Origin of the sequence: Nonomuraea sp. NPDC048882 (assembly GCF_040649755.1) — a bacterium.
GTDB classification, from domain to species: domain Bacteria; phylum Actinomycetota; class Actinomycetes; order Streptosporangiales; family Streptosporangiaceae; genus Nonomuraea; species Nonomuraea maheshkhaliensis.
In genome coordinates, this window is sequence record NZ_JBEZGB010000008.1 from 399722 (window position 1) to 456133 (window position 56412).

The window sequence follows — 56412 nt, forward strand, 5'->3', positions numbered from 1 at the left end:
CCTGGTCACGGGGCAGGACGTTTCGCAGGAGTTCACCGACACGCTGGTCGACGCCGTGCTCGACCGGCTCACCGGCGCCTGAACACTGCGCGGCTACTTCGGCGGGGCGGGTGCGGCCTGGAGGTAGGCCAGGACCGCCATGACGCGCCGGTTGTGGTCGTCGGACGGAGGCAGGCCGAGCTTGGCGAAGATGTTGTTCGTGTGCTTGCCGAGTGCCTTGTCGGTGACCTGGAAGCGGGCCGCGATGGCCAGGTCGGACATGCCCTCCGCCATGAGCGTGAGCACCTCGCGCTCCCTGACGGTCAGGGCGGCCAGCGGCTCGTCGCGACCGTGCCTGGTCAGCAGTTGCGAGACCACCTCGGGATCCATCGCGGTGCCGCCCGCGGCCACCTGGCGCACCGCGTCCACGAACCGGCCGACGTCGCCGACCCGGTCCTTGAGCAGGTAGCCCACCCCGCCGGAGCGGTCGGACAGCAGCTCCCTGGCGTACAGCTGCTCCACGTACTGCGACAGGATCAGCACGGGCAGGCCGGGGACCCGGCGGCGGGCCTCCAGGGCGGCGCGCAGCCCCTCGTCGGTGAAGCCGGGCGGCAGCCGTACGTCGATCACGGACACGTCAGGGCGGTGCCGGACCAGCGCGTTGACCAGCATGGGGCCGTTGTCGACGGCCTCGACCACGGTGCAGCCGTGCGCCGTCAGCAGGCGTACGAGACCGTCCCTGAGCAGGGCGAGATCTTCGGCTATGACAACGCGCACGGGACCTCCATGGTCAGCTCGGTGGGCCGCCCGGCGGACTGCTCACGGTGAGCGTGCCGTCGAAGGCGGACAGGCGGTCCTCGATGCCCCGCACGCCGGTGCCGCCGTCCGGGCGGACCCCGCCGCGGCCGTCGTCGCCCACGGTCAGGCGCAGGACGCCGCCGGTGTGCCGCAGCCGGACCCAGGCGCGGGAGGCGCCGCTGTGCCTGACCGCGTTGGTCAGCGCCTCGGCGGCGGCGAAGTAGACGGCGGACTCGACCGGCGGCTGCGGGCGGCCGGGCAGGTCGAGGTCGACGTCCACCGGCATGGGGCACGACAGCGCGGACGCCTCGATGGCGCCCGACAGCCCGCGGTCGGCCAGGACCGGCGGATGAATGCCGCGTACCAGGTCACGCAGGTCCGTCAGGGCCTGCCCGGCGAGCTCGCGAGCCTCGTCGATCATCCGCGCCAGCTCGTCCGGGTCGCGGGAGCCGCCGGCCAGGCCCAGGTGCATGCGGACGGCGATCAGCTTGGCCTGGGTGCCGTCGTGCAGGTCGCGCTCGATGCGGCGCACCTCGGCCGCGTGCGCGTCGGCCACCGCGGCCCGGGACGCGGTGAGCTGCCGGATCCGCGCGTCCGGCGCCTGGCCGTCCTCCAGCAGCGCTCGCGCCAGCCGGGCCTGGCCGGTGCGGAACAGCGGAACGGCGGCGATCACGACCGCCGCGATGGCGACGGTGGACAGGCTGAGGGCGAACGTGTTCAGGCCACTCGTCTCCGCCGGTCGCAGCCGGAAGAAGACGTAGTGGAGAGCGGCCAGCATCGCCGCCAGCGCCGCCACCGGGGCGGGGCCCGTGACGCCGTGGACGGCCAGCCACGCCAGTTCGCGCCACCTGCTGCCTGGGTCATACGCAAGGGCGTCGTGCCCGCCGAGCACCCTGCCCGCCCAGCGACGCTGGTAGGCGGCCAGGCGGTGGGCGAGCGCGAGCGCGAAGCCGAACGGCGCCCGCCCGGGACCGCCCAGCGGCACCAGGACGGCGCTCACCAGCACCAGGCAGAGCAGCGCCACCGCCGCCAGCCCGGTGACGGCGTTCACGCTCAGCGCCCCCAGCCCGGCCGCCCCGTTCCGCACACCCCCAGCCCGCCGGACGCGGGTCGTCTTCCCCTCACGGCTGCCAGTCTGCCGAGCTCGCGAGGTGAAGACGGTAGGGGCAGGCCCACCTTCCGGGGTGGCCGATTCCCACCCCGGAGGGTGGGCCGGCGCCCATGGGAACCGGCGCTCGGGCGCGTGAAGCTGTCCTGGCTCGATCGGAACGAGCCGATCGAGCACCCGGGTCGGCCGCGATCCAGTACCTCTCGACCGGCCACAGCCTCTACAACTCCGGCATTCCCTGCATCATCGCCCACGTCAACCGCTACCTGATCAGCCTGCGCCTGCCCGCTCCCGGCACCGTCTGCCGCCCGGCCACCTGACGACCGGCCACCTGACGACCGGCACCGGGACAAAGCCGCGATACCGGGATGAAGTCGCGATGAGGCCCCGGCGTGGTGACATGAGGACCGGCGGGGCCGGCGTGCTGCGGAAGTCAGCCGGCCCCGGCCGAAGCCACGGCGGTGGCGACGAGCCAGGATGCCGTACGGCGTGACCGTGCGCGGCCCCGACCACTTCGACATCTACGATTTCGTCGGCGGACAGCAGACCTCACGGAAAGAGATCAGGAGCCTGCGGCGCGGCTGCTGAGTCACCCCAGCCCCGCGTCGTGCACGATGAGGGCCAGCTGAACGCGGTTGTCCAGGCCCGCCTTCGTGAGAATGCGGGAGATGTACCCCTTCACGGTGCCCACGCTCATGTGCAGGTCACCCGCGATCACCGCGTTCGGCTTCCCCTGACCGACCGCCAGCGCCACCTCGCGCTCCCGCTCACTCAGCCGCCCCAGCACCTTGCGGGCGTCGCCACGCCGCCGGTCCTCCTCCTCGGGCATCAGGTGCGCGATCAGCCTGCGCGTGACGCTCGGCGACAGGATCGGCTCTCCCGCCACGACCTTCCGTACGGCGTCCACGATGCCCTCCGGCGGGGTGTCCTTGAGCAGGAACCCGCTCGCCCCCGACCGGAGCGCCTTGAACACCAGCTCGTCGGCGTCGAACGTGGTGAGCACCACCACCTCGGGCGCCCCCGCCCGTGCCCGCAGCCGCCGGGTCGCCTCGATGCCGTCGAGGCCGTTCATCCGGATGTCCATGAGCACCACGTCCGGCTTGTGCTCGGCCACGGCGCCCTCCACCTCACCGCCGTCGGCCACCGCACCGACGACGTGCAGGTCGGGGGCGCCTTTGAGCATCAGCGTCAGACCGGCGCGCACGAGGGCGTCGTCGTCGACGATCAGCACCCGGATCGGCGCACTCGGATCGGCTCCCACCCGGATCATGCTAACCCTCACCCCACCCCAGCCACGGCCGCCTTCTCACCACGGCCAGACCTTCATCGCGGCCACGGCAGCCGGGCCGCCAGCCGGAATTCGCCATCCGCCGTCTCGCCGCACTCCAGCCGGCCACCCGCCAGCGTCGCCCGCTCCGCCAGCCCGAACAACCCCGTCCCGCTCCCACTCCCCGCCAGCCCGACCGACTCCGCCCCCGTCGGCTCCATCTCCACCGATCCCGGCCCGGCACCGCTGTCCGCCAGCGCACCCGACCCCACCGACCCCATCACCTCCGCCCCCGCCACCTCTGGCCCCGTGACGCGCTCCCCCGGCGCACCCGACCCCACCGGCTCCGTCCCCACCGCCTCCCGTCCGCTTCCCGCGACGACGGCCGGTCCGCCGGGAAGCGGGTTGCGTACCTCGACCACCAACTCGTCCTCCCCCACACCCTCCACGACCACCGTCACGGGCTGACCGGGCGCATGCTTGCGCGCGTTCGTAAGCCCCTCCTGCACGATCCGGTACGCGGCCCGCCCCACGACATCGGGCGCCTCGGACAGGCGTACCCCGTGATCATGCAGCTCGACCCGCATCCCGGCCCGCCGCGACTCCTCCACCAGCGCCCCGAGATCCATCCCCTGATCCATCGACCCCCCGCTGTCAGACGAGGACCCCGGATCGCGCAGGACCGAGATGACGGCCCGCAACTCCTCCAGCGCCTGCCGAGCGCTCGACCGGATCACCCCGGCCGTCTCCGCGACCTCCCTCGCCGTCGCGTCCGCGTTGAACTCCAGCGCCCCCGCGTGCACCGCCAGCAGCGACAGCCGGTGGGCGAGTACGTCGTGCATCTCCCTGGCGATCCCGAGCCGTTCGGCACGACGCGCCTCCTCAGCGCGCAGCCGCTGATCGGCCTCGGCCCGGCGCGCCCGCTCCGCCAACGACCGCATCAGCTCCCTGCGAGTACGCGCGAGCATCCCCCACGCGGTCACCGCCGCCCCGAACAGCACCCCGACCAGCGCCCACACCGGGTACGGCGCGAGCCCGGGCGGCCGCAACGCGAACCTGACCAGCGTCGCCACCACCCCCGCGATCCCCACCGCGACAGCCACCCGGGGCCGCCGATACAGGGCGGCGAGCAACGCGGCGATCCCGCCCGCCACCGACGCGGAGGCGGCGACCACCGACACGCCGATCACCGCCAGCCCCGCCGCCACGGGCCACCGCCGGCACCACCACACCCCCGCGCAGGCCACCACCCCACCCACCACGTCGACAATCAGCTGCCAGCCCGGACCACCCGCCGAATCCCCCAAGACCACCGCCACCGCCCCGGCGAGCGCCGGCACGAACCCGGCCAGGCCCACGATCCACCCAGGCCGCGGCCGCATCCCGACGATCGGCCCTTCATCCGCGCTGGTCAGCAACACAACCGCCGATCGTAGCCCGCCCCGAATCCCCGCGTAAGCAACCAAGGTCACCCCTGGACCACGACCAAAGCCACCACCCACGGCATCCAAAGGACCTGGGCAAGCAACCAATAGCTGCCCCGCTCCGGACGTCCGCCGGCAGAGACAAGCCCTCGGCACCCGGCACGCTGGACACACCACCGACAGACCGAAGCCGGCGACCGACGCGCCGCACTCATCCACGACCTGGCACCCGCGCAGACGTCACCGCCCGACATTTCCTCAAAATGACCGTGCGCGGGATGTACAGAACGCCACCACGGCACCGACCAACCTCCGACCAGACCAAGAGAACCAGACCAGAACCAGAACCAGGAGCAGGAACATGCGTAAGATCATCTACTGGGTGCACACCTCGATCGACGGCCACATCGACGGGGCCAACGGTGAGTTCGACTGGCCCGTGATGGGCGACGAGCTCTCGGCCTACTCCGAGACGTTGAGCGCCCGTTCCGACACCTTCCTGTACGGCCGCGGCGTCTGGGAGGGCATGGTGTCCTTCTGGCCGGAGGCCGAGTCGATGTCGGATCACCCGCACGTGCTGAAGTTCGCCCCGCTCTGGCGCAGTACGCCGAAGATCGTCTTCTCCAGGACGCTGAAGAAGGCCGACTGGGCCGAGCGCGTCATCGGCGACGACCTCGCCGAGCAGGTCACGGAGCTGAAGCGGCAGGACGGCAAGGACCTGCTGCTCACCGGCGGCTCCGCCCTGGCCGCTGCGCTCACCGACCACGGCCTGATCGACGAGTACCACATCGCGGTGCACCCGCTCGTGTTGGGCGGCGGCCGGCCGCTGTTCGTCCCGCGTCCCGAGCGGCTGGGGCTGCGGCTGGTGGAGTCGCGCACCTGCGACGGCCAGGTGGTGGTCATGCGGTACGACCGCGACGCAGGCCAATAGGCTCGGCCCAATAAGCTCGGCGGCATGGACTCCCCCATCCTCGTCCTCAACACGGGCTCCTCATCCGTCAAGTACGAGCTCGTGGACCCGGTCACCCGCACCCGTTCGGCCAAGGGCCTGATCGAACGCATCGGGCAGGAGCGGGGACGGCTCACGCACCGCCACGGGGACGATCCCCCGTACGTCCGCGACCGTCCCTTCCCCGGCCACGGCGAGGCGCTGGACGCGATGATGGAGGCGTTCGCGGCAGCAGGACCCGACCTGTCCCCGGTCGCGGTCGGGCACCGGGTCGTGCACGGCGGCGACCGCTTCACCGGGCCGGCCCTCATCGACGACGACGTCATCGCCGCCATCGAAGAGCTGTCGCCACTCGCGCCCCTGCACAACCCGGTCAACCTGACCGGGATCCGGCTCGCCCGCAAGGTCTTCCCCGACGTGCCGCAGGTGGCCGTGTTCGACACCGCGTTCCATCTCACGCTGCCGCCCGAGGCGTACACGTACGCGGTGCCGCGCGACTGGCGCGAGCGGCTCGGCGTGCGCCGCTTCGGCTTCCACGGCACCTCGTACGCGTACGTCTCCCGCCGCGCCGCCACCCTCCTCGGCCGCGACCTGGCCGACCTCAACCTGATCGTGCTCCACCTCGGCAACGGCGCCAGCGCCACCGCGATCTCCGCCGGCCGCAGCGTCGACACCTCCATGGGCCTCACCCCGCTGGAGGGGCTCGTCATGGGCACTCGCTCCGGCGACGTGGACCCCGCACTCGGCGGCTACCTCGCCCGCGTGAACGGCATGGACGCGCAGCAGGTGGAACACGCGCTCACCCACGAGAGCGGCCTGCTCGCACTGGCCGGCTCCAGCGACATGCGCACGGTACGCGCCCGCGACGACGACGAAGGCCGGCTCGCCCTCGACATCTACACCCGCCGCATCCGCAAGTACGTCGGCGCCTACTACGCCCTGCTCGGCCGCCTGGACGCGATCGTCTTCACCGGCGGAGTCGGCGAACACGACCCCGCCACCCGCGCCACCGCCCTCACGGGCCTCGACCGCCTCGGCATCACGGTGGACGCCACGCTCAACGAGTCGGAGCAGCCCGGCGAACGCACGGTGTCCCCACCCGGCGCCGAGGTGACGGTCCTGGTCATCCCTACAGACGAGGAACAGGAGATCGCCCACCAAACCCTGACCCTGCTGACCTGAATGTTCTGCCCCGTGAGATTGCTGACGCGATTGGCGGATGGTTGACCACCCGAAGCGGTGTGTCCACGGTAAGGGAGTGTTCAGTCAGTCAGTCAGTGATATATCTCGATCTTGTCCGCTTCGTGATTGGTCGAGGTCAGAAGCTGCACGACGTGGAAGTGGTCTGCCACCGGCACGACGTGCGGCAGCACCTGCCGTACAGCGGCTTTGAAGATGGTGTACATGTTGATCGCTACGACGGCCACCTGCCGCCGCCAGGTGACGTCACACTGGCCGAGCCAGCCGGTGACGGCGGCGATGGTGCGGCCCTCGACCTGCCCGAGCAGACTTTGGTCGCCGGACAGGTCCACAAACCCGGTATGCCAGCGATCCACTACCGTCGTCCAGGTGCCGGTGGCCTCCTCCAGCGCCCAGCGATTCCGGCTGGGCGGACAGCACGCGGTGGGCGTGCGCGGCGAAGGCGGCGGATAGTTTCCAGTCACAGCACTAGATGTCCCCGAAGCCGGACCCCATAGCGGCCTGCGACGTTGCCCCTCCAACAGCCACAGTGGAGCCCTGCTCCATCACGCTGAACCGGCCCCGCACCAGAGCCACCGAACCCACAGCGCCACGGTCGCCTGGGTCAGGCCGGTCACCCGGCCAGCCATGCGTTCATTGGCTGGGAGCACATCGTGGACCAGTCGACCGCCCACGTGATCAGTTTCGCGATCCGCAGCAGATTCGCGTAGTGCTCGCAACGTAGCTCGCAACGTAGAGCGAGAACCTCCGAGTGCTCCTTCAGGGTGCGCAGCCAATCCCACTACGAGCCGGCCTGGCGCATGCCGCACGGCACCGCTGCGGCGATGCACGCAAGCGACGGCGGGCAGCGAGGTCGTGCCGGTACACACGCGGGCGTGCTCTCCCGAGCACGGTGCACTTCGCGGTGCCGCACTGGTTGTCGTAGGCGGCCCGCGTCTGTCGCCCTCTCATGACGCTGGACCGGAAATGCTGTGCACGCGGACGAGACGATCATTCCGCGTCGATTCCGCAGTCAGTGCACTCAAAGGCTGTCGCTGACGCCCAGCGGCGCCGGGTCGTCGGTCACCTGGGCGGCCGTGACAGCGACCGTGGTGACGATGTCGGCCACCGTGGCCCCCCGTGACAGGTCGTTGACCGGCTTGCGCAAACCCTGCAGCACCGGCCCCACGGCGACGGCCCCCGCGCTGCGTTGCACGCCCTTGTACAGGTTGTTGCCGGTGTTCAGGTCGGGCACCACGAAGACCGTGGCGCGGCCGGCGACCTGGCTGCCGGGCATCTTGGTCCTGGCCACGGCGGGGTCGACCGCGGCGTCGTACTGGATCGGGCCCTCCACCTGGAGGTCGGGGCAGAGTTCGCGGACCAGGTCGGTGGCGGCGCGGACCTTGTCGACGTCGGCGCCCGCGCCGGAGGCTCCGGTCGAGTACGAGAGCATGGCGATCCGGGGATCGACGCCGAACCGCGCGGCGGTGCCGGCCGAGGCGATCGCGATGCCGGCGAGCTGCTCGGCGGTCGGGTCGGGGTTGACCGCGCAGTCGCCGTACACCAGCACCCGATCGGCCAGGCACATGAAGAACACGCTGGAGACCAGCCCCAGGCGCAGGATCTCGAACGCGGGCCTGATCGTGTGCGCGGTGGTGTGCGCCGCGCCCGACACCATGCCGTCGGCCATGCCGGTGTGCACCATCAGGGTGCCGAAGTAGGACACGTCGGTGACGGTGTCGCGGGCCAGCTCGACGGTCATCCCCCTGTGCGCCCTGACCGCCGCGTACTCGCGGGCGAAGCGCTCGCGCAGCTCGGCGTCGAACGGGCTGAGCACCCGGGCCGCGTCCAGGTCGAGGCCGAGCTGGGCGGCCCTGGTTCTGATGCGGGCCTCGTCGCCGAGCAGGGTCAGCTCGGCCACGCCGCGCCGCAGCAGGGTGTCGGCCGCGCGCAGGATCCGCGGCTCCTCGCCCTCGGGCAGCACGATGTGCCGGCGCCGGGCCCGTGCCCGGTCCAGCAGCTCGTACTCGAACATGAGCGGCGTCACGACGTCGGTCTTGGCGATGTCGAGGCGGTCGAGCAGCAGCGGCCCGTCGACGTGCTCGGCGAAGACCCGCAGCGCCGTGTCGATCTTCCCGCCGGCCTCGGGCGTGAACCGGCCCTCCACCGCCGACAGGCGGGTCGCGGTGTCGAAGGTGTCGTGGTCGGTCACGATCACCGGCAGCGGGATCACCATGCCGCGCAGCAGCCGGTCGACCGAGGCGGGCAGCTCGCTGCCGCCGGTCAGCAGCACCGCCGACAGGGCGGGGAAGCCCGCGGTGGTGTGGGCCGCGATCAGTCCCGGCAGCAGGGCGGCGGCCCGGTCGGACGGGATGATCACGGCAGCGCCCTCGGTGAGGCGGTCGAGGATGCTGGGCAGCGACATCGCGCCCACCATGAGGGCGCTGGCCTCCCGCCCGAGCCCGTCGCGTTCGCCGAGAAAGAACCGGCCGTCGCAGGCGTCGAGCAGGTCGGTCACCGTCGGCGCGCGCAGGGACGGGGTCTCCGGCAGGACGAACACCGGCGTCGGATGGTCGATCGGCAGCGGCCCCGGCGCGCCGGCCCGGGTGACCACGACCGCGAGCTCGCCGGCGTGGTGGTGGGCCAGCTCCCTGGACGACAGCTCGACCGCGGCGGCGATCTGCGCGGCCGTCCTGTTCCTGCCGCTCACCACGTTGACCACGGGGGTGCCCAGGTCGGCGGCCAGCCTGGCGTTGAAGCCGAACTCCGTCGGCGCCCCCACGTCGGTGTAGTCGGTGCCGACCACCACCACCGCGTCACACCGTCCGGCCAGGGCGCGGAAACGGGCCACGATGTCGCCGGCGGCCCGTTCGACGTCCGCGTGCACGTCGTCGTAGGTGACGCCGGCGCACGCCTCGTAGGGCAGGGCGAGCTGGAATCTGCTCCGGATGGTGTTGATCAGGGCGTCCTCGCGGCCGGCCCGCACCACCGGCCGGAACACGCCCACCGTCTCCACCTGCCGGGACAGCAGTTCGACCAGCCCGAGGGCCACGGTCCCCTTGTTGCTCTCCGCCTCACCTGCGGCGACGTACACGGCACGCGTCATGTCCCCTATTGTCCGGGACCCCGCTGTCGCCCACGTCAGCGGGCGACGGCGGAAGACACTCTCGTCAGCGGGCGGCGGCGGAAGACAGCGCGTCGGCCGCGGACGGCGACATCGGCGCGGTGCGTCTTGTGAGGAGGCCGGTCGGCGCGGTAGAAACGGGCGACCACACTCCTCACCACCCGAGCCGGCCGCACCCGTCCGAGAGAGCGCTCTCTCGGACGGGCGACGCACTGACCTGCCCCTCCGCACCACTCCCCTGTACCAGCCCTGTGAAGGACGCACCGCATGACGACGACCCAGCCTTCCCGCGGCAGGCGGCCACGCATCGGCCTCGTGCTGATGACCGCCGTCCTGACCGCCGCCTTATCGGCGGGCACGAGCCCGGCCACCGCCGCCTCCCCACCGCCCGCCATCCCGAACCTCGGCCCGAACGTCACCGTCTTCGACCCCGGCATGCCGGTCGCCGACATCCAGGCCGTCCTCGACGCCGCCCACACCGCCCAGGTCGACGACGAGATGGGCGTCAACCGCCACGCGTACCTCTTCAAGCCCGGCACGTACGGCACCGCCGAGCAGCCGCTGCAGATCAAGGTCGGCTACTACACGGAGATCGCCGGCCTGGGCGCCTCCCCCACCGACGTCGTCATCAACGGCAAGGTCGAGGTCTACAACCGCTGTCTGGCCGACGGCGGCACCGGCAACTGCCTCGCGCTGGTCAACTTCTGGCGCACCCTGTCCAACCTGTCGATCAACGTCAACGCGGCCGGCCAGGACGGCTGCCGTTCGTCGGCCAACTTCTGGGCCGTCTCGCAGGCGGTGTCCCTGCGCCGGCTCGACGTCACCGGCGGCACCCTGTCGCTGATGGACTACTGCACCGCCGGCCCGCAGTACGCCAGCGGCGGCTTCATCGCCGACTCCAGGCTGCCCGCCATCACGAACGGCTCGCAGCAGCAGTGGCTGACCCGTAACAGCGAGGTCGCCGGCTGGTCGAACGGCGTGTGGAACCAGGTCTTCTCGGGCGTCGTCGGCGCGCCGGACGAGGCCGGCTTCCCGAACCCGCCGTACACCACGCTCGACACCACCCCGCTCAGCCGCGAGAAGCCCTTCCTGTACGTGGACGCGCGAGGCAGGTACGGCGTGCGGGTGCCCGCCGCCAAGAGGAACACGCGCGGCATCTCGTGGGCGAACGGCCTGACGCCCGGCCGTACGCTGCCGATCGGCGACTTCTACGTCGCCAAGCCGTCCGACTCGGCGCAGGACATCAACCGGCAGCTCGCCCGCGGCAAGCACCTGCTGCTCACCCCCGGCGTGTACGACATCGCCCGCAGCATCGAGATCAGGCGCCCCGACACGGTCGTCCTCGGGCTCGGTCACGCCACGCTGACCGCGTCCCGCGGCTCGACCCCGATCGACGTCGCGGACGTCCCCGGCGTCGTCATCGCGGGCGTGACCATCGACGCGGGCCCGCGCAAGTCGCCGGTGCTGCTGCGCGTGGGCAGCAGGCACGGGCATCACCGCGGCTCGCCGTCGAACCCGACGACCCTGTCGGACGTGTACTTCCGGGTCGGCGGCCCGCACGCCGGCAGCACGGACGTCGCCCTGGAGGTGAACAGCGACCACGTGCTCATCGACCACACCTGGGTGTGGCGGGGCGACCACGGGGTCGAGGGCTTCACCGACACCCAGCGCTGGAACACCAACCTTGGCCGCAACGGCGCCGTCGTCAACGGTGATCACGTGACCGCGACGGGGCTGTTCGTCGAGCACTTCCAGCAGTACAACACGATCTGGAACGGCGACGACGGGACGACGATCCTGTACCAGAACGAACTGCCGTACGACCCGCCGACGCAGGCCGACTGGATGAACGGCGCCGTCGAGGGCTGGGCCGGCTACAAGGTCGGCGACCGCGTCAAACGGCATCGCCTGTACGGGGCGGGGGTCTACGTGTTCAACCAGAACAACCCGCAGGTCCACACGGAGAACGGCTTCGAGGTGCCGCGGCGGCCGGGGGTGCGCCTGCACCACATCATGACCGTCAACCTGAGCGCCGGAATCATCGACCACGTCGTCAACGGCGAGGGCGAGGCGGCCGACACCACCAAGGTCGGTGCCCCGGTGTACGTCACCGACTACCCGGCGCCCTAATTAGTACCTGAGTCCAGCAGCGGTGGCTGGGGGACCACGCGTCCCCCAGCCCGAGGTGGGCGGTGGTGCGGCCCTACCGCCGCCGATCTGCTGGCAGAGCGGTGCCTGTTCAGCAGAGTTTGCCCGCGTACCACGCCCCGAGGTAGTCCGGCCACCAGCCGAGGTGATGGTCCCCCGGGCCGACGCACATCTCGAAGTCTCGGACTCCGCCTACGTTCCACCGATCGACGTAGATGATGACATTCGTCTCGCCGCAGTGGTTGTACCACAGCTCATCGAGGTTCCAGTGCTGGCCGCACTCAGCGCTGCCGGCCGATGACGCCGCGCCGGCTGTGGTCGTGTGGGCGCTCGCAGCCGCCGACGGCAGCCCGAGGGTCGCCACTATTGCGGCGCTCGTGAGTAATGCGCGGACAGTTCGCTTCATTCTCGCTCCTTTGGCCGGATTGACTTCCCCGAACTCGGTCACTGATCGGTTCGGTTCAGGGATGGGTGGAGTCGTCGCTCCCAGGAACGAGAGTAGGTTTCACCCGCGGCCTTTCACTATCCAGATCGCGCTCCTTGAACTGCGCTTTCCGGACGCGGGAAAATGCCGGGCTACGGCGCAGGCCAGGTGAGGACGGAGAAACTCGCTGAATACGGCTGGGCCATGCGACCGCGCCGGTCGCATGACCCTGGAGACGGATGTGAGTCGCCTTACAAGGCGTGCACCCACGCGTCGGTGATGTGGCAGCCGTTCGCCGCGCCGTTGACCGAGGAGTCCGGCCCCCTCGACTCATGCTGTGCCTTGTAGACCACGGGACCGTGGATTTCACGCGTATAGGGCCAGTGCGCCGAGGCACAGGAAACGCGCACCTGATAGGAGCCGAATCCGTCCCAGCAGATGCCGGTTCCCACATTGTTGTCGATAGAGGCCCCACAGGTCCACACCTCGGCGTTGGCCGGTGCGGCGCCGAGCATGACTGCGGACGACACGGCCATGGCCATAGAAGCGGCGACCACGGTTTTTCTGAAAAGCTTCATCTCTTCCTTTTCTTGGCACCGGAAATCGCGGTACGAGCGATGGTACGGAGAAATGGAATGCCGGGATATCCGGGAAACGAATGGTCTGCTGCGCGATCCGGACTGCCGCCTGACCGGAAACGACGGACGCCGGCCCGCCACCACGAGGGTGACGGGCCGGTCGGGGTTGCACGGGAGGTGGCGGTTTACCAGTGGCCGCCCTTGTGGAGCTGGCCGCGGACCGCGCCGTCGGGGAACTTGGCGGTGTGCAGGTTCGCGTACCAGTTCTTCGGGTTCTTCTTGATGCCCTTGAGCAGGCTGCTCTTGACGCGGACCGAGCCGAAGCTGGTGTTGCCGCGGATGGAGCCGTTGGACAGCAGGTCGATGACGACGGGGCCGTTCACGCCCGCCTTGCCCCTGTGGATGTGGAAGGCGGTGGGCCTGCCGGTGTTGCGCCACTGGACGAAGTAGTAGAAGCGGTTGCCGTGAATGCGGAACTTGGCGACCGCCACCCCGTCGCGGTCGTTCACCTTCTTGCCCGGCTCACGTACCTCGTTCTTGCCCAGGAGGCCGGCGGCGAAGTAGTACTTGCGCGCGAAGCCGGCCGACGTGGCCGTGCCGGCCGCGCTGGCCGGGGCGGCGGTCGTGTGGGTGTGGCCGTGCGCGGGCTGGCTCGCGGCGGAGGCGGGACCGGCGGCCATCGCCAGTGCCGCTCCCGCCGCCACCGCCGCGGCCGCCGCCGACCGGGCTACGCGCAGCCGCGCCGCCCGCCCCTTGCTCAGGCTCTGAGACTTGTTCATCGTGTTTCCTTCCACCCGTCATTCGCGGCACTTTGTGGCCGCGAGTAGAAGGTACGGATCACCGGGGTGGGCGTTCTGCGTAGAATGACGCAGATGGCTTATGTGTGATCGGCATCACCAAGGTCCGGGATCAGCTCGCGGCGCGGTCGCCGACCGGGCGGCGGCGCAGGAGCGGGTCGGCGATCGGTGCGGGCTGCCAGAGGCCGACCGGGTGGTAGACGTCGGTGCCGGGCGGCACGATCTCGTCGATCCGGTCGAGCGCGGCGTCGTCCAGCACGAGTGAGGCGCCCTTCAGCAGGCCCTCCAACTGCTCCATCGTGCGCGGGCCGAGGATGACCGAGGTGATCGCCGGATGTGCCGCGACGAAGGCGATGGCCAGCTCCGGCAGGGTGCGGCCGAGCTCGTCCGCCAGCTTCACCAGTTCCTCGACGACATCCAGCTTGGCCGCGTTCACCGGGATGGACGGGTCGAAGCGCTCCGGCGCACGCGCGGCACGGCCCCGCGTCAGGTCGATCTCCTGTCCCTTGCGGTAGCGGCCGGTCAGGAAACCCCAGCCCAGCGGGCTGTAGCTGAGCACGCCCATGCCGAGCCGCTGCGCCGTGGGCAGCACGTCGCCCTCGATGCCGCGGGCCAGGATGTTGTACGGCGGCTGCTCGGTGCGGAACCGGTACAGGCCGCGCTGCCTGGCCACGTGGTACGCCTCCACCGTCTCGTGCGCGGGGAAGGCCGAGCTGCCGAAGGCACGGATCTTGCCCTGCCGCACCAGATCGGTCAGCGCGGAGAGGGTCTCCTCGATGTCGGTCCGGTGATCGAACCGGTGGATCTGGTAGAGGTCGATCCAGTCCGTACGCAGCCGCTTGAGGCTGGCCTCGACCTCGCGCACGATCCAGCGCCGCGAGTTGCCGCCCCTGTTGGGCCCCTCCCCCATCGGGAAGTGCACCTTCGTGGCCAGCACCACCTCGTCCCGCCGCCCCTGCAACGCCTTGCCCACGATCTCCTCGGACTCGCCCGCCGAGTACATGTCGGCGGTGTCGACGAAGTTGATCCCGTGGTCGAGGGCGGTGTGGATGATGCGGATGCTGTCGTCGTGGTCGGGGTTGCCGGCCGCGCCGAACATCATCGTGCCGAGACAGAAGGTGCTGACCTCGATGCCGGTGCCGCCAAGGATGCGATATCTCATGCCTCGGAACCGTAGAATCTAGAGCCGACTCTAAGTCAAACTGGCCGCATGTCAGGGTTGAGCATCGGCCAGGTCGCCGAACGCACGGGGCTGAGCGTCCACACCCTCCGCTTCTACGAGCGGGAGGGGCTGCTGGCCCATCCGGTGCGACGGGGCGCCGCCGGGCACCGGGTCTACGACGAGGACGACATCGGCTGGCTGGGCGTGTGCATCCGGCTGCGGGCCTCCGGCATGCCCCTGACCGACATCCGCCGTTACACCGAGCTCGTCAGGGCGGGCCAGGGCAACGAGGTGGCACGGCTGGAGGTGCTGCGCGCGCACCGGGAACGGGTGCTCGCCCAGATGCACGACCTCGACGAGTGCCTCAAGCTGATCACCGAGAAGGTGGCCGTGTACGAGAGCCGGCTGGGTCTGCGGGACGGCGCCCGGGAGTGCGCGTCCTGACCCCTCTGTCCTGCTTCCTCTTCTGCGGGACGGGCAGACCCATAGAGTGATCCCCTCTTCGAGCTGGAAGCAGGTCCCCATGGCCGAGATGCTCGCAGCCCGGCTGCACATCCCCTCCCGCGAGGTGCGCATGGAGGAGGTGCCGGTGCCGGAGCCCGGCCCCGGGCAGGTGCGGGTCGAGGTGCGCGCGGCGGGGGTGTGCCTGTCCGACGTGCACCTCGCCGACGGCACCCTCACGCCTCTGCTGCTGAAGGACGAGACGGTGACGCTCGGTCACGAGGTGGCCGGGGTCGTGGACGCCCTCGGGCCGGGTGTGACCGACTGGGCGGCGGGCGACCGGGTCGTGCTGCAGGCCGGTGAGACCGACCGGTTCGGCACCGTCTACACCCGCGGCGTCGACTACGACGGCGGTTACGCGCAGTACGCGCTGGCCACGACCCGTACGCTGGTGCCGCTCCCCGACAGCCTGCCGTTCGAGCAGGCGTGCGTCATCCCCGACGCCGTCTCCACGCCCTGGGCGGCCATCACGGTCACGGCGGCCCTGCGGCCCGGCGAGGCGGCGGCGGTCTGGGGCGTCGGCGGGCTGGGCGCGCACGCCGTACAGCTGCTGCGGCTCGCCGGCGCGGCACCGGTGATCGCGATCGACCCCCTGCCCGCGGCGAGGGAGCGGGCGCTCGGGCTCGGCGCCGACGCGGCGCTCGACCCGGCCGACCCGGCCCTGCGCGACACGGTCGGCGACCTGACCGGCGGGCTCGGGCTGGACGCCGCCTTCGACTTCGCCGGCGCCGGCCCGGTGCGCGAGCAGGCGATGCCGCTGCTCGGCCGGGGCGGGCGGCTGGTCGTGGTCGGGCTGGCCAACGAGCCGGTGGCGGTGCCGAACGACGTCGCGCTCGCGTACTTCGGCCAGTCCCTGCGCGGCAGCTACGGCTCCGCTCCCGAGCACGTGCAGCAGCTCGTCAGGCTCGCCGTACGCGGGCGGCTCGATCTGTCCGGCTCGATCAGCGACGTGCTGCCGCTGGCGGAGGCGCCGGCCGCCCTCGACCGGCTGGCCAGGAAGGAAGGCGCCCCGATCCGCCTCGTCCTGCGCCCCTAACCCGGCCCGCCGGTACGAGCAGCCTGGTTGGGGAGTCAGGCGCGGACCACGGCCACGGGGCAACCCGCGTGGTGGAGGACGCCGCGGCTGACCGAGCCGAGCAGCGCCGACCGTACCGCGCCGTGCCCGCGTGAGCCCACGACGAGCAGGTCGGCCTGTTCCGCCACCCTGTTCAGCGCGTCGACCGGATGCGCGGACCGCACGTCCTCGATGACCTTCACCTGCGGATGGTCGCGGGTCAGCGACTGGAGGCGGTCGCGGACGACCTGGTGCTGCGCCGTACGGACCTCGTCCATGTCGTAGACGGCCTCGGGATCGAGGGCGAGCGACGGCAGTTGCCAGGCGTGCACCACCCGCAGCGTCGCGCCGCGCTGCCGGGCCTGCTCGAAGGCGTAGGCCAGGGCGGGCTCGCACTCCGGCGAGTCGTCCACCCCCGCCACGATCTCGCCGTGCTCCTGGCGGGGCTCGTCCCGTACCACCACGACCGGGCAGCGCGTCTGCCCGGCCACGTCCGTGCTCACCGAGCCCAGCAGCGCGCCGGCGAACCCGCCCCGGCCGCGGCTGCCGACCACCAGCTCGGCCGCGCCCTCGGCCTGCTCGCGCAGCACCTCGGCGGGCGCGCCGTCCACCTCCTGGGTGGTGATCTCGACGGACGGCTGCCGCGAGCGGGCCAGTTCCTCCGCCTCGCGCAGGATCCGCCGCCCCTCGTTCAGCAGCGCGTCGGGCAGGGCGGCGTCGGGGCGCCGGCCGACCAGGTACCACGAGGTGTCCATCACGTGCACGATCCGCAAGGGCAGGTTCATCCGGGCGGCGTCGTCCGCCGCCCACTCCACAGCCGCTCGTGACGGCGCCGAGCCGTCCACTCCCACGATGATCACGGTGTCCTCCCTCTCGTCGTCTCCATCCGACCGCGTCCGGCGCTCTTGGTCCAGGGCCCGGGGTCGTTCGCCCTCGGGGCGAAGGGCTCTTTTCCGCCGGTACGCGCAAGGCCCCTGCCCACGGAAGGCCCCCAGGACCGTGTTTCCGGCATGCGTCTCCGAGAACGCGCGGAACGGCGAGTGCCCTCCTGCCCGCCGGAGCCAGGACGGGAGGAGGGCGGGATGCCTAGCGGGGACGTACCACGGCGACCGGGCAGGTCACGTGGTGCAGCACGCCGTGGCTGACGGAGCCGAGCACCACCGAGACCAGGCCGCTGTGCCCACGCGAGCCGACCACCACCAGGTCCGCGGTGGCCCCTTCCGCCGCGAGCACGCTCACCGGGTGCCCGGAGACGGTCTCGTGGGTGATCTCGACGTCGGGGTTCTTCTCCCGCCACCGCGCCACGCTCTCGGCCACCGCCGCGGACTCCTCCTGGTAGACGTCCACCAGCAGGGTGTTGTACGCGGCCGCCTGCGGGGCGAAGACCGGCGTCTGCCAGGCATGGACGGCGTGCAGCGGAACACCGCGGACGCGCGCCTGCTCGACGGCGTACTCCATGGCCGCCTCGGAGTACGGTGACCGGTCATAGCCGATGACCACGCGGCCGTACGACTGCGCGGGGCGGCCGTGGACGACCACGACCGGGCCGGAGGCGTGGCCGGCGACGGCCGTGCTGACCGAGCCGATCACCATGCCGGTGAAGCCGCCGAGTCCCCTGCTGCCCAGGACCACGGTGTCGGCGGTGACGGACTCGCCGATCAGGACGTCGCGCACGTTGCCGGGAAGCGCCCGGGTGGCCACCTCGACGCCGGGGGCCGTCCCGCGGGCCCGGTCGGCGGCGATGGCCAGCGGGCCCGAGGGGTCGTCGGCGTCGTAGCCGTCGTAGGGACGTTCCTCGTACACGTGCACCAGGCGCAGGCCCAGACCTCTGCGGCCGGCCTCGGCCGCCGCCCATTCCACCGCTGCGGCCGACGGGAGCGATCCGTCCACTCCTACGACGATGGGTCGGGTCATCGCGCACCTCCACTGTTCTCGGGCACTGCTTTCTCGGGCACTGCTTTCTCGGGCACTGCTTTCTCGGGCACTGCTTTCTCGGGCCTCTGCCTTCAGCTTCGCCCGGCGCGGGCGGGCGGCGCCCGGGGACAAGGTCCCGCGCGTCAGTGCCTTTGGTCCTCAAATCCACCGGTCCGCCAAGACGGCACGAGGGGCCCGTACTTCGATGGCGGGTTTCCGCAGGGAAGACGGAGGCGGACCGCAATGGTGACGGGTCCGGGCCGTGGCTAGCTTCGTCGGATGCTCATCAACGTGCTCACCGCGATCACCCTTGCCCTGAACCCCTCCCCGCCGTCGCCGGCGTCCGTGGACGCGTTCGTCGAGCGCTACCGGGAGGCGACCGGGCTGCCGGGCGCGGCGGTCGCGATCATCAAGGGGACGGAGGTCGTCCACGTCGCCGGGTACGGCCGCACCTCCACCGGCGAGCCGGTGACGGCGGACACGCCCATGGCCGTCGCCTCCGTCAGCAAGTCCTTCACCTCACTGGCCGTGATGCAGCTCGTCGAGCAGGGGCGGGTCGAGCTCGACCGGCCGGTGCGCGGCTACCTGCCGGAGTTCACCATGGCCGATCCCCGTGCGGCCGCGATCACCGTACGGCAGCTGCTCGACCAGACCTCCGGCATGGCCGACACCACGTTCCGCGAGAAGAGCCTGCCCCAGCCGGAGACGCTGGAGGGCTCCGTGGCCCGGCTGCGGACGGCGAAGCCGGCCGCGGCGCCGGGCGCCGTCTTCAGCTACCACAACACCAACTACCAGGTCGCCGCCCGCCTGGTCGAGGTGGTGAGCGGCGAGCCGTTCGCGTCCTACCTGCGCGCCCACGTCTTCACCCCGCTCGGCATGAACTCCAGCACCACGCTCGACCGCGAACGCGACCTGCCCGCCAGTGCGCGCGGCCATCTGGTCGTCCTCGGCCGGGCCGTCGCCCTGCCCGAACCGACCGGGTTCGGGAACGGCTCAGGGGGCGTCGTCAGCACCGCCGGCGACATGGCCCGGTGGCTGATCGCGCAGAACGGCGGCCTCCTGACCCCCGCGAGTGTGAAGGAGCTGCGCACCCCCTCCCGGGCGAACGAGAAGTACGCCCTCGGCTGGTTCCTCGGCCGGACCCCGCACGGCGCCCCCACCGTGCACCACGGCGGCGACCTGTTCACCTCCACCGCCGACCAGCTGCTCATGCCCGGATCCGGGTACGGCGTCGCCGTCATGGCGAACACCGGCATGGCCTACGCCGACGCCCACGCCCTGATGGACGGCCTGGTCGCCCTGATCGAGGGAGACACTCCGCAGGTGCCGTCCTCGCCGCTGTATCTGCCCGTCGACCTGGTGTTCCTGCTGCTGACCCTGGTGACCGCCGGGCTCGCGGTGCGCGGCGCGGCCCGCTCAAGGCGCTGGGCGCGACGACGTACGGGATGGCGGCGGGCGCGGCTGATGGTCTGGCTGGCGCCGCTCGCGCTGTGCCTGTCGGCCGCGCCGGTCTTCCGCGTACTGGCCCGCGGCGCCGACATCATGTGGATCCAGGTGGTCTACCTCTATCCGGCGTTCATGGTCTGGCTGGTGACGGCCGCGGTCGCCGGCACCGTGGTGGCCGGGTCGCGGCTCTGCTGGTCCTTCGTCCTGAGCCGGGCGAGCGCCCGATCGACGGGCCGAGTCTGACTTTGGGCCTTGCGCGGTGGCAGCTCTATCGTTAATCCTTAGGAAACTTTCCTATGAGATTCGAGGAGTGGCGCACGTGCGAAGGATCCTGACCCTGCCGGCCGTCTTATCACTGGTCTGGGGGGTGCTCGCGGTGCTGCTGCCGTCCGCGGCCAACGCCGCCGCCTGCGCGACGGCGTGGAGCGCCTCGGCGGTCTACACCGGCGGCGCGGTCGTGTCGCACAACGGGCACAACTGGTCCGCCAAGTGGTGGACCCAGAACGAGACCCCGGGCGGCGCCGACGTCTGGGCCGACCAGGGCTCCTGCTCCGGGGGCAGCGGCGGCGGGACGGCCTGCTCCTATCCGAACTGGGTGGCCGGGCAGTTCTACGCCGTCGGCAGCATCGTCCGCTACACCGACGGCAACCACTACATCGCCGTCCACGAGAACCCCGGCTACGACCCGGTGATCAGCCACTGGTACTGGGACCCCTACACCTGCTCCGGCGGCCCCACCGATCCGCCCAACCCGCCCGACCCGTCGGGGTTCGTGGTCAGCCAGGCCCAGTTCGACCAGATGTTCCCCGGCCGCAACTCCTTCTACACCTACAGCGGCCTGGTCACGGCCATGAGTGCCTTCCCCGCCTTCGCCAAGACGGGCAGTGACACCGTCAAGAAGCAGGAGGCGGCCGCGTTCCTGGCCAACGTCGGCCACGAGACCGGCGGGCTGGTGCACATCGTCGAGCAGAACACCGCGAACTACCCGCACTACTGCGACCCGAACCAGTCGTACGGGTGCCCGGCCGGGCAGGCCGCCTACTACGGCCGCGGCCCCATCCAGCTGAGCTGGAACTTCAACTACAAGGCGGCCGGCGACGCGCTCAACCTGCCGCTGCTGACCAACCCCTGGCTGGTGCAGCAGGACGCGGCCGTGGCCTGGAAGACGGCCCTTTGGTACTGGATGACGCAGAACGGCCCCGGCACCATGACGGCCCACAACGCGATGGTCAACGGCCGCGGCTTCGGCGAGACCATCCGCAGCATCAACGGCAGCATCGAGTGCAACGGCGGCAACCCCGGCCAGGTGCAGAGCCGGGTCAACTCCTACCAGCGCTTCACGCAGCTCCTCGGGGTCTCCCCCGGCGGCAACCTCACCTGCTGAGCTTGCCGCACCTGCCTAGACCTGCCTAGACCTGCCTAGACCTGCCTCAACCTGCCGAACCTGCAGACCGGTCAGGCCCGCCGGCTCGCGCGTGCGCGGGCCGGCGCTCCCCGGGCTCTGGTCGCACCCCCACCTGCGGATACGGGCATCTCACAGGTACGTACGGGCGGACCAGAGCTCGGGGAAGACCACCCGGGCCATGCTGCGTTCGAGCCAGGCCAGCCCGTTGGAGCCGCCGCTGCCCGGCTTGGCGCCCATCGACCGGCGCACGGCCGCCACGTGCTGGTAGCGCCAGTCCCCGAACCGCTCGGACACCTCGGCCAGCGCGTCCCCGAGCGCCCGCAGCCCATCCCCTGCCATGCCGCCTGAAGTGTCCCCCGCCGCGTCGTCCTGGTAGACGCGCACCCAGGCGCGCTCGACCGCCTCGTGCGGCTCGTACTCCGCGCCGAAGTCCCGGCCGAGCACGGACTCCGGCAGGTCGTGGCCGTGCCGGGCGAGCAGCCCGGTGGCGGCGTCCCAGACGCTCGGCTCCTCGTACGCGCGCCGCAGCGCCTCCTCCCGGGCCCCGCCCTTGAACGGCCGCAGCAGCGCCTCGCTCTTGAGCCCCAGCCGGAACTCCACCAGCCGGTACATGCCCGACTGCAGCCCCGACGCCTCCCCGAGCCGGTCGCGGAAGCTGTTGAAGTCGGCGGGCGTCATCCAGCGCAGGCCGAGCCAGCCGGCGTTCATCGCCTCCAGGTGCAGGCCGGTGCGGCGCAGCGCCGCGACCGCGTCCCGTACCCGGTCGGCCCGCAGCGACTCCCTCGCGGCGAGCAACTCGTGGGCGACGAGGTGGAAGTACAGCTCCATCACCTGGGTGATGACCAGGAACGACATCTCGCCCGGGGCGTCGGTAAGCGGCCGTTGCAGGTCGTGCAGGACGTCGGTGCGGACGTAGGCGTCGTAGGGGATCTCCCGCTCGAACTCGAGGGTCGGCAGCCCGCCGCTCGCGCGGGCCCGCTCGGCCCGTTCGGCCGCCGAGACGGGGCGTACCCGTCCTGTCGTCTTCATTTGCGCCGCGCTCCCTTCATATGTCGGCGTGTGTCGGCACCTCATGATGGTGCGGCAGGGGCGCCCTGAGGAATGCCGTCCGAACGGGCTTCGCCGCTGATCGGTTCACGTTCGTCATCCATCTCGGGCATGCTGTTGCCGAACGAAAGGAGCCGCTGGTGGACGCCATGGACTGGGAGCTGCTGCGCGAGCTGCAGGAGAACGCGCGGCTGTCGTTCAACGAGCTGTCGCGCCGGGTGCACCTGTCGCCGCCCGCCGTGGCCGAGCGGGTCCGGCGGCTGGAGGAGGCGGGGGTGATCACCGGCTACCACGCCACGGTGGACCCGGGGCGGGCCGGCTGGACGGTGTCCGCGTTCGTGCAGCTCACCTGTTACGGGCCGACCTGCGTGCTGCGCGATCCCGAGGTGGCGACCTGGCCGGAGGTCAGGGAGATCCACCGGGTGACCGGCGACGTGTGCAGCATCCTGAAGATCGCGGTGCCGTCGATGGCGGCGTTCGAGCGGCTGATCGACCGGCTCGCCGTCTACGGCAAGCCGTCGAGCACGATGATCTTCTCCAGCCCGCTCGCCCACCGCCCGATCACCGCCGCCCCGGACTGAGGCCGGTGGGGTGGCCCGGAGAGGGTTCCGGGCCACCCCTGTTCGGTCAGTCCACGGCCATCAGGGTGAAGGTGAACCCGGTGATCACCGTACGGCGGAGCGGATTGTCGCACTTGATCCGGCGGCGCACCTCGTTCCTGCTGAGGCCGAGGCCCCGGGCGATGAGCCGGTCAGGGCGCACCGGCACCGGATCCTCGAAGACGACCTCCACCCGCACCGGCCACGGCTCGTCGAGCCGTGGCGGCGGGGCGTCCAGCCGCCAGGACCCGCTCCAGTCCAGGGTGAAGCGGTTGCGCCGGGCGAACGCCGGATCGAGCAGCGTGGCGGCCACCAGTTCGGGATCGTTCGTGTGGTAACGGTCGAGCCGGGCCGGGTCGATCGTCCTGACCGGCACGCGTTCGTGCACGGTGAGCTTGCTCGTCCGGTCGCAGGACACGCAGCGGACCAGCAGCCACACGTCCAGCAGCTTGCCCTGGGCGTTGACCCGGAACCTGCCCTCGCCGGTGGTGGCCGACTCCGACAGGCACTCGACGCAGCGCGTCGACAGCAGCGGCAGCCTGGTCCGGCGGACGACCCAGGGCAGCACGATATGAGGTTGTGAAGACATGATCTCTCAAGACCTGACACGAGGCCGGTTACGCGCGGCCTCAGACGCTGAACGACCGGGCGCACGCGGGCAGCCCGGCGGAGCCGGCCGCAGGGGCCGGCTGGAAGAGAGCGGAAGAACGTGTCAGGTCTGGCGAGCAGGCGGGGTCACGCGGTCATGTCCTTCGGTCTTCACTGTGGTGGGCCGCAGGCAACTTATGGGAACGCCGGAGGAGGGCTCAACTGATTTTCGGCCGCGCTCTCGGGGGCAGGCCGGCGCCCTCGTGCGCGGTGAGCGGGCTGACGCCTTCGGACGCGGGCTGACGCCTTCGGGGCGGTCAGGCGTCGAGCGTGCGAAGAGTGGGAGCGAGGCCGTCGGCGGTGAGCCGGTGCAGGCCGTCGGTGACCAGCTCGCGGAAGACCCGGTCCTCCCTCAGGTCGGCGCCGAAGATCTCCTCGATCGCCAGCAGGCGCTCCACGGTCGCCGCAGCCCCGGCGTCCGGGTCGCCCGTGAGCCGATCGGCCAGCGGGTCGTCCAGCTCGCGTGCCGTCGTGACGTACCGCATCCAGCCCGCCACCGCCAGCGCGATCCAGCGGGGCTCGTGCCCGGCGGCCAGGCGCTCGCGGGCCGGGTCGAGCAGGCGTTGCGGCAGTTTCTGCGAGCCGTCGGCCGCGATCTGCGCGACGCGGTGCCGCAGGCCGGGGTTGGCGAACCTGGCCAGCAGCGACCGTTTGTATCCGGCCAGGTCGAACCTGCCGAGCCCGTGCAGGGTGGGCGTGAGGTCCTCGTTCATGAGCCGGCGCAGGTATCCGGCGAACGCGGCGTCGCCCACCGCCTCGGACACATGCTCCGCGCCCGACAGGTAGGCGATGGCCGAGTGGCTGCCGTTGAGCAGGCGCAGCTTCATCCGCTCGTACGGCAGGACGTCCCCGACCAGCAGTGCGCCCGCTCGGTCCCAGGCCGGCCGGTCACCGGCGAAGTCGTCCTCGATCACCCACTGCGTGAACGGCTCGGTGACCACCGCGCCCAGGTCGCGCACGCCGAGCCTGGCCTCCATGTCGTCGAGGTCGGCGGGCGTGGTCGCGGGGACGATCCGGTCGACCATGCTCGCCGGGTAGGTGACATTCTGCTCGACCCACCGCAGAAGCGGCGGCTCGCACAGCTCGGTGACGAGCGCGGCGAGGGTGGCGCCGTTGCCGGGCAGATTGTCGCAGGAGACGACGGTGAGCGGGCCGGCATCGGCGGCCGCCCGAGCACGCAGCCCGGCCACCAGCCGCCCGATCGCCGTGGAAGGGCCCGGCTCCTCGCCCTGGCCCCTGCCGGCCTGCCCAGCCGAGGCGCCGGCCGACGGGCCGACCGGCCCCGGGACGCGGCGGTAGCCCTTCTCCGTGATGGTCAGCGTGACGACCGCCGTCTCCGGCGCGGCCAGGCGGGCCGCGAGGTCGTCGCCCGGGACCAGCACCTCGCGCACGGACCCGATCACGCGGACGTCGTCCCCGGCGCGCACGCCGTACAGGCAGTCCTGCGGGCGCAGCAGTTCGGCCACGGCGGTGCTGCGCTGGCTGGCCCCGCAGATGCCCCAGCGGTCGTCGCCGGTCGCGGCCATGGCCAGCTCGGTGTAGACGGCCTGATGGGCCCGGTGGAAGGCGCCGATGCCGAGGTGCACGACGCCGGTGGCGCGCGGCTCGGCGAGCGGGCGGGCGCCGGGCGCGACCCTGGACAGGGTGGCGCGGCTGAGCCTCACTGATCGGCCTCCATGTCAGCGAACCGGTCAACCGACGGGTGGGCGACAATCCCGGCGATCTTCACTGGTAGGCCTCCACGTCCGCGAAGAGCGTACAGGCCGGGTGGGTGCGCAGAACGGAGGCGGGGCAGCTCTCGGAGATCGGCCCGTCGAGCGCGGCGGCGAGCGCCGCCCGCTTGCTCCGGCCCGGCACGGTGGCGACCAGCGTGCGCCCGGCCATCAGGGTGGGCACGGTCAGCGTGACCGCCCGCGCGGGCACGTCGGCGAGCGCGGCGAAGCAGCCGTCGCTCACCTGCTGCCGGCGGCAGGCGTCGTCGAGCTCGACCACCTTGACCGCGAGGGGGTCGGCGAAGTCGGCCACGGGAGGGTCGTTGAAGGCCAGGTGACCGTTGTCACCGATGCCGAGGCAGACCAGGTCGATCGGGCCCCGGCCGAGCAGTGCGGCGTAGCGGGCGCTCTCGGCCTCCGGGTCGTCGCCGGGGTCGATCACGTGGACGGCGCCGGGGCGTACCGCGTCCCAGAGCTCTTCGCGCAGGAAGCGGCCGAAGCGCTGGGGGGCGCCGGCGGGCAGGCCGATGTACTCGTCCATGTGGAAGACGGTGACCCTGGACCAGTCGATTCCGCCGGCGGCGCGCAGGCCCGCCAGCGTCTCGCGCTGTGAGGGCGCGGCCGCGAAGACGACCCTGGCCTCGCCGCGCGCGGCCAGCGCCGCACGCAGGGCCTCGGCCGCGGCCCGCGCGGCGGCGGCGCCCGCCTGCGCCCGGTCGCGGTAGATCCGGGCTTCGAGGTTGCCGGCGGTCCGTTCGATCACGGGGCCGGTGTTGGTGGCCGTCACGATTGCTCCCCCTGTGCTCCCGATGCGTGGAGCTCGACGATCTGCATGAGGTTTCTGGCGATGTGGTACGGATCCTTGACCGGCAGGGCGACAACCTCGTCGAGCGGCGCGCCGGTCCGGTCCCTGATCTGGATCCACTCCTCGCCCTCGGCCCCGCCGGGGAAGGTGCGTAGCGTGTAGTCCCAGACGCGCTCGAACCAGCCGGCCGCCTCCCGGTCGCCATAGCGCTCGGCCGCCAGGCGGGTGGCGTAGGCGGCCTCGGTGTGGACCCACCACAGCTTGGTGGACCAGGTCCGCCTGACCAGGTCCTCGTACGGGCCGCCATAAGGCCGGCCGGAGACGTCCACGTAGCGGAACAGCCCGCCGTGCTCGTCGTCCCACCCGGACCGGCACAATGCGGACACAGAGGCGAGCAGGCCGGCGTGATCATCGGTCTCGCCGAGCAGGTCGCCGGCCTCCAGCGCCATCCAGATCCCCTCCAGCGCGTGGCCGGGGGTGCGGTGCCGGGCGAGGATCGTGTCGCGCGAGCCGGGATCGGGCACGAACGTCTCGGTGAACAGCCCGCCGTCCTCCCGGTGTGCGAGCATGGCCCGGCGCGCGGCCCGCAGCTCGCCCAGGCCGAACTCCCCGCCGGGCACGGCCAGGTGCGCGCGGGCCTGGTCGAGCCGGGCGTTCAGCACGATCATGCGCGCGCCGAACCCCGAACAGCCGGGCGGCAGTGGGTACGGCGGCGTCGGCGGGTCGCCCGCGGCCACGTCGTCCGCGACCCGCCGCACGATCCGGTCGATCACGGGCAGGTGCTCGGGCGAGCCGGTGTGCACGGTGAGCTCGGACAGCCCCATGGCGACGAAGGCGTCGGCGTAGACGCTGCGCCGCGCGGGCGGCGGCGCCCCGTCCTCGCCGGGCGCGGGCCCGCCCCGCTCGTCCAGGACGTACGCGCAACTGCCGTCGGGACGGACGGCGTGATCGAGGAGGAAGGACGCGCCGCGTTCGGCGTGCCGGACGAGGGCGGCGGCGTCGGCGGTGAGCAGGCCGCGCTCGGCGAGCCGGGCGGCGCGGGCCAGCAGCCACACGAACCGGCCCTGCGACCAGGTGAACTTGTCCGTGGACAGGCGGCGCCGGCCCCGGTTGTCGAAGCACGTGTAGAACCCGCCGTGCTCGGTGTCGATGCCGTGTTCGAGCCAGAAGGGGAGGATGACGTCTTCGAGTTGCTCGCGGGCGACCCGCTCCGGCCTCTCCGCGCCCCTCTCCGGGCCCATCTCCGGGCCCATCTCCGGGCCCATCTCCGAACCCATCTCCGAACCCATACCGTCCTTTCCGCCTCCGCCGGGCCTGCTGTCACTGCGGAATAATGAAAGCGATTGCATGGATTCTGGCTTCGCTAGAGTACTCCGGTCAAGCCGGATCGAGCCCACCCCCGAGGAGCGTGCCGTGAGCAAGCCGACGATCTACTCGATCGCCCAGCGGTGCGGCGTCTCCGCCGCGACGGTCTCGCGCGCCTTCAACCGTCCCGAGCTGGTCAGCGCCCCGGTCAGGGAGCAGATCATGGCCGCCGCCCGCGAGCTGGGCTACCAACCGAGCTCCGCCGCGCGCGGCCTGGTCACCGGGCGGGCCGAGATGATCGGGCTGGTCGTGCCCGACATCACCAACCCGTTCTTCCCGCTGCTCGTCCGCGCGATCCAGCGCACCGCCGAGCGGATGGGCAGCTCGGTCATGCTGATCGACGCCGAGGAGAGCGCGGCGGCGGAGGTGCGTCACGTCGCCCAGCTGCGCAGCCGGGTCGACGGGGTGATCGTGGCCTCGCCGCGCTCGTCGTCGGCGGCGCTGCGCGAGGCCGCGCGGGGCCTGCCGTGCGTGCTGCTCAACCGGCCGCTGCGCGAGCTGTCCTCGGTGATCTGCGACAACACCAGCGCGCTGTTCGACGCGGGCGAGCATCTGCACAAGCACGGCCACCGCTCGTTCGCGCTGCTCGCGGGGCCGAGCGCGTCGTGGGCGGCGGGGCGGCGCTCGCAGGCGATCCGCAGGTGGGCGCGGGGGCGTGGGGTGGAGCTGACCGAGCTGGGCCCGTTCAGGGCGACGTTCAAGGGCGGCAGGCAGGCCGGCGCCGCGCTGCTCGAAACCGGCGCCACGGCGGCCTTCGCCTTCGACGACCTGACCGCGTGCGGGGTGCTCGCCGAGCTGGCCGGCCGGGGCGTCTCCGTGCCCGGGGAGCGCAGTGTGGTCGGGTGCGACGACGTGCTGCTCGCCAGGACCGTGACGCCGAGCCTGACCACGGTGACCGCGCCGATGGACGATCTCGGGGCGACCGCCGTACAGGTTCTGACCAGGCAGATCGAGACGCCAGGCGGCCCGGCCGAGCACGTCGCGCTGCCCGGCGTGTTCGTCGCGCGCGACTCCACGGGGCCGCGTTCCGCCTCTTGACCGGGCTTCTGTCTTGGTCTTGAATGCCTGCAATCGCTTTCATCGGTCATGAGGAGCCCTGCAGGTGCAAAACGGACGGCACGTGCCGCTCATGCGGACGTACGCCGAACAGGTCGCCCGCCTGATCGGCCGGATCGAGACCGAGGAGGCCGACGCCGTCGCGGCGGCGGCGACACTCATCGCCGACCACCTCACCCGGCGCGCCGGCGACGGGGAGCGCCTGATCTACGTCTACGGCCCCGGAGGGCATTCCAACCTGGCCGCGCAGGAGGTGTTCTTCCGCGCCGGCGGCCTGGTGAACGTCAGCGCGATCCTCGACGAGGGCACGCTGCTGTCCGGCGGCGCGCTGCGCTCGATGGCGATCGAACGCACCCCCGGCTACGGCCGCGTGGTCATCGAGGACAACCGGCTCGGCGCGGGCGACCTGCTGGTCCTGGTGAACGCGTACGGCATCAACGCCGCGCTCATCGACGCCGCCCTGACCGCCCGCGAACGCGGCGTCACCCTCATCGGCGTCTCCTCCAGGGAGCACGCCGACCGCACCGCGCCCGATCATCCGGCCAGGCACCCGACCGGGCGTAACCTGCACGACCTGGTGGACCTGCACATCGACACGAAGGTGCCGGTAGGTGACGCCGTGCTGGAGATCGAGGGGGTGCCGGAGCGGGTGGGCGCGATCTCGACGTTCGCCAACGCGTACGCGCTCAACGTGCTCATGGCGGCGGCCGTCGCCGAACTGGCCGGGCGCGGCGTCGTCCCCGAGATCTGGCGCAGCGGGAACGCGCCCGGTGGCGACGAGCGCAACGCGCTCTTCCAGGACCGCTTCAGGGGGCGGGTGCGATGGCTGTGACGCTGCTGGCCGGGGCCGCGGTCGCGGATCTCACGCCGCCGGTCGGCGGCTCGCTCGCCGGGTACGCCGCCCGGCTGTCCCCGTCCGCCGCCGTGCACGATCCGCTGCCGGCCACCGCCGTGGCGGTCTCCGACGGCACCGCCACGTCCGTCGTGATCTGCGCAGACCTCATCGCGCTCGACCCCACCACCGTGCGGAGCGTCGCCGCCGAGGTGCACGAGCGCACCGGGATCCCGGCCGAGGCGGTGGCTGTGGCGGTCACGCACACGCATGCCGGGCCCGCAGTGACCAAAGGCGGCATCGGCGGCGTGGCCGACCCCGCGTACGTCGCGCACGCCCGCGCGCGGATGGCCGACGCCGGGGCCGCCGCGCTCGCCGCGCTGACGCCCGCCGTCCTGCGCCGGGGCCACGGCACGCTGCACGGCGTCGCGCACAACCGGCGCGGCGGGACCCTCACCGACCCGGCGGTCCCGGTCGTCCGGCTGGAGCGCGCGGACGGCGAGCCCATCGCCACCGTGTTCTCCCACGCCTGCCACCCCGTGACGCTCGGCCCCGACAACCTGAGCGTCACCGCGGACTGGCCCGGGTACGCGCGGCGGCACGTCGAGTCCGCGATCGGCGGCGTGGCCCTGTTCTTGCAGGGTTGCTGCGGTCAGCTCAACACCGGGCACGCCGCGGTCGACAGCCTGCGGCCCGGGGCCGGGCCGATGCCTGGGCGTACGTTCGAGGCGGCGCGCGAGAACGGGGCCCTGGTCGGGCAGGCCGTCCTCGACGCCGGGACGCGGGCGGTCACGGGCCCGGTGTCGGTGGCCGCCGCGCCCGTCGCCCTGCCCGTCGGTGAGCCCCTTACCGCTGACGAGCTGCGTAGGCTGGCCGGCGAACCCGGCGGGATCTGGGCCGGCTGGGCCCGCGCCCAGCTCCGCGACCCGGGGCCGGGGGCTGTCGAGGTCCAGGTGGCCGTGCACCGGTGGGCCGGTGTGCCGCTGGTCTTCCTGCCCGGCGAGCCCTTCGTCGAGTTCGCCCTGGAGCTGCGCGCTGCCGCCGGTGACCCCGGGCTGCTGGTCGCCGGGTACACCGGCGGCGTGCCCGGCTACCTGCCCTATCCGGAGTCGCACTACGCGGCCGGCGGGTACGAGATCGAGGAGGCCCACCGGGCCTACGGGCTGCGGGCCGCGTTCACGCCCGAGGCCGGTCGCCTGGTCATGGCCGCCGCCAGGGAGCTGCTCGGGGTGGCGGGATGAGCGTCGAGGGCGGGCCTGCCGCCGGACGTTCCGGCCAGGTGACGGGCAGGCTTGCGGACGGGCGGGCCGTGCGGGTCGAGCTGGACGGGTCGCGGATCGCCGCTGTCACCGACATCACCGACGTCGGCGGCGCGCCCGATGCGCTCATCCTCCCCGGCCTGGTGGATCTCCAGGTCAACGGGTACGGCGGGCTCGACTTCAACGCCCCCGACCTGTCCATCGGCGACGTGTCCGACCTCGTACGCGAGCTGTGGCGGCGCGGCACCACGACCCTGTGCCCCACGATCATCACCGCCCCCGAAGCCGCCATCGTGCGCAACCTGCGCGTGATCGCGGCGGCCCACGCGGCCGATCCGCTGGTCCGGCATGCCGTCCCCGCCGTGCACGTGGAAGGCCCGTACCTGGCGGCCGAGGACGGGCCGCGCGGCGCCCACGACGCGGCGCACCTGCGCGACCCCGACCTCGCCGAGTTCACGCGCTGGCAGGAGGCGGCCGGCGGGCTGGTGCGGATCGTCACGCTGGCCCCCGAACGGCCCGGCGCCGCCGCATACATCGCCGGCCTCTCCCGGCAGGGCGTCATCGCCTCGATCGGGCACACCGCGGCCACCCCCGCCGACATCGAGGCGGCCGTACGGGCGGGCGCGCGGCTCTCCACCCACTTGGGCAACGGCGCCCACACCATGATCCGCAGGCATCCCAACCACCTCTGGGCGCAGCTGGCCGAGGACCGGCTCGCCGCCACGTTCATCGCGGACGGGCACCACCTGCCCGCCGACACCCTCACCGTGATGCTGCGCGCCAAGGGCGCCGGCCGTTCGCTGCTGGTCAGCGACTCCGTCGCGATGGCCGGGCGCCCGCCCGGCGACTACACGACCCCGGTCGGCGGGCGGGTCACGGTGCGGCCGGACGGCCGGGTGACGCTGCCCGGCGGTGAACTGCTGGCCGGGTCGGGCAGCTCACTGTTCGAGTGCCTCGCCTGGGCGGTCACCCGGACCGAGCTGGATCTCCCCACCGCCGTACGTCTGGCCTCGGCGAACCCGTCCCGGCTGCTCGGCCTCGACCGGGGCCGGGTCGAGCCCGGCGCGCCCGCCGACCTGATCGTCACCACCCCCGACCTGTCCTCCGTCCTGCGCACCTTCGTGAACGGCGTCCCCGCCCACACCTCCTGACCTGCCCCTTTCCCTGCCGCCATCCGCACCCGCACCGCTCCCCCATCCGCACCCGCACCCGGACCGCTCCGGCATCCGCACACCCTGGACCGCTTACCAACCTTCCGCGCACCCCCGTACCGCTCCCCCACCCCCGATCTGGGAGATCTCATGGGCTTTCTCGACTGGCTAGTGATCTGCGGCTACTTCGTCGTGATGATCGCCATCGGCATCTGGGCGAAATCCCGCATCCGCGACGCCCGGGACTTCTTCACCGCCGGCGGCAAAATGCCCTGGTGGCTGTCCGGCATCTCCCACCACATGTCGGGATACAGTTCCGCGGTCTTCGTCGGGTACGCGGCCATCGCGTACACCGCCGGTTTCACCCTGTACGTCTGGTGGGCGATCGGCATCACGTTCGCCATGGTTGTCGGATCGTTCCTGTTCGCGCCCCGCTGGCCACGGCTGCGGCAGCGGCTCGGGATCATCTCGCCGCTGGAATACCTGGCCACCCGCTACAACGTGCCGGCGCAGCAGGTGCTGGCGTGGAGCGGCACCGCGCTCAAGGTCTTCGACGTGGGCGCCAAGTGGGCCGCGACCGCGCTGCTGCTGCAGGTGTTCGCGGGCGTGCCGATCGCCTGGGGCGTCCTGCTCACCGGCGGGGTCACGCTGATCTACTCGACGATCGGCGGGCTGTGGGCCGACGCGCTCACCGACCTCGGCCAGTTCGTCATCCAGCTCGTCGCCGGGATCACCATGTTCGTCGCGGTGCTCGCCCAGCTCGGCGGGGTGTCGGCGATCTGGACGCTGTGGGACCGGCTGCCCGAGGGGCACGGCCAGCCGTTCAACGACAAGTACACCGTGGGCTTCGTCCTGGTCTACCTGCTGATCAACACGCTGTCGTACAACGGCGGGACCTGGAACCTGGCCCAGCGCTTCATCGCCGCGCCCACCGGCGCCTCGGCCAGGCGCGCCGCGCTGTTGTCCGCGGCGCTGTACCTCTTCTGGCCGCTCGTGCTGTTCTTCCCCATGTGGGCCGCGCCGGTCCTGCTGCCCGGCCTGTCCGAACCCGACCAGTCGTACGCGCTGCTCACCCAGCAACTGCTGCCGGGCGGGCTCATCGGCCTGGTGCTCGCCGGGATGTTCGCGCACACGATGGCGATGACGTCGTCCGACGCCAACGCGATCTCCTCGGTCGTGATCAGGGACATCATCCCGTCGGTGTGGAAGCGGGCGAGCCGGCTCTCGTCCCAGGCCGAGCTGCTGGCAGGCCGCGTGTCGACGTTCCTGTTCATCGCGCTGTCGATGGGCATCGCGCTCACCGCGGACAGCTTCGGCGGCGTGCTGGGCCTGCTGATCCTCTGGTTCGGCGCGCTGGTCGGGCCGATCGCCATCCCGATGCTGCTCGGCATGCTGCCGGCGTTCCGCCGCTGCGGCCCGGCGGCCGCGATCGGGTCGTGGGCGGCGGGGCTGGTGGTGTTCGCCCTGGTGAAGTACGTCTTCCCGGGGCAGAGCCAGACCGTCGAGGTGGCGGCGCCGGTGCTGACCTCGCTGGCGGTGTTCGTCCTCGTCGGCCTGGCCGCCCCTGTCCGCGACCCCGAGGCCGACGCCCTGATCGACTCTCTGAGCTCCGAACAGCCGGAGACCGCTGGGACCACCTGATTTGTCGTACCCAGGGCGTACCGTGCCGTCCATGACGAATGCGCATGCGCCGCTCGACGGCGAGCGATGGCAGCCTGGAGACCTCGTCGTCGACGCCGACGGCGCCCTGTTCACGCGCGCCGGCGCTGGTGAGGATGCTGAACGAGGTCTGCCGTGGGGGCGTCCGGCCGAGGTGACGCGCCGGGATGACGGTGGCGTTCATGTGCCCGAAGGCGTGGTGGCGGAGTCGGTGCCCGTCCGGCCGCTCACACTGTTGCTGCGCGACGGACGTCCGGCTCTGCCCGCCGTACCGGCCGATCCGGCGGCGGTCCTGGGCACGCAGGCGCGGCAGACCGCGACCGCGGCGGGTATCGGTGGTCTGTTCCTGGCTGCCACCGCCTTCGACCCCGACGGCGGAGGCGACACCAGGGCGGCCAAGCTGCGCGCGGAGCTGCTTGATCACGTCGTGGTGGTGGACAACGCGGAGGAGCTCGCGGCGATGTTCGGCGGTGTGGCGGACGGTCTCTTGGTGGCGTTGGCGGATTGGCATGCGCGCAGTGTCGGGGAGAGCGCCTGAGTGCTGCCGTGACCTGCCGGTTTACGGGGGACGGGCAAGTCGCAGGAATTGTCGGTGGCATCCGGGACAGTTAGGGGTATGACCGAGTCCCCAGTGAGCCATGTCGTGACCGACCCCGCCAACGCCGACCCGCCTCGTGAGACAGCGCCGGACGGGGGTGGAACCCGTCCGCCCGAGGTCGTGGGTGAGCCCGATGGGGCAAGCCGCCGTCCGCCCGGGACCCCCGGAGGGGCTGCTGCGGAGCCGGACGGGGCGAGTCGCCGTCCGTATGAGAGCGCGGGAATGAACCCTCCGGAGTCGGATGGGGTGAGAGACCGTTCGCCCGAAACCGTGGGAAGGGCTCCGGCGGTGGTGGGCCGTTCACCCGAGACGGCGGGAAGGGTTTCCGAGGAAGCCGATCAACCGGTCACCTGTCCCCGCTGTCACGGTGTGATCGTCGGTGCGCAGACCTCCGCCTATACGACCGCCCGTGCGCGTCTGATCGTCACCAACGGCTATTGCCAGGGCGACTGTGCAGGGCGCGATGCCTGAGACGCGCGGACCGGCAGCGGGAGGTGCGGCGCCGTCCCGGTGATCAGAGGCGACGCGGGCGCCCGGTCAGGCGGTGCCAGGGTCCGCACCCACGCGCGCGATCAGGTCGCGGGCCCGCATCCGAGCGCACGGTCTGGTGGCAGCGGGATCGTGCCGGAGAGCCCGGTCTAGTGATGCAACCCGGCCCTCGGCCGAGCATGCGGTCAGGTGGCAGCGGGCCCGCGCCGGAGGGGTTCTGTTCAGTGACGACGCCGGTCCGCGACCGAGTGTGCGGTCAGGTGGTGGTGGGTCCGCGACCAAGGGTGCGGTCGAGGGTGATGCGGGTGAGCCAGCCCAGGCCGGCCGTGAAGAGGGGTGGCCAGACGATCGGGCCGAAGCTGTAGCCGACCAGCACCGCGAGCGGGATCCACACCCGGTTCACGGTCTGGTACAGCACGCCAGGCGGGCGGAGGCCGGCGAGCCGGGTCAGGTCGGGGAATGCGAAGAACAGCAGCGCGGCGGCCGTGGTCGGCAGGCCGTACTTCTGGCTCTCGAAGACGGCGAACGCGGCGAGGAAGAGCGTAAGAGCGCCCCAGGCGATCCGCCTGACCACGCCGCCCACGCCGGGAGTGGGTGGAGACGGGGCCTCGGGGGGTTCGGTGGTCACGGGTACAAAGTACTGCCAAGGTCGATCACACGGACGACTGGCTGTGAGGGTCGATCCCGCGACCGGCGCACCAGAAGGCCCGATCACGCGCACGGCGTACCAGCGGGGCCGATCACGCGCACGGCGTACCAGCGGGGCCGATCCCGCGCACGGGGCCGGCGTCCCCGCACGGATGACCCTAAGCAGGAGACGCCGGCCCGACGGGAGTGTGTCAGGGGGTCGGGGTGCCGTAGACGCTGACTTCGGTGAGGTGGAAGGAGAGGTTGGCGGTGTTGTGGGTGCCGACGATCCGGACGTACCGGGCTCTGGCCTCGGTGGTCATGGTGTCGCCGGCGTCGGTCGCGGCGCGGGGGCCCCGCCGGCCGCCGAGGGTGTACCAGGTGGTGCCGTCGAGGCTGCCCTCCAGCCGGTACTCGTAGAAACGTCCGCCGCTGACGTAGTTGCGTACGTTGATGCGTGAGATGTCGTCGATCTCCCCGAGATCGACCTGCCACCAGGTGGTGTCCCAGTTCATCTGGGAGGCGAAGTACGGGGAGTTGGCGCGGTTGCCGTCGTTGGCGTGCGCGGGGCCGCGGTTCGGCTCCGAGCTCAGTGCCGTGACCGGTTTGCGGAGGCTGCGCAGGGTATCGGCGGTACTGTCCCGCGCAGTGGACGGGGCCGAGACGGGCTCGGTCAGGACGGCGATGGCCTGGCCGCCGGTGTGCCGGTTGGCGGCGCTGACGAACACGCCGACGTCGAGCGTGGCCACCCCCGCGCCCGGGACGGCGCCCGATCCGACCACCGTCCAGTTCTGGCCGTCGGTGCCGCAGGAGCCGGTGAGCCGGTCGCCCGACCTGCCGATGCGCACCCGTACGGGCGGCGTGAACCCGCCCGCCTCCGCGCTGGAGTCGAGCCGGCCGTCACCGTCGGAGTCCCAGCTGAACAGGCAGCCGTGACCTGGGGTGACGGCGATGTTGGCGTACCCGGTGGCTCCCGGGGTGGCCAGATCGTCGCTCACCACCAGCCCGGAGCGGGTGTACTCGGCGGCGCCGTCCTGGACGAGCACCGTGCTCTGGAGCTGCTGCCCGTCGGCCAGGACGTCCGGGCGGTAGGCGGCGGCCAGTTCGTTGGTCTCCCTCCACAGGTCCGCCCCGCCCGCCGCGATGGCCACCGCGTCGCCGGTGGTGGCGAACTCGGCCTGTGTGTTGCTCATCGTCCGATATGAGGTGGGTACGGTCCCGGCGACCAGCAGGCTGGTCGAGGCCGTGTCCCGCCGGCTCTCGCCGGATTGCCGTTCGCCTCCGTCAGCTTGCCGTCCGCGTCCGCCGGATTGAGCGTCGTCCGCGTCGGATCGACGGTCGTCCGCGTTGGATTGACGGTCGCTCGCGTCGGATCGACGGTCGTTCGCGGCCGATCGCCAGTCGGCGGTGACGTTCAGCCGCGGGGTCGTGCCCGCGGTCTCGGCAGCGGGCACGGTGACCGTCCACGTCGCGGTGAATGTGCCGCCGGGAGCGACCCGATCGGCCCGCACTGGAGAGGTGGCCCGCACCCGGTATCCCCGGGGCGCGTCGAGCTCGAGCGTGACCCGGCCGGTGGGCCGCAGCGTGTTGGCGTTGCCGAACACCGCCGTCACCCGCACGCTCTCACCCGCCTTGACTCCCCTCCGGTCGGCAGCGACGCTCACCGCGCCCTCGGGGATCGCGGCCACCTCGCTCGCCAGGCCGTAGGCGTCGCCGCGCGGCTCGGCGGCGAGCCTGGTGCCGGCCCTGGACCACTCCTCGGCCACGGCCCGCCAGTCGATCGGCTCCGCGTATTCCGCGCCCGAGCGCAGCGCCGCCTTCAAGCTGTCGAAGAAGAGCTGCCAGCGTTTCGCGTAGTACTGCCCGACCAGGCCGTTCATCTCCCTGCGGGCATAATCCTGCAGATCGGAGCCGGCCGCCCAGAGCGTCACCAGCGACTTGAGGTTGTAGTCCAGGGTCGCCGCCTCGGCCGGGGTCGCGGCCTGACGGCGGGCCTCCTGCTGCCACGTGCCGAGCAGGAAGTTCTCGTCGGTGCCCAGGAGCCGGTCCATCAGCCGCATGCCGTCCAGCCACCGGCCGGTGAGGCGTTCGAAACGGTCGAGATCTTTGGCCCGGTAGGCGGCGCGGATCTCGGGCAGCCGCAGCCTGCTGTGGTTGGCCAGCACCTGCCGGGCGACGTCCACGAGGTCGTAGCGGTAGGCGCCCGAGCCGCGCAGGCGCCGGTCGACCTGAAGCAGTTCGTCGAGGGCGCGGTCGAAGGCGGCGATGTCGTACTGCAGGGGGTAGCCGGTGTTCGCCAGGCCGGGCTGGTCGTCGTACAGGCCGGTGACGTGGCGGGTGTCGGCGGTGGCGGGCCAGCTGTAGACGGTGTCGAGCAGGATCCGCCAGGCCGCCTTGGCGTGCGGGTCGTCGCGGCCGTACCGGGCGGTGGCGTAGTCGTCGAACCAGTGCGCCATGTCCGCGCGGCCGTCCTGCCACGGCAGGTCGGTGAAGAACGCGAGCGCGGCCGGGTTGTTGTCGATCGCCTCCGGCATCAGCGCGATGCCGTTCATGGCCGTGCCCTGCCTCTCCCGCCAAGCGTGGAACTTCTCGTTCCACACCGTGAGCCGGGCGCCGAGGTTGACGTGCCCGCCGAAGTTCCAGATGGTGCCGAACGCGTACCCGGTGCCGAAGAAGTCCTTGTCGCGGTCGGTGATGCCGGACTCCTCGCTGATGCCGTCGACGATGAACATCTTGCTGCGGTCGATGGCCTGGAGCGTCGCGGGCAGCGGGTTGTTCTGCCAGCCCAGGATCGCCCAGAGGGCGTCGGGGTGTGCGGTGTTCAGGGCGCGCTGCACCGCCTGCGAGGCGCGCGCGACGTCGACCTTGCCGGCCGTGCCGCCCTCGTGCAGCAGGTCCATCTTGTACATGGTGCTGTCGCCGAACAGCTCGCTCTGCACCCGGTAGAACGTGGCCGCGACGCGTTCGAAGATCGGGTCGGTCGGGTCGAGCCAGTGGGGGCGTTCGAGCTTGTTCCAGGTGCCCTGCGGGACGGTGTTGGCGGCCGGGTTGTGCTGCTTGAAGTCGGTCGGCACCGTGCCGAAGTAGCCGGGCAGCACGGGCACCATGCCCAGCGAACGCAGCCGGTCGGCCATCTTGCGGCCGAGGTCGATCCGCTGGTCGATGAGGTGCTGGGAGACGGGGCCGTCGGTGCAGCACATGTTCTGCAGCAGCCACCAGGCCTGGTGGCCCGGCTGTGGGATCCAGGCCCGCATCTCCTCGTCGGTGTAGCCGAACTCGGTGAACGTGCGCTGGTAGACCGCCTCCTGGCCCTCGTACACGAGCACCTCGTTGATGCCGTGCAGCGCGAGCACGTCGATCCGCCGCTGCCACTCCCGCCAGCTCAGGTACGGTCCCGCGTAGCCCTGGTTGGTGTCGTTGAGCGCGAAGCGGTGATCCACCGAGGAGTCCCTGGCCAGGCGGGACGCGGGCAGCGGGAGGCGGTGGGGAAGGTCGGTCTGGGAGCCGTTGATCGCGATGTCGGCGTGGGCCACGTGGCGCAGGTAGTAGCCGAAGCCGGTGAGCTGGACGGCCGGGGTGGTGCCGGCGACGACGAGACGGCCGCGCTCGGCGTACACCTCGAACCGGTCCCTGCCCGTGCCCTTGTCGATCGTGCGCAGGGTGACCTGGGCGGCGCGCGGGGCGCCGATCAGCCGTTCGAGGGCCTGTGCCGCCGGGCCCCCTGAACCGCCGGAGCGTTCCGAGGAGGTGGGAGGCGAGATGGGGGACGCGGGCGTTCCGGCGACGGCGGCCGGCTGGGAGACGAACGGGGCGGCGAGCATCGTTAGCAGAACGGCGAGTGCTGCCGCCAGACGGGGTCGTAAGCGGAATAAGGGGCTCTGTGGGGGGCGGGAGTGGGGCATGATGACGGCCACCTCCGGTACGGAAAAGTCCGATATGTAAGGACTTTTCGTAAGATCGTTGCGAAAATATACTCAGCTGCGGTCCGCCCGAGGTCAAGGTCTGTGCCGAAACGGATGGTCGAGGGATGCGTATGCAGGAGGAGAGGCCGCCGGGGACTCCGGTGCTGCGGAGGATGAACCGGGCGGCGGTGCTCGACGCGGTCCGGAGGCAGGCGCCCGAGCCCGTACGGGTGGCCGAACTCGCCCGGCTGACCGAGCTCACCCGCCCCACGGTCGCCCAGGCCGTGGAGGACCTGCTGGCCGGCGGCTGGTTACGCCAGCACGCGCCCCAGCCGGCCGCGGTGGGGCGGCCGGCGACCCGGTTCACGCTGAACGGCCGGGCGGCGCCCGTGCTCGGGCTGGACGTCGGCCCGCACACCGTGGCGGCGGCCGTCGCCGACCTGGCCGGCGAGCGCCTCGCCGAGGTCCGCCGGCCGGTCGGGCACGGCGATGCCCGGCACCTGCTCCAGGCGGTGGACGAGGCGGCGCAGGAAGCGCTGGCGATCGCCGGCCTGACCACCGACCAGGTCAAGGCCGTCACCGCGGCCACCCCGGGCATCGTCGAGGCGGGCACCGGCCGCGTGCTGTTCGCGCCGAGCGTGCCGGGCTGGTCGGAGATCGACCTCGCCGGCCGCCTGCGGGACCGGTTCCGGTGCGCGGTCACGGTGGAGAACGACGCCGACCTCGCCGCCCTGGCAGCCGCCCGCCGCCACACCGGCGCAGGCACGCTGCTCGCGGTGCAGTGGGGCGAACGCCTCGGGGCCGGCGTCGTCATCGACGGCCGCCTGCACCGAGGCGCGGGCCAGGCGGGCGAAATCGGCTTCATCCGCCCTTCCGGTCAGACCGACAGCGGCGGGGACGGCGATGGGCGGGGGCCGTTGGAGCGGGCGATCGGGGCCGAGGCGATCGTGGGGCTCGCCCGTCGCCATGCCGCCGGGCATCCGGGGTCCGGCCTCGCCGAGGTGACGGACGCTGCCGCCGTCTTCACGGCCGCCGCCTCGGGTGACGTGCTCGCTGCCGAGGTCGTCGATCAGGTCGCCGCCGTCTTCGCCGAGGCGGTCGCGCCCGCCGTCCTGGTGCTCTCGCCGCACGCGATCGTGATCGGCGGCGGCATCGCCCGGGCCGGCACGGTCCTGCTGGAGGCGATCGTCCGGCACCTCGAAGGGCTGACGCTCACGGCACCGCGGGTGGAGCTGTCGGAGCTGGCCGAGGGCACGGTGCTCACCGGCGCGATCCAGATGGCGCTCGACGAGGTGTGGCGGCACGCCCTCGCCACCTGCTGACCCATACCCCGGTCGGCGACGGGCTCGTAACGGGTGGCGCGGCGAGGGAGGGAAGCCGGCCACCGGTGACGGGCGGGGGGCGCGGCCGGGTGAGGGGAGGCCCGGCCGCTGACGGGTTAGCAGTAGCGGGCGGGTGCGATGCGGTCCATCACGCCGCCGAACCGGCCGCGATAGTTGGAGCTGTAGTCGCCGGCCGACGCCAGCCGTTTGGCCCGCCAGTTCCACTCGGTGTCGGCGGTGTCGACGAAGCAGGCTCCGCTCGTGGCCACGAACGACCCGACGTTGTCGGCGTGCGTACCGCCGATGAACCGGTTCCCGTTGGCCTCCCACCAGGTGTAGACGGCACCCGTGTAGTTGGCCCCCGTCCACAGGCACACATGCGCGTGGCAGGCCGGGGCGGCCGCCTGGACGGGCGCGGCCGGCGCCGCCACGACGGCGGCGGCAAGGACCGGGGTGAGGAGCAGGCTGAGGGATTTCATGGGGGATTCCTTTCGCTGACTGCGTGGACATCCCGCACGCTATACGCAACGTGATCGAACGAACACGTTAGGTTAGCCACTTCTTACTTCAAGGCCTGAATCAGATCGGGCCCCACGCGATCTGTGCAGGTGAGGGCGCATCCTGCCCTGCCGCGCCACGAGAAGGAGGCCGTATGCGATCATCCCGCCGTACGGAGTGGACCCGGGTCACGCCCCTCGCCGCCGGTCGGCTCGCGGCTGGCGAAAACGCCTGGCCGTCCCGTCCCGCCGCTGGTTTGATGCGCGGATGGGGATCTCTCAGGAGGCACGGGCCGACGATCCGTGGCCCGGATACTTCGCCGGCCGGGGCCACCCGGGAGCACTCCGGGTCGGAGCCGGCGCCGAGGGTGTCGTCTACCGGCTCGGCCACGGCCGGGTCGCCAAGGTGTGGACCGGCCGGCCGCCGATCGAGCTCACCCGCCGGGTGTACGCGGACCTCGCGCGGCACCGGCTGCCGTTCGCCACCCCGGAGATCTTCGAGGTGCTGGAGCACGAGGGCGTTCTGGTCACGTACGAGCGCGAACTGCCCGGCGTCCCCATGCACGGCGACCACCCCGAGGAGGAGTTCGGGCGGGAGCTGCCCGAGCACCACGCGGATGTGCTGCTCACCGTGCTGCGTGGGCTGGCCTCGGTACCGGGCACGGACGCGATGCGCCGGCTGACGTTCCAGGGCGACGACCGGCCGCTGTGGCAGGGGCACGACCGCTTCCAGGACGCGCTCGCGGCCCTGGTCGGCCGGGCGGTGTCCAGGAACGGCGCCGCGCTGGCCGCGCGGGTGCCGGACTTCGGCGCCGGGGTCGAGCGCACGCTGGACGCGCTGCGGTCGCTGCCCACCGGACCGGTCACCGCGATCCACGGCGACCTCGTCCCGCCCAACATCCACGTCGACGCCACCGGCCGGCCGGTCGCCGTGCTCGATTTCGGCTTCTGTACGACCGCGGGCGATCCGGCGTTCGAGGCGGCCATCACTGCGGCCTTCTGGGACATGTACGGCCCGTACGCCGAGGAGCACGCCGCGGAGCTCACCCGGCTCTTCGCCGACCGGCTCGGCCACCCTCCGGAGACCCTCGCCGTCTACCAGGCGGTCTACGCCCTGATCAGCTACGACCTGTTCGGCATGGGCGACGACGACGGCCACTTACCCTGGTGCGCGGCGCTGCTGCGGCGCAACCCCGTGTTCACCGCCCCTTGATCAAGAGCTCTCGGGCAGGACCTCACGCAGCAGGCGCCGGACGCCGGGGCGCGGCTGCCACTCGCGCGGGTAGCCGAGCGAGACCTCCTCGAAGCGGACCCCGTCGTACCAGGTGACGCGTGGGATGTGCAGATGGCCGTAGATCATGGCGGCGGTCGGGTAGCGGCGGTGCCAGTCTCTGGTGGCCGTGGTGCCGCACCACTGGGCGAACTCGGGGTAACGCAGGACGTCGGTCGGCTCACGGACGAGGGGATAGTGGTTGACGAACACCAGCGGCACGTCGTCGTCCAGCTCGGCCAGCCGCCGCTCGGTCAGCTCCACCCGGGCGCGGCACCAGGCGTCGCGGGTCGGGTACGGGTCGGGGTGCAGGACGTATTCGTCGGTGCAGACCACGCCGGTGCTGTGGGCGTAGGCCAGCGCGCTCTCCTTGGTGTCGTGGCCCTCCGGCAGGAACGTGTAGTCGTACAGGAGGAAGAGCGGCACGATCCGCACAGGGCCGCCCGCTCCCTCCCACAGCGGATAGTCGTCCTCGGGGGTGATGACGCCCAGCTCGCGGCAGATGCTCACCAGGTGCTCGTAACGGGCCACGCCGCGGAGGCCGTCGGGTTCGCCGGGTCTGGCCCACAGCTCGTGGTTGCCGGGCACCCACACGACGCGCTCGAACCGCCCGGCGAGCAGGCGCAGCGTCCACGTGATGTCGGTCAGCCGCTCGCCGATGTCGCCCGCCACCAGCAGCCAGTCGCCGGGGGCCAGGGGTTTCAGCCCTTCGACGATGGCTCTGTTCTCGGGATAGGCGACATGCAGGTCGCTGACCGCCAGCAGTTTGGCGTCCGTACGGGGAGCGGGCACCGGGTGTCTCCTCTTCCGGGGGTGGCCTCTACGAGCATGCCATGATCAGGTCAGCATCACATGGCAGGCGAGCTGGAGTGCCAGCCGGGTGGCGGCGTCGTCGAGGTCGAAGCCCGCGGCTCTGATGCGGTCGAGGCGGGTGGTGATCGTGTTGCGGTGCACGCCCAGCCGCTCGGCCGCCTTCAGCGCGCCGCCCTCGTCCAGGACGGCGGCCAGCGTCACCAGCAACGTGCCGTCCCTGTCGATCTCCAGCAGCGGGCGCAGCACGACGGCGGCAGGCGCCCGCAGCACGCCGGTGGGCAGGGCGCCGAGCAGCTCGGCCGGGCCCATCCGGTCGGCCCGCACCACCGTGCCCTCCCCTGCCACGTACGCCGCCGCCTCCGCGCCCAGCAGCGACTCCGCTACGGTTTGGAGGCCCTCGACCTGCGCGCCGACGCCGCCGGCGCACGGCCATGGGAGCGTACGCAGGCAGTGGCGGAGACGTTCCGCCAGCTTCTCCGGGCCGTCCGCGGACCATCCCGCCCAGCCCTCACCCCTGACCAGCACCGGCACCTGACCGAGCGCGGCCGCCACGAGCGCCTGCGCCAGCGGTGCATCGGCCGTCGGCGTGAGCGGGCGGAGCTGGTAGGCGGTGATCGGGCCGCCGATCGGCCAGCCAAGCGCGGTCGCCGCCACTCTCGCCTCGTCGGACCCGCCATCGGCCTCGTCAGCCCTGGCCGCTGCACCGGCCCCGCCGGCCTTGCCGGCCTCGCCGGGCTCGCCTGGTCCGGTGGCGATCAGGCGTTCGGCGAGGGCGGTCTGGAGGGCGAAGTCGCGGGCGGCGGTCAGGCTCTCCTGTGCCGCCCAGGCGGTCAGCGACGCCACCGCCAGGCCCAATACCGTACGTACGACCGCCGGCCAGCCCGGGGACCGCGACGAGCCGCCGGCCACCAGGGTGCCCAGCGCCCCGCCCTCCCGGCCGGGGACCGTCACCTCGGCCGACCACCGCCCGGTGGCGGCGTCGCGGCGGCCGGCCAGGGGCCGGCCGTAGCGGTCGAGGAAGGCCACCGACGTGCCCGGCAGCTCGGCGTTCAGCACTCCGAGGACCCGCCGAGCCGATGCGCCCGCTTCGGCCAGGCGGGTGGCGCAGCGGGCGACGAGCTGGGTACGGGCCGCGTCGGGGCGGGAGGCGGCGGAGGCCACCCGGACGGCGACGATCAGCGGGTCCTCGTCCACGAAGATCAGCGTCACGCCGAGCCGCTCGGCCAGCACCTCGCCCGACCCCTCGCTCAGCCCGCCCGCCGGCGCGATCACGCACGCCGCCGCCTGCTCCCAGGCCCGGCGCATGGCCATCTCCACCGCCCAGCCGCCGCTGGCCGCCGTGCCGATCAGCACCACCGCCGTGTGCGGGGCGACCGTGGCGAACACCGCCAGCTCGTCCACGATCCGCACGCCGCGCACGGGGTTCTCGCCCGCGCCGTACATGCGCGCGCCGGCCAGCGGTCCCGCGTCGACCAGCTCGGCCACCGTGACCGGCGCCTCCCACCCGGACGCCCGCACCGCACTCATCCCGCGCCCCCGTCCGCCGTTGCCCCACCGGAGTCCGCGGTACGCCCCCGCACGCCGACGCCCTGTGCGCCGGTCACAGCGGAAGTCCGAAGACGCGGGGGCCGCCCAGGGCCAGGCCTCGCTTCGTGTGCCATACCGGGGCCGCGCTGACCACCATGATGTCCACCTCCAGGCCCGGTTCGGCCTTGTCCACGTCCACGACCATGCCGTCGTCGGTCGAGATCATGCAGATCTGGTCCGGGACCGTCGCCACCACCGCCCCGTCGGCCAGGGCCAGGACGATCTCGTTGTGGGCCTCCAGCCGTACCAGCCGCTCCAGGTCCTCCGACTCGCGCAGCACGATGCTGGACGGCAGCGACGGCAACGACGGCAGGGCGAGCTCGGCGCCGTGGCCGGTGCTGCCCTCGACGCTCAGGATCCGGGCCCGGCACAGCGTGCGCACTCCGTACGGCGCCGCGGCCGAGCGGGGCACGCCCGGCTCGCCGGCGCGCATGAGCAGGCTCACCGTCTCCGGCACCAGCACCCGCGCCAGCTCGCCCGCCGTCATCGGATAGCATGCCGCCACCGCCCAGCCGCCGACCGACAGCACCACGGGACGCAGCAGTTCCTCCACCCGGCCGGCCGCCGTCTCCAGCAACACCAGCTCCCCTGACCCGCCCGCCAGGGCCAGCGGCGCCGGGCTGATCCCGCCCAGTGTGTACGTGGTCTGCTCCACCAGCGGGAACACCCGCCCGGTGCCGTCTCCGTCCACCAGCGGCACCCCCAGCCCGGCCGCCGCGATGAGCGGGAGCAGGGCGTTCTCCGCCGCCAGGTTGAGCCCCACGACGGCCCCTACCCGCGCGCCCAGCCGGCGCTCCAGGGCCCGGACGGCCCGCTCGGGCTCGTCGCCGGCGGGCAACTGCTCGCCCAGCGCCGTCGTCGAACCGATCAGGCTGACCGCCACACAGAGCGTCTCCGGCGCGAGCTCGTCCGCCCGCACCAGCTCGACGCCCCGCCCGAGCACCGAGCGCGCCCAGTCGAGCGCCAGGTTGTACGACGACTCCGCCGCCCCCGTGGCGAACACCCGCGACCCCACCGAGAGCCGGTCGAGCCCGCCGGGGTCGATCAGCCGGCCCATGGCCGCCCGTCCGCCGTCACGCGCACCCGGTAGAGCCCGTCCGGCAGGTACGACAGCGGGTTCACCGTGGTCTCCGTGATCGTCGCCGCGCCCGGCGCCGCCCCGGCGCTGACCGCCCTGGTCAGGGCCTCGTCCCTGGCGTCCTGGAGCGCCCGGTCCAGCTCGGCCCGGCCGCGTGCCTGCACGATCCGCTCGACGTAGGCCCGCGGCCGCCCGAGCGCCGCGCCGTACGCGGCCGCCACCCCGTCCGGCACCACCCCGTCCGGCACCTCCCAGCCCCCTGAGCGCAACTGTTCGAGGGCCGTGCGCCCGCGGGCCAGGCTCGTCGTCGCGCCCAGGTCGCAGGCCAGCGGATACCGCCGGAAGTAGTGCGCCGACACCACCCCGCTGTCCGACCTGGCGAAGTACGCCGGCACCCCGGGCAACTCCCCGGCCACCTCGTCGGCGATCCGCCCCGCCGCCGGCCCGAGCGCCGCGTTGCGGATCGCCTCCGCCTCCCGCTCGCGCAGCCCCGGATGACCGAACTCGTACGACAGCGTGATCCGCGCCCCCGGCACCTCGGCCGCGATGATCGCCGCCACCGCCAGCTCGTGATCGGTCAGCATCGGCGACCCCGTCGCCGTCACCGCGAAGTCCATCAGCCCGCATGTGCCCGCGAACCGGCGCACCGCCTCGGTGTCCAGCGGCGCCAGCGGCCGGCCCGTCACGCTGTGGCCTCCGCGCACGATGGTGGCGGCCCCTGAGCCGACGGCCGGGCGCAGCGCCTCGGGGCACGGCCCGCCGACCCGGACGGCCGCGACCGCCGCCAGGGGCGCCTCGGTCAGGTCCACCGCCACGAAGGCCCGTTCGGCCGTACGGGCCAGGCTGCGGGGCACCGGCCAGAAGGGCGTGCCGTCACTGACCGCCACCATCGGCGGCGGCGACTCCCCGAGGGCGACGCCGAGGATCACTCCAGCTCGCGCCCTTCCGTCTCCGGCAGCGGCACCGCCAGCAGCGCCGTGACCACCATGAACGCGTTGATGATCAGCATGGTAGCGGTGAAGCCCGTCGCGTTCGCGAGCAGCGCGCCCACCGCGGAAGGCGCGACGGTGGTGGCCACGAGCTGCGCGGCCGTGGCCCACGAGTAGCCGGTGCCGCGCAGCGCCGTGGGGTAGAACTCGCCGTTCCAGGTGTTCCAGACGCCCCACGCGCCCAGGCTGAAGAACGACAGGACGAAGTTGCCCAGGTACAGCCCCGTCATGGACTCGGCGGTGGCGAACCAGAGCCCGCCCAGCGCCGCCGCCACCACGTACACGAGGAAGACCTTCTTGCGGCCGAACCGGCCGGTCAGGAGGGAGGCGCTGACGTACCCGGGGATCATCATCAGCGCGCTCAGCGCGGCGAAGCCGAGCGAGGCCGACAGCGTCAGCCCCTTCTCCTGCAGCAGCGTCGGCAGCCACGTCTGCAGGCCCCAGTAGCCCCAGTTGAAGACGAAGTTCAGCGCCAGCATGACGACGGTGATCCGGGCCAGCCCGCCCTTGAACAGGTCCAGCGGGCGGCCCGCGCGTCCACGCGCGACCGTGAACGTGGCCTCCGCGTCGGGGCTGCCCAGCGTGCGCAGCACGGCTCGCGCCTCCTCCTGCCGGCCCTGCCCGGCCAGCCAGTACGGCGACTCCGGCACCCACGCCCTGATCGCGAACGCCCACAGCCCCGCCGCCGCGCTGGCGATCACCACGACGTGCCAGCCCAGATCGCCCAGCGTCACCGACGCCCCGATCGCGGCCAGCATGCCGATCGGCCAGCCGATCGACAGGTAGACGGCGGCCCGCCCCCGGTGCCTGGTCGGCAGCAGTTCGAGGAAGAAGGGGAACGTGATCGTGTAGACGCCGGCCAGCGCCAGCCCCGAGGCCACCCGCAGCCCCACCAGCACCGCCGCGTTCGGGGCGAACGCCGAGGCGAGCGCGACGATCCCGTACGCCAGCAGCGACCAGAACGCCGTGGGCCTGCGCCCGAGCCGGTCGGCCACCGGCCCCCACACCAGCACGCCCGGGATCATGCCGAACGCGACCGCCGACAGCACCACGCCGACGCCCGCCTCGTCGATGCCCAGCTCGGCGCCGAGGTCGCCGGAGACGTAGACGAGGGCGAGCTGCTCCCACGACTCGATGACGAACGCGATGAACAGCGCGAGCGCGATGAGCACGTGCCGGCGGGTGAACGGCATGCGGTCGAACGCCTGGCCGATGGGCATCGTGCCGGAGTCGATGGCGGTCATGGCTGCTCCTCGGAGGGGGCGGAATCTGGGCCGCACCCTACGGCGGGCCCGCAGCGGCGCACCTGTGCGGAGCGCCCGGCCCGATCTCCCGCCCTGTGCGGCCCGCCCTGCTCGCCCGCGCGGCGGTCAGGCCCCACCAAGGCCCCGCCAAGGCCCCGCCAAGGTCGCGCGGGGCCGCCCCGACCGGCCCGGGTCCGCCCCGGGCCGGTGATGGGCGTGGGGTAATAACGGTCCCAAGGGGGCGAGCCGTCTCGCCGCCCGCCCGGCCACGGTGGTCATGGCGATCCCCCGATCGACTCGGCGCACACCTGCCTGAGGTGTTCCTGCCTTGGCGGTCGTCCTGAGGATCGCCCGAACACGTCAAATGTCGGCCAATTTCACTCGCGTTCGAGCTCGTGGGCCAGTTCCTCCAGCTCCGCCCCGCCCGCCATGAGCGCGGTCAGCTCCTGCGTGGTGATGTCGGCCTTGGCGTACTCGCCCACGCTCGTGCCCCGGTTGAGCAGCAGGAACCGGTCACCCACCGGATAGGCGTGGTGGGGGTTGTGCGTGATGAAGACCACGCCGAGCCCTCGGTCGCGGGCGCGGGCGATGTAACGCAGGACCACGCCCGCCTGTTTGACGCCGAGCGCCGACGTGGGCTCGTCGAGGATGAGGACGCGGGCGCCGAAGTGCACGGCCCTGGCGATGGCCACCGACTGGCGCTCGCCGCCCGACAGCGTGCCGACCGGCTGGTCCACGTCGCGGATGTCGATGCCCATGGCGCGCAGCTCCTCCCTGGCCACCCGCCTGGCCTTGGCCACGTCGAAGGCCAGGCCCTTGCGCGGCTCGGAGCCGAGGAAGAAGTTTCGCCAGACGGACATGAGCGGGATCATCGCCAGGTCCTGGTAGACGGTGGCGATGCCGCGGTCGAGCGCGTCGCGGGGGCTCGACAGGCGCACCTCCCGCCCGTCCACCAGGTAGCTGCCGGTGTCGTGCTGGTGCACCCCCGACAGGATCTTGATCAGTGTGGACTTGCCCGCGCCGTTGTCGCCGAGCACGCAGGTGACCTGCCCGGCCGCGACGCTCATCGACACGTCCCGCAGGGCCAGCACCGAGCCGAACGTCTTGCCGATGCCCCTGGTCTCCAGGATCAATGCTTCACCTCCTCGGCGTAGCGCCTGACCAGGCGGTTGGCCAGCGTGGCCAGCAGCAGCATCGCGCCGAGGAAGAACTTGAACCAGTCGGCGTCCCAGCCCAGGAAGACGATGCCCTTGTCGGCCATGCCGAAGATGACCGCGCCGATGGCGGCCCCGATGGCGGAGCCGTACCCGCCGGTGAGCAGGCAGCCGCCGATCACGGCGGCGATGATGTAGATGAACTCCTGCCCGATGCCGATGTTGGCCTGCACGGACGTGTACCGCAGCGCGAGGATCGAGCCGACCAGCCAGGCGGCGAACGCCGTGGTCATGAACAGGGCGATCTTCGTCCGGGCCGCGGGCACGCCCACCGCCCGCGCGGCCTGCTCGTTGCCGCCCACCGCGAAGATCCAGTTGCCCACCCGTGACCGCATGAGCACCCACGTGGCCACGGCCGTCACCAGGATCCACCACAGGATGGCGATCCGGAACGAGGTGCCGCCGATCTCGATCGTCCCGGCCAGCACGGCGCTCGCGCCCTCGAACCCCTCGGCCCCGCGCAGGCCGCTGACCTGCACGGTCCCGGTGATGGCCTTGGTGACGCCGAGGTTGACGCCCTGCAGCATGAGGAACGTGCCCAGCGTCACGATGAAGCTGGGCAGCCGCGTCCTGGTCACGATCAGCCCGTTGGCGAGCCCGACGGCCAGCGCGACCACGAGCCCGGCGAGCATGGCCAGCCAGACGTTCAACGCGAACCGGGTGGCCAGCGTCACCAGGATCAGCCCGCTGGTCCCGGTGAGCACGCCCGCCGACAAGTCGAACTCCCCGCCGATCATCAGCAGCGCCACCGCGACCGCCATGATGCCGAGAGTGGCGGCCGGGTCGAGCCAGTTGGCGATGCCGGCCGGCGAGCGGAAGACCGGCGACTGCGCGGCGAAGAAGACGAACACCACCACGAGCCCGACGACCGCGCCGAGCTCCGGCCTGATGAGCAGGCGCCGGGCCATCCCGACGTCGGCGACCCGCTCATCCGCCGTCATCGTCATCGTGTGCCCGCCTCGGCCAGCTTGGCCACCTGCGCGGCGTTGTCCTTGGTCACGAAGCCGGGTCCGGTGTTGACGGGCAGGCCGCCGCCGACGGTGTTGAGGTTGGCCTTGTAGAGGTTGAGGAAGGTGATCGGCAGGTAGCCCTGGAGGTACTGCTGCTGGTCCACGGCGAAGAGGATCTCCCCGTCGTTGATCGCGGTGACCACGTCGGCCGACAGGTCGAAGGTGGCCAGCTTCGCCTGCGAGCCGGCGTCCTTGATCGCGTCCCTGGCGGCCACCGCGACGGCCGGATTGAGCGCCAGCACGCCGTTGACCGCCTGGTCGGACTGGAGTTTGGCGGTGACCTTCGAGGTGACGTCGGCCAGGTTGCTCACGTCCACCTGCAGCCGCTCGACCGTGCCGCCCAAGATCTCCTCGGCGCCCTTGCAGCGCTGGTCGAGCCCGACGTTGCCGGCCTCGTGGATGACGCACAGCAGTTTGGTGACGCCGGCCGTCTTGAGCTGCTCGCCGGCGCCGCGCCCGGCCACGTCCTCCGACTGGCCGACGTGGGTGATCGCGCCCAGCGCCTTGGAGGAGTCGGCGCCGGAGTTGACGGTGACGACCGGGATCTTGGCGGCGACGGCCTTGCCGATGGCCTCCTTGAGCGCGTCGGGGTTGGCCAGGGAGACCACGATGCCGTCCACCTTCTCGGAGACGGCCTGGTCGATGAGCTGGGACTGCTTGGCCGGGTCGCCGTCGCCCTGGTAGGTCACGGTCACGCCGTACTGTTTGCCGGCCGCCTCGGCGCCGTTCTTGACCACGTCCCAGAAGGAGTCGCCTGGGGCTCCGTGGGTGATGACGGCGAAGTCGCCGCCGCCTCCCGCGGCGGGGGCGGCGGCGGAGGTCGCGGGAGGGGCGTTCTGCCCGCTCTGACCTCCCGAGGATGAGCAGCCGGTCAGGGCCAGCGCGCCCAGCAGGGCCAGCACGATCGGGGTACGTCTCACAGGACACCTCCAAGACCAACGAGCTAGCCCTGGTTGTACCTCAATGTCATCTCTTTGTATAGACATGCTGACCTATGCCCGTCACGACCACCGATGGGCCTCGGTGAACGCGCCGTGTGTGCTTACCTATCCGCGAGTGTCGCCCTTGTAACCCCCGTGGCCCCTCCTGTCACAGCGCTGTCACAGCGCGGTAATGGGCGATGAAAGCGACGGCTAAGGGGTAATATGCACTCCCCCGACCAGCTTTCTCACGACCGGCGCGGTGAGCCATTTTCGCTGACACGACCACGGCGGGCGGCCACGCCCTCGTCCCGCCGGCGTACCGGCGCCGGCCATGAACGCCGCCCGGCGCTGGGCCGGCCGGATGGCGGCGGGCTGGAGACGAGCGAGGAGCCGGCACGGCTGGCTGGACCACACGGTGCGCGCCGTCATCCGCTACGACAAGACCGACGCCGGTCGGCTGTCCGCCGCCCTCGCCTATTACTCGTTCTTCGCCACGTTCGCCCTGGCGCTGCTGGGCTTCGCCATCCTCAGCCATTTCCTGGACTATCCCCCGGCGCTGGCCCAGGTGCAGCGCTACCTGAGCGACACCTTCCCGCGCCTCGACGTGCGGGCGCTGCGTGACGCCGGCGGGACGGCCGGGCTGGTGGCCTGCGTGGTGCTGCCGCTGACGGGGCTGTTCTGGATGGACACGCTGCGCTCGGCGACCAGGGCCATCTGGCAACTGGAGGAATATCCGGGCAAGTTCCTCCTGCGCCAGGTCATCGACCTGGGCGTGGTGGCGGGGCTCGGGGTGCTGCTGTCCCTGTCGCTCACCATCGCCTTCGCCGCCGAATGGGTGCTGACCTGGCTCGTGGTCAACACCGTCGGCGTGCAGGCCACGCCCGCCCGCGGGGTGCTGTCGGTGGCGGCGTTCGTGCTCGGCATCGGCGTCAACATGCTGCTGGCCATGGCGTTGCTGACCGCGCCCCCGCGGCTGCACCTGCCGCCGCGCCGGGTGATCGGGCCGGCGCTCGTCATCACGATCGGCCTGGAGATCCTCAAGACCGTCGGCCAGGCCCTGCTCAACATCACCGCCTCCAACCCGGCCTACCAGGTCGTCGCCGGAGCGGTGGCGATGCTGCTCTTCCTCAAGGTGCTCAGCCAGCTCATCCTGTTCGCCACCGCACTGGCGGCCACCAGCGGCACCGGCGACGTCAGGGACCTGGCCGACCGGCGCGACCCCGGCTCTCCTCCGGACGACCGGGAACAGCCGGCGCCGGACATGGGCGGTGACGTGTCCACGGGGGCGGCGTAACGTGAGGTGGTGGCAGACGATCTAGAGGTCCAGCGGGCCCTCACAGACCTCAACCTGGCGATCAAGGTTCTGCAGCACTCACCTGCGGACCTGAGGACGAAACGGCGTGCCGTCAAACGGGTGATGTGGGCGGCGTGGCGGGTGCAGCGCAGGTTGAAGCGGATCCGGCGGCGGCGCGACGAACGGGCACCGGAGCCGGCCACGTAACGGGCCCCCTGGCGAGCAGAAGGGTGACGGGCGATGCGTTCCCCCCTCGCGGTCGTACTGGCCGCCGCGATGTGCGTGTTCCTGCCCCCGCCGGCCGCGTCGGCGACCCCCGGCGACCGGCCGTTACCGGGGTACACCATCGACAACCCGCCGCTGGCCCCGGCCCTCGTGCACGGCCGGCCCAGCCGGGTGCACCAGGGCGTGCACGAGCACGCCGCCTTCACCGCCGAGGTGCCGCCGCGCTGGAACGGCGATCTGGTGATGTGGGCGCACGGCTACCGCGGCGACACGCGGGTGCTCACCGTGGACGAACCGGCGTACGGGCTGCGGCAGCGGCTGCTCGACCAGGGCTACGCCTGGGCCGCCTCCTCCTACTACGCCAACGGTTATGACGTGCGCGCGGGCGTGCTCAGCACCCGTGCGCTCACCGAGCGCTTCGCGCGGACGGTGGGCCGGCCGCGCCGGACGTACATCATGGGCGTGTCCATGGGCGGTCACGTCACCGCCCGCTCCATCGAGGAGTACCCCGGCCGGTACGCCGCCGCGTTGCCCATGTGCGGGGTGCTCGGCGACCACGAGCTGTTCGACTTCTTCCTCGACTTCCACCTCGTCGCGCAGGACCTGGCCGACGTGCCCGCCTATCCGATCCCGGACGACTATGCGACCTCCGTCGTGCCCCGGATCAAGGAGCGGCTGGGGCTCACCGGCGGGGCCGATCCGGCCGGTGATCCCGGCCGGCAGTTCCGCTCGATCGTCGTCGAGCTGGGCGGCGGGGAGCGTCCCGGGGCCGCGGCGGCGTTCGCGTACTGGCAGGACTTCCTGTTCGGGCTGGCCGGCCCTGACGGGGGCGGACCGCTGGCAGAGGAGCCGGGCAGGGTGGCGACCAACCGCGGCACCGTCTACCGGCCCGCCACGCCCGTGGACGTCAACGCGACCGTCCAGCGGGTGGACCCGGCGGACCCGGCGGCGCGGCACACGCGGCGGCTGACCGCGGTGCCGGCCGTCTCGGGCCGGATCGACGTGCCCGTGCTGTCGCTGCACGGGCTGGGCGACAACTTCGTGCCGTTCTCGATGGAGCGGTACTACCGGGCCGACGTGGCCGCGCACGGCCGGTCCCGGCTGCTGGTGCAGCGGGCGATCCGCGCGGCGGGGCACTGCGAGTTCAGCGCCGCCGAGGCCGGCGCGGCCTGGGACGATCTCGTCCGCTGGCAGCGCACCGGCCTGCGTCCCGCAGGCGACGACGTGACCAGCCCGGCCACGGTGGCCGACCCCGCCTACGGCTGCCGCTTCACCGACGCGTCTGCTCACCCCACCGGCACCAGGCCGCTCTATCCTCCCTGCCCGGCGTGACGGGGAGGCGCCGCCGTCAGTCGTGTGACGTCTTGGCGGGCGGGCCCGACCTGGCGTGCTCGCCGTCGTGCTGCCCGTCCAGCGGGATCTTCTCACCGCCGTAGGCGCGGCTCATCTTGAGCCGGAGCCGGCCGAGCGGGCCCCTGGCGGCCTCCGGCAGCACGCCGGCGCCGTCCTCGGTGCTGCCGGGGAGCATCGGGACCGGCTTCTTGCCCTCCACCAGGGCCTCGATGTCGCCCGCGGGCGCCGCGTGGATCTCGACGAACTCGCCGTGCGGCAGGCGCTTGATGACGCCCGACTCGACGCCGTGGCCGATCGTGGCGGCGTCGGAACGCTGCAGGCCCAGGCACATCCGGTAGGTGATCAGGTAGGCGAGGGCCGGGCCGAGGAAGATCAGCACCCGCCCGATGTACGTCGTCCAGTTGAGGCTGATGTGGAAGTTGGACGCGATCACGTCGTTGGCGCCCATCAGCCAGAGCAGGCCGTAGAAGGTGACGGCGGTGACGCCGATCGCGGTGCGGTGCGGGTTGTTGCGCGGCCGGTCGACGATGTGGTGCTCGCGCCGGTCGCCGGTGACCCACTGTTCCAGGAACGGGAAGAGCACCAGCCCGGTGATGATCAGCCCCAGCGGCAGCAGCGCCGGGATGAGCACGCTCAGTGGCACCGTGCCGGCGTGGGCGGTGCCGAAGAGGTTGATCTCCCAGGACGGCATGAGCCGCAGCGAGCCTTCCAGGAAGCCCATGTACCAGTCAGGCTGGGAGCCGGCCGAGATGTCGGCCGGCGTGTAGGGGCCGAACAGCCAGATCGGGTTGATCTGGGTGAAGGTCGCGAGCCCGGCCGTGACGGCGGTCGTGAACAGCAGGTACGCCCCCGACTTGGCCATGAAGGCCGGCAGCAGCGGGGCGCCCACCACGTTCTTCTCCGTGCGTCCCTTGCCCGGCATCTGCGTGTGCTTCTGCACCCACATCAGCACGAGGTGAGCGGTGATCAGCGCCAGCAGGATCCCCGGGATCAGCAGGATGTGCAGCGTGAAGAAGCGCGGGATGACGTCCTCGCCGGGATATTCGCCGCCGAAGAGGAAGAACGACAGGTACGTGCCGATCAGCGGGATCGACAGCAGCACGCCCTGGGTGATGCGCAGGCCCGCTCCCGACAGCAGGTCGTCGGGCAGCGAGTAGCCGGTGAGCCCCTCGAACAACGACAGCGCGAACAGCGCGATGCCGATCAGCCAGTTGATCTCGCGCGGCTTGCGGTAGGCGCCGGTGAAGAAGATCCGCAGCATGTGCACGACCAGGCCGGCGGTGAACAGCAGCGCGGCCCAGTGGTGGATCTGCCGGATCAGCAGGCCGCCGCGCACGTCGAAGCTGATCCGCAGCGCGGAGGCGTAGGCGTCGGACATCTCCACGCCTTGCAGCGGGGCGTACGAGCCGTCGTAGACCACGTGCCCCATGCCGGGCTCGAACCAGAAGGTGAGGAACGTCCCGGTGAGCAGCAGGATGATGAACGAGTAGAGCGCGATCTCGCCCAGCAGGAACGTCCAGTGGTCCGGGAAGATCTTGCGCAGGTTGCGCTTGAAGAACCCGGCCACCCCCAGGCGGTCGTCAAGATACCTGCTCGGCCCGCTGATGAATTTCGGCGGTGTGCTCATGCCTGGCCTTCCGCGGGACGGCCTCGCGGATCGGACAACCCCCCTTGTCCGATCCGCGAACCGGCGTTTCCCGTACGTGCTGTGAGTTCGATGATCATCGGGACGGCCGCCTCCCCGGCGGGGAGGCGGGTCGGGGCCGGGTGGGTCAGCGCTTGGCGGCCAGGCTGCCGACCGGGTGCTCGCCCTCGGTCTGCAGCCGGTACTCGTGGCCGGAGACGGCCCGGTTGTCGTCGATGACCCGCTCCGAGGGGGCAGGTTCGCCGCCCATGAGGGCTTCCTGCATCTTCTCGAAGCGTTCGTGGGCCTCCTGCACGTACCCGGTGCCCAGCGTGGTGAGGTCGATCTGGGTGGCCAGCAGCTCCCGCAGATAGGCCTTGTTCGGCTCGAACGTCACCGGCGCCGGCAGCTCGGGCGCGCACACCTGCTCAGGGTCACGGCCGTCGAGCCGCTTGAACAGCTCGGCGGCCAGGCGCAGGTGCTCCAGCTCCATGTTCAGGTGCAGCTCCCAGATCGCCTTCACCTTCGGATCCGACTCGGTCTCCATGAACGAGTGGTACAGGTAGCACTCGTTGTACTCGTGGTTGAGCAGCATCTCCCACCAGCTCTCGCCCGGGTCGACCAGCGACTCGTAGTGGGTGACGTGCTCCTCCTCGATCATCCCGATCTCCTGGTAGAGCTGCCGGGCGATCGGCTCCATGGCGGTCGGGCCGACGTTCATGTAGAAGTTCATCGTCTGCTGCTCGGCCGACATGATCGTCAGGGCGTGCAGTTTGGAGATCGGCGCCGTGCTGGAGCGGTCGTAGGGCTCGCGCACGTTGTCGACGGGGTCGCGATGATGCAGGTACGTCGGCCGGCCCGGCATCACCTCGGTCACCCCGTCGACGATCTTCTCCGCCTTGCGGTGCTCGATCATCTCGTACAGGTTGGCGTAGCGGTAGAGATGGTCGAAGTCCTCCAGCA

General features: G+C 72.0%; 51 protein-coding genes (2 of these 51 only partly in view). 21 read left to right on the plus strand and 30 right to left on the minus strand.

The features are described 5' to 3' along the window. Window positions 1-82, plus strand: partial view of a TetR/AcrR family transcriptional regulator gene (locus AB0C27_RS29225; RefSeq protein WP_357849900.1) — the 3' portion only. The gene continues 551 nt to the left of window position 1, outside the view; the window shows 82 of its 633 coding nt (coding positions 552-633); the start codon falls outside the window, past its left edge; it ends in the stop codon at window positions 80-82. Window positions 83-93: 11 nt separating this feature from the next. Here AB0C27_RS29225 and AB0C27_RS29230 read toward each other — a convergent pair whose 3' ends face one another. After that, window positions 94-756, minus strand: coding sequence for a response regulator transcription factor (locus AB0C27_RS29230; RefSeq protein ID WP_357849903.1), 663 nt, complete (start codon window positions 754-756; stop codon window positions 94-96). A 13-nt stretch (window positions 757-769) separates the two neighbouring features. Beyond that, a complete protein-coding gene (locus tag AB0C27_RS29235; RefSeq protein ID WP_357849906.1) occupies window positions 770-1864 on the minus strand; it encodes a histidine kinase in 1095 nt (364 codons plus the stop codon). Window positions 1865-1998: 134 nt separating this feature from the next. Between AB0C27_RS29235 and AB0C27_RS29240 the strand changes: the two genes are divergently transcribed. Continuing rightward, window positions 1999-2205 carry an alpha/beta hydrolase gene (locus tag AB0C27_RS29240; RefSeq protein ID WP_357849909.1) on the plus strand — a complete coding sequence of 69 codons (207 nt, stop codon included), beginning with the start codon at window positions 1999-2001 and terminating at the stop codon, window positions 2203-2205. A gap of 269 nt (window positions 2206-2474) precedes the next feature. On the opposite strand, the gene AB0C27_RS29245 is transcribed toward AB0C27_RS29240, so the two are convergent. Further along, window positions 2475-3155: a response regulator transcription factor gene (locus tag AB0C27_RS29245; protein ID WP_357849912.1), complete on the minus strand. Its 681-nt coding sequence runs from the start codon at window positions 3153-3155 to the stop codon at window positions 2475-2477. A 53-nt stretch (window positions 3156-3208) separates the two neighbouring features. Next, window positions 3209-4573: a histidine kinase gene (locus AB0C27_RS29250; RefSeq protein WP_357849915.1), complete on the minus strand. Its 1365-nt coding sequence runs from the start codon at window positions 4571-4573 to the stop codon at window positions 3209-3211. A 364-nt stretch (window positions 4574-4937) separates the two neighbouring features. Here AB0C27_RS29250 and AB0C27_RS29255 point away from each other — a divergent pair, with 364 nt between their 5' ends. Together AB0C27_RS29255 and AB0C27_RS29260 are read left to right on the plus strand one after the other, a co-directional pair. Beyond that, on the plus strand, window positions 4938-5507 hold the full coding sequence (locus tag AB0C27_RS29255) for a dihydrofolate reductase family protein (RefSeq protein ID WP_357849918.1): 570 nt from the start codon (window positions 4938-4940) through the stop codon (window positions 5505-5507). 24 nt (window positions 5508-5531) lie between these two features. Continuing rightward, window positions 5532-6707, plus strand: a complete 1176-nt coding sequence (locus tag AB0C27_RS29260; protein ID WP_357849921.1) for an acetate kinase — start codon at window positions 5532-5534, stop codon at window positions 6705-6707. 92 nt (window positions 6708-6799) lie between these two features. Here the strand turns inward: AB0C27_RS29260 and AB0C27_RS29265 are convergent, their stop codons facing one another. Both AB0C27_RS29265 and pta read right to left on the minus strand, forming a co-directional pair. Then, window positions 6800-7057, minus strand: a complete 258-nt coding sequence (locus AB0C27_RS29265; protein WP_357849924.1) for a transposase — start codon at window positions 7055-7057, stop codon at window positions 6800-6802. Window positions 7058-7746: 689 nt separating this feature from the next. Beyond that, window positions 7747-9810: a phosphate acetyltransferase gene (gene pta, locus AB0C27_RS29270; protein ID WP_357849927.1), complete on the minus strand. Its 2064-nt coding sequence runs from the start codon at window positions 9808-9810 to the stop codon at window positions 7747-7749. 285 nt (window positions 9811-10095) lie between these two features. Between pta and AB0C27_RS29275 the strand changes: the two genes are divergently transcribed. After that, complete coding sequence (locus AB0C27_RS29275; protein ID WP_357849930.1) at window positions 10096-11958, plus strand: adenylyl cyclase; 1863 nt, start codon at window positions 10096-10098, stop codon at window positions 11956-11958. A 109-nt stretch (window positions 11959-12067) separates the two neighbouring features. Here AB0C27_RS29275 and AB0C27_RS29280 read toward each other — a convergent pair whose 3' ends face one another. The 4 genes from AB0C27_RS29280 to AB0C27_RS29295 form a co-directional block, all read right to left on the minus strand. Next, window positions 12068-12382: a DUF6355 family natural product biosynthesis protein gene (locus AB0C27_RS29280; RefSeq protein WP_357849933.1), complete on the minus strand. Its 315-nt coding sequence runs from the start codon at window positions 12380-12382 to the stop codon at window positions 12068-12070. A 269-nt stretch (window positions 12383-12651) separates the two neighbouring features. Beyond that, window positions 12652-12978, minus strand: coding sequence for a hypothetical protein (locus AB0C27_RS29285; RefSeq protein ID WP_357849935.1), 327 nt, complete (start codon window positions 12976-12978; stop codon window positions 12652-12654). Between the two features lie 185 nt (window positions 12979-13163). After that, on the minus strand, window positions 13164-13757 hold the full coding sequence (locus AB0C27_RS29290) for a CHRD domain-containing protein (RefSeq protein WP_357849938.1): 594 nt from the start codon (window positions 13755-13757) through the stop codon (window positions 13164-13166). Window positions 13758-13887: 130 nt separating this feature from the next. Further along, window positions 13888-14937 (minus strand): aldo/keto reductase, encoded by a 1050-nt coding sequence (locus tag AB0C27_RS29295; RefSeq protein WP_357849941.1) that lies wholly within the window; start codon window positions 14935-14937, stop codon window positions 13888-13890. A gap of 48 nt (window positions 14938-14985) precedes the next feature. Here AB0C27_RS29295 and AB0C27_RS29300 point away from each other — a divergent pair, with 48 nt between their 5' ends. After that, window positions 14986-15381: a MerR family transcriptional regulator gene (locus AB0C27_RS29300; protein ID WP_357849944.1), complete on the plus strand. Its 396-nt coding sequence runs from the start codon at window positions 14986-14988 to the stop codon at window positions 15379-15381. A 79-nt stretch (window positions 15382-15460) separates the two neighbouring features. After that, window positions 15461-16474, plus strand: coding sequence for a zinc-binding dehydrogenase (locus AB0C27_RS29305; RefSeq protein WP_357849947.1), 1014 nt, complete (start codon window positions 15461-15463; stop codon window positions 16472-16474). Window positions 16475-16509: 35 nt separating this feature from the next. Here the strand turns inward: AB0C27_RS29305 and AB0C27_RS29310 are convergent, their stop codons facing one another. Beyond that, on the minus strand, window positions 16510-17352 hold the full coding sequence (locus AB0C27_RS29310; protein ID WP_357849950.1) for a universal stress protein: 843 nt from the start codon (window positions 17350-17352) through the stop codon (window positions 16510-16512). A gap of 226 nt (window positions 17353-17578) precedes the next feature. Then, on the minus strand, window positions 17579-18406 hold the full coding sequence (locus AB0C27_RS29315) for a universal stress protein (protein ID WP_357849953.1): 828 nt from the start codon (window positions 18404-18406) through the stop codon (window positions 17579-17581). A 279-nt stretch (window positions 18407-18685) separates the two neighbouring features. On the opposite strand from AB0C27_RS29315, the gene AB0C27_RS29320 reads away from it, so the two are divergent. Both AB0C27_RS29320 and AB0C27_RS29325 read left to right on the plus strand, forming a co-directional pair. Further along, window positions 18686-20095, plus strand: a complete 1410-nt coding sequence (locus AB0C27_RS29320; RefSeq protein WP_357849956.1) for a serine hydrolase domain-containing protein — start codon at window positions 18686-18688, stop codon at window positions 20093-20095. 76 nt (window positions 20096-20171) lie between these two features. Further along, a complete protein-coding gene (locus AB0C27_RS29325) occupies window positions 20172-21236 on the plus strand; it encodes a glycoside hydrolase family 19 protein (protein ID WP_357849959.1) in 1065 nt (354 codons plus the stop codon). Window positions 21237-21386: 150 nt separating this feature from the next. Here AB0C27_RS29325 and AB0C27_RS29330 read toward each other — a convergent pair whose 3' ends face one another. Then, the gene (locus tag AB0C27_RS29330) at window positions 21387-22286 is read right to left on the minus strand and encodes a tryptophan 2,3-dioxygenase family protein (protein ID WP_357849962.1); all 900 of its coding nucleotides are present in this window, start codon (window positions 22284-22286) and stop codon (window positions 21387-21389) included. Between the two features lie 167 nt (window positions 22287-22453). Between AB0C27_RS29330 and AB0C27_RS29335 the strand changes: the two genes are divergently transcribed. Then, on the plus strand, window positions 22454-22885 hold the full coding sequence (locus AB0C27_RS29335; protein ID WP_346107169.1) for an Lrp/AsnC family transcriptional regulator: 432 nt from the start codon (window positions 22454-22456) through the stop codon (window positions 22883-22885). Between the two features lie 46 nt (window positions 22886-22931). On the opposite strand, the gene AB0C27_RS29340 is transcribed toward AB0C27_RS29335, so the two are convergent. The 4 genes from AB0C27_RS29340 to AB0C27_RS29355 form a co-directional block, all read right to left on the minus strand. Continuing rightward, a complete protein-coding gene (locus AB0C27_RS29340) occupies window positions 22932-23471 on the minus strand; it encodes a DUF1062 domain-containing protein (protein WP_357849964.1) in 540 nt (179 codons plus the stop codon). 337 nt (window positions 23472-23808) lie between these two features. Next, a complete protein-coding gene (locus AB0C27_RS29345; RefSeq protein ID WP_357849967.1) occupies window positions 23809-25215 on the minus strand; it encodes a mannitol dehydrogenase family protein in 1407 nt (468 codons plus the stop codon). Window positions 25216-25276: 61 nt separating this feature from the next. Continuing rightward, window positions 25277-26050: a glucosamine-6-phosphate deaminase gene (locus AB0C27_RS29350; RefSeq protein ID WP_357849970.1), complete on the minus strand. Its 774-nt coding sequence runs from the start codon at window positions 26048-26050 to the stop codon at window positions 25277-25279. Beyond that, entirely contained in the window at window positions 26047-27345 is a 1299-nt protein-coding gene (locus tag AB0C27_RS29355; RefSeq protein WP_357849973.1) for an AGE family epimerase/isomerase, read from the minus strand. Before AB0C27_RS29355 ends, AB0C27_RS29350 begins: the two co-directional genes overlap by 4 nt. A gap of 136 nt (window positions 27346-27481) precedes the next feature. On the opposite strand from AB0C27_RS29355, the gene AB0C27_RS29360 reads away from it, so the two are divergent. The 6 genes from AB0C27_RS29360 to AB0C27_RS29385 all read left to right on the plus strand — a co-directional run bounded on the left by AB0C27_RS29360 (window position 27482) and on the right by AB0C27_RS29385 (window position 33928). Continuing rightward, a complete protein-coding gene (locus tag AB0C27_RS29360; RefSeq protein ID WP_357849975.1) occupies window positions 27482-28471 on the plus strand; it encodes a LacI family DNA-binding transcriptional regulator in 990 nt (329 codons plus the stop codon). A gap of 64 nt (window positions 28472-28535) precedes the next feature. Next, window positions 28536-29321 (plus strand): sugar isomerase domain-containing protein, encoded by a 786-nt coding sequence (locus AB0C27_RS29365; RefSeq protein ID WP_357849978.1) that lies wholly within the window; start codon window positions 28536-28538, stop codon window positions 29319-29321. Beyond that, window positions 29312-30562 carry a neutral/alkaline non-lysosomal ceramidase N-terminal domain-containing protein gene (locus AB0C27_RS29370; protein WP_357849981.1) on the plus strand — a complete coding sequence of 417 codons (1251 nt, stop codon included), beginning with the start codon at window positions 29312-29314 and terminating at the stop codon, window positions 30560-30562. The genes AB0C27_RS29365 and AB0C27_RS29370 overlap by 10 nt, the downstream gene beginning before the upstream one ends. Continuing rightward, window positions 30559-31731: an amidohydrolase family protein gene (locus tag AB0C27_RS29375; RefSeq protein WP_357849984.1), complete on the plus strand. Its 1173-nt coding sequence runs from the start codon at window positions 30559-30561 to the stop codon at window positions 31729-31731. The genes AB0C27_RS29370 and AB0C27_RS29375 overlap by 4 nt, the downstream gene beginning before the upstream one ends. Window positions 31732-31881: 150 nt before the next feature. Continuing rightward, window positions 31882-33372 (plus strand): sodium:solute symporter family protein, encoded by a 1491-nt coding sequence (locus tag AB0C27_RS29380; RefSeq protein ID WP_357849987.1) that lies wholly within the window; start codon window positions 31882-31884, stop codon window positions 33370-33372. Window positions 33373-33403: 31 nt separating this feature from the next. After that, on the plus strand, window positions 33404-33928 hold the full coding sequence (locus AB0C27_RS29385) for a hypothetical protein (protein WP_357849989.1): 525 nt from the start codon (window positions 33404-33406) through the stop codon (window positions 33926-33928). Window positions 33929-34733: 805 nt separating this feature from the next. Here the strand turns inward: AB0C27_RS29385 and AB0C27_RS29390 are convergent. Both AB0C27_RS29390 and AB0C27_RS29395 read right to left on the minus strand, forming a co-directional pair. Continuing rightward, window positions 34734-35105 (minus strand): hypothetical protein, encoded by a 372-nt coding sequence (locus AB0C27_RS29390; protein WP_357849992.1) that lies wholly within the window; start codon window positions 35103-35105, stop codon window positions 34734-34736. Between the two features lie 211 nt (window positions 35106-35316). Then, complete coding sequence (locus AB0C27_RS29395) at window positions 35317-38925, minus strand: alpha-N-acetylglucosaminidase TIM-barrel domain-containing protein (RefSeq protein WP_357849995.1); 3609 nt, start codon at window positions 38923-38925, stop codon at window positions 35317-35319. A 206-nt stretch (window positions 38926-39131) separates the two neighbouring features. Here AB0C27_RS29395 and AB0C27_RS29400 point away from each other — a divergent pair, with 206 nt between their 5' ends. Then, window positions 39132-40328 (plus strand): ROK family transcriptional regulator, encoded by a 1197-nt coding sequence (locus AB0C27_RS29400; protein ID WP_357849998.1) that lies wholly within the window; start codon window positions 39132-39134, stop codon window positions 40326-40328. Between the two features lie 116 nt (window positions 40329-40444). On the opposite strand, the gene AB0C27_RS29405 is transcribed toward AB0C27_RS29400, so the two are convergent. Beyond that, window positions 40445-40807 carry a peptidase inhibitor family I36 protein gene (locus tag AB0C27_RS29405; RefSeq protein ID WP_357850001.1) on the minus strand — a complete coding sequence of 121 codons (363 nt, stop codon included), beginning with the start codon at window positions 40805-40807 and terminating at the stop codon, window positions 40445-40447. A 286-nt stretch (window positions 40808-41093) separates the two neighbouring features. Here AB0C27_RS29405 and AB0C27_RS29410 point away from each other — a divergent pair, with 286 nt between their 5' ends. Then, window positions 41094-42038 (plus strand): aminoglycoside phosphotransferase family protein, encoded by a 945-nt coding sequence (locus AB0C27_RS29410; protein ID WP_357850004.1) that lies wholly within the window; start codon window positions 41094-41096, stop codon window positions 42036-42038. On the opposite strand, the gene AB0C27_RS29415 is transcribed toward AB0C27_RS29410, so the two are convergent. From AB0C27_RS29415 to AB0C27_RS29450, 8 genes are all read right to left on the minus strand, one after another. Beyond that, complete coding sequence (locus AB0C27_RS29415) at window positions 42039-42887, minus strand: metallophosphoesterase (protein WP_357850007.1); 849 nt, start codon at window positions 42885-42887, stop codon at window positions 42039-42041. It abuts the gene before it with no gap. Window positions 42888-42932: 45 nt separating this feature from the next. Continuing rightward, window positions 42933-44435 carry a helix-turn-helix domain-containing protein gene (locus tag AB0C27_RS29420; protein WP_357850010.1) on the minus strand — a complete coding sequence of 501 codons (1503 nt, stop codon included), beginning with the start codon at window positions 44433-44435 and terminating at the stop codon, window positions 42933-42935. Between the two features lie 73 nt (window positions 44436-44508). After that, entirely contained in the window at window positions 44509-45552 is a 1044-nt protein-coding gene (locus AB0C27_RS29425) for a DUF917 domain-containing protein (protein WP_357850013.1), read from the minus strand. After that, entirely contained in the window at window positions 45540-46502 is a 963-nt protein-coding gene (locus AB0C27_RS29430) for a hypothetical protein (protein WP_357850016.1), read from the minus strand. Before AB0C27_RS29430 ends, AB0C27_RS29425 begins: the two co-directional genes overlap by 13 nt. Next, window positions 46499-47806, minus strand: a complete 1308-nt coding sequence (locus AB0C27_RS29435) for an MFS transporter (RefSeq protein WP_357850019.1) — start codon at window positions 47804-47806, stop codon at window positions 46499-46501. The genes AB0C27_RS29430 and AB0C27_RS29435 overlap by 4 nt, the downstream gene beginning before the upstream one ends. Window positions 47807-48183: 377 nt before the next feature. Then, window positions 48184-48939 (minus strand): ATP-binding cassette domain-containing protein, encoded by a 756-nt coding sequence (locus tag AB0C27_RS29440; RefSeq protein ID WP_357850022.1) that lies wholly within the window; start codon window positions 48937-48939, stop codon window positions 48184-48186. After that, a complete protein-coding gene (locus AB0C27_RS29445) occupies window positions 48936-49967 on the minus strand; it encodes an ABC transporter permease (protein ID WP_357850025.1) in 1032 nt (343 codons plus the stop codon). The genes AB0C27_RS29440 and AB0C27_RS29445 overlap by 4 nt, the downstream gene beginning before the upstream one ends. Next, the gene (locus tag AB0C27_RS29450; protein WP_357850028.1) at window positions 49964-50950 is read right to left on the minus strand and encodes a sugar ABC transporter substrate-binding protein; all 987 of its coding nucleotides are present in this window, start codon (window positions 50948-50950) and stop codon (window positions 49964-49966) included. Before AB0C27_RS29450 ends, AB0C27_RS29445 begins: the two co-directional genes overlap by 4 nt. Before the next feature lie 334 nt (window positions 50951-51284). On the opposite strand from AB0C27_RS29450, the gene AB0C27_RS29455 reads away from it, so the two are divergent. Genes AB0C27_RS29455 through AB0C27_RS29465 form a run of 3 tightly spaced genes read left to right on the plus strand, consistent with a single transcriptional unit; the run spans window position 51285 to window position 53804 of the window. Further along, a complete protein-coding gene (locus AB0C27_RS29455) occupies window positions 51285-52247 on the plus strand; it encodes a YihY/virulence factor BrkB family protein (protein WP_357850031.1) in 963 nt (320 codons plus the stop codon). 9 nt (window positions 52248-52256) lie between these two features. After that, complete coding sequence (locus AB0C27_RS29460; protein ID WP_357850034.1) at window positions 52257-52454, plus strand: hypothetical protein; 198 nt, start codon at window positions 52257-52259, stop codon at window positions 52452-52454. Window positions 52455-52487: 33 nt separating this feature from the next. Further along, on the plus strand, window positions 52488-53804 hold the full coding sequence (locus AB0C27_RS29465) for a hypothetical protein (RefSeq protein WP_357850037.1): 1317 nt from the start codon (window positions 52488-52490) through the stop codon (window positions 53802-53804). A 16-nt stretch (window positions 53805-53820) separates the two neighbouring features. Here the strand turns inward: AB0C27_RS29465 and AB0C27_RS29470 are convergent, their stop codons facing one another. Further along, window positions 53821-55452, minus strand: a complete 1632-nt coding sequence (locus AB0C27_RS29470; RefSeq protein WP_357850040.1) for a ubiquinol-cytochrome c reductase cytochrome b subunit — start codon at window positions 55450-55452, stop codon at window positions 53821-53823. 145 nt (window positions 55453-55597) lie between these two features. After that, a protein-coding gene (locus AB0C27_RS29475; RefSeq protein ID WP_357850043.1) for a ferritin-like domain-containing protein crosses the window boundary here: on the minus strand, window positions 55598-56412 show its 3' portion. It continues 388 nt past the right edge of the window; the window shows 815 of its 1203 coding nt (coding positions 389-1203); the start codon falls outside the window, past its right edge; it ends in the stop codon at window positions 55598-55600.

Excerpts from the sequence above, each read along its gene's own strand:
- AB0C27_RS29275 (WP_357849930.1), top strand. The coding sequence starts at position 10,096 with ATGACGACGACCCAGCCTTCCCGCGGCAGGCGGCCACGCATCGGCCTC.
- AB0C27_RS29335 (WP_346107169.1), top strand. The coding sequence starts at position 22,454 with ATGGACTGGGAGCTGCTGCGCGAGCTGCAGGAGAACGCGCGGCTGTCG.
- AB0C27_RS29300 (WP_357849944.1), top strand. The coding sequence starts at position 14,986 with ATGTCAGGGTTGAGCATCGGCCAGGTCGCCGAACGCACGGGGCTGAGC.
- AB0C27_RS29315 (WP_357849953.1), bottom strand. The coding sequence starts at position 18,406 with ATGACCCGACCCATCGTCGTAGGAGTGGACGGATCGCTCCCGTCGGCC.
- AB0C27_RS29435 (WP_357850019.1), bottom strand. The coding sequence starts at position 47,806 with ATGACCGCCATCGACTCCGGCACGATGCCCATCGGCCAGGCGTTCGAC.
- AB0C27_RS29320 (WP_357849956.1), top strand. The coding sequence starts at position 18,686 with ATGCTCATCAACGTGCTCACCGCGATCACCCTTGCCCTGAACCCCTCC.
- AB0C27_RS29385 (WP_357849989.1), top strand. The coding sequence starts at position 33,404 with ATGACGAATGCGCATGCGCCGCTCGACGGCGAGCGATGGCAGCCTGGA.
- AB0C27_RS29370 (WP_357849981.1), top strand. The coding sequence starts at position 29,312 with ATGGCTGTGACGCTGCTGGCCGGGGCCGCGGTCGCGGATCTCACGCCG.
- AB0C27_RS29400 (WP_357849998.1), top strand. The coding sequence starts at position 39,132 with ATGCGTATGCAGGAGGAGAGGCCGCCGGGGACTCCGGTGCTGCGGAGG.
- AB0C27_RS29280 (WP_357849933.1), bottom strand. The coding sequence starts at position 12,382 with ATGAAGCGAACTGTCCGCGCATTACTCACGAGCGCCGCAATAGTGGCG.
- pta (WP_357849927.1), bottom strand. The coding sequence starts at position 9,810 with ATGACGCGTGCCGTGTACGTCGCCGCAGGTGAGGCGGAGAGCAACAAG.
- AB0C27_RS29465 (WP_357850037.1), top strand. The coding sequence starts at position 52,488 with ATGCGTTCCCCCCTCGCGGTCGTACTGGCCGCCGCGATGTGCGTGTTC.
- AB0C27_RS29380 (WP_357849987.1), top strand. The coding sequence starts at position 31,882 with ATGGGCTTTCTCGACTGGCTAGTGATCTGCGGCTACTTCGTCGTGATG.
- AB0C27_RS29470 (WP_357850040.1), bottom strand. The coding sequence starts at position 55,452 with ATGAGCACACCGCCGAAATTCATCAGCGGGCCGAGCAGGTATCTTGAC.
- AB0C27_RS29305 (WP_357849947.1), top strand. The coding sequence starts at position 15,461 with ATGGCCGAGATGCTCGCAGCCCGGCTGCACATCCCCTCCCGCGAGGTG.
- AB0C27_RS29295 (WP_357849941.1), bottom strand. The coding sequence starts at position 14,937 with ATGAGATATCGCATCCTTGGCGGCACCGGCATCGAGGTCAGCACCTTC.
- AB0C27_RS29255 (WP_357849918.1), top strand. The coding sequence starts at position 4,938 with ATGCGTAAGATCATCTACTGGGTGCACACCTCGATCGACGGCCACATC.
- AB0C27_RS29285 (WP_357849935.1), bottom strand. The coding sequence starts at position 12,978 with ATGAAGCTTTTCAGAAAAACCGTGGTCGCCGCTTCTATGGCCATGGCC.
- AB0C27_RS29445 (WP_357850025.1), bottom strand. The coding sequence starts at position 49,967 with ATGACGATGACGGCGGATGAGCGGGTCGCCGACGTCGGGATGGCCCGG.
- AB0C27_RS29455 (WP_357850031.1), top strand. The coding sequence starts at position 51,285 with ATGAACGCCGCCCGGCGCTGGGCCGGCCGGATGGCGGCGGGCTGGAGA.
- AB0C27_RS29405 (WP_357850001.1), bottom strand. The coding sequence starts at position 40,807 with ATGAAATCCCTCAGCCTGCTCCTCACCCCGGTCCTTGCCGCCGCCGTC.
- AB0C27_RS29330 (WP_357849962.1), bottom strand. The coding sequence starts at position 22,286 with ATGAAGACGACAGGACGGGTACGCCCCGTCTCGGCGGCCGAACGGGCC.
- AB0C27_RS29375 (WP_357849984.1), top strand. The coding sequence starts at position 30,559 with ATGAGCGTCGAGGGCGGGCCTGCCGCCGGACGTTCCGGCCAGGTGACG.
- AB0C27_RS29355 (WP_357849973.1), bottom strand. The coding sequence starts at position 27,345 with ATGGGTTCGGAGATGGGCCCGGAGATGGGCCCGGAGATGGGCCCGGAG.
- AB0C27_RS29240 (WP_357849909.1), top strand. The coding sequence starts at position 1,999 with ATGGGAACCGGCGCTCGGGCGCGTGAAGCTGTCCTGGCTCGATCGGAA.
- AB0C27_RS29410 (WP_357850004.1), top strand. The coding sequence starts at position 41,094 with ATGGGGATCTCTCAGGAGGCACGGGCCGACGATCCGTGGCCCGGATAC.
- AB0C27_RS29245 (WP_357849912.1), bottom strand. The coding sequence starts at position 3,155 with ATGATCCGGGTGGGAGCCGATCCGAGTGCGCCGATCCGGGTGCTGATC.
- AB0C27_RS29290 (WP_357849938.1), bottom strand. The coding sequence starts at position 13,757 with ATGAACAAGTCTCAGAGCCTGAGCAAGGGGCGGGCGGCGCGGCTGCGC.
- AB0C27_RS29420 (WP_357850010.1), bottom strand. The coding sequence starts at position 44,435 with ATGAGTGCGGTGCGGGCGTCCGGGTGGGAGGCGCCGGTCACGGTGGCC.
- AB0C27_RS29260 (WP_357849921.1), top strand. The coding sequence starts at position 5,532 with ATGGACTCCCCCATCCTCGTCCTCAACACGGGCTCCTCATCCGTCAAG.
- AB0C27_RS29395 (WP_357849995.1), bottom strand. The coding sequence starts at position 38,925 with ATGCTCGCCGCCCCGTTCGTCTCCCAGCCGGCCGCCGTCGCCGGAACG.
- AB0C27_RS29425 (WP_357850013.1), bottom strand. The coding sequence starts at position 45,552 with ATGGGCCGGCTGATCGACCCCGGCGGGCTCGACCGGCTCTCGGTGGGG.